Origin of the sequence: Amycolatopsis antarctica, assembly GCF_002262875.1 — a bacterium.
GTDB classification, from domain to species: Bacteria; Actinomycetota; Actinomycetes; order Mycobacteriales; family Pseudonocardiaceae; genus Amycolatopsis; species Amycolatopsis antarctica.
Genome location: NZ_NKYE01000020.1, coordinates 55,835 through 112,053, shown reverse-complemented (window position 1 = coordinate 112,053; position 56,219 = coordinate 55,835). Strand labels below are relative to the sequence as shown.

The window sequence follows — 56,219 nt, the reverse complement described above, 5'->3', positions numbered from 1 at the left end:
CTCGGCCGGTGATCGAACCGCTGCCGGTGGCGTCGTTGCGGGGTGTGCCGTCCGCCGGTCGCGTACCGCACGGGCACCGCCCGGTCCGGGGAACTACCCCGTTCGGGCGGCCGGGGGCACCCCCGAGGCCGCCCGTCCGTTGACCGTAGGAACGTGGCCACCCGAGAAACGCGGAGGAACCCGAATGCGCACGCGCGAACCGGCGGTACTCGACCTCGACTTCAGCCAGGATCCGCACAGGCTGGTGGCCTCGCTGCGCGCGGAGGCACCGGTACGCAGGGTGGTGCTGCCGCGCGGTCTGCGGGCCTGGCTCGTCACCGGATACGACGACGCGCGGGCGATGCTGGCGGATCCGCGGCTGAGCAAGGACAGCGGGCGCATCGGTGAACTGTTCGAGCAGCACGGCGGCAGGCCGGCCGGGTACACCGACTCGCTCGCCGAGCACATGCTCAACATGGACCCACCGGATCACACCCGTCTGCGCAAGCTGGTCAACAAGGCGTTCACCCCGAGGGCGGTCGCCAGGTTGCGCCCCCGAGTCGAGGAGATCACCGGCAGGTTGCTCGACAGGATCGCCGAGGCGGGTTCGGTGGACCTGCTCGGCACCTTCGCTTTCCCGCTGCCGATCACCGTCATCTCCGAGTTGCTCGGTGTGCCCGAGGGGGACCAGGACGCCTTCCAGAAGTGGTCGAACGTCATGGTCTCGGTGGCGCCACCGGAGCAGGCCCGGCAGGCGTCCGCGGCGATGGCCGACTTCCTGACGCGGCTGGTCGCCGTCAAACGGGCGGAACCGGGTGAGGACCTGCTGTCCGACCTGGTGCACGCCACCGACGACGGCGAGTCCCTTTCCGAGGTCGAGCTGGTGTCCATGGCCTTCCTGCTGCTGGTCGCCGGGCACGAGACCACGGTCAACCTGATCGGCAACGGGGTACTGGCGTTGCTGCGCGACCCCGCGCAGCTCGCGGCGCTGCGCGGCGATCCGGGGCTGATTTCCGGTGCCGTCGAGGAGTTCCTGCGCTACGACGGCCCGGTGAACCTGGCGACGCTGCGTTTCACCACCGAGCCGGTGGAGGTCGGTGGCACGACGGTCCCGGCCGGCGAGTTCGTCATGGTCTCGCTGCTCGCGGCGAACAGGGACGCGGCGCGGTTCGACGAGCCCGAGGTCCTCGACATCACCCGGCCCGCGGGCGGGCACGTCGCGTTCGGGCACGGCATCCACTACTGCGTGGGTGCTCCGCTGGCGCGACTGGAGGCGGAGGTCGCCATCGGGACGCTGATCCGGCGCTTCCCGGACCTGCGGCTGGACGGCGAGCCCGCCGGGCTGCGCTGGCGGGCGAGCACCCTCATGCACGGACTGGAGACGCTGCCGGTCCGGGTGGACTGAACGGAAGGGTCACCGGCAGGCCTAGCCTGGCGCGGTGACGCCGGATGAACTGCTCGCCCTCGACGCCGAGCACGTGTGGCACCCCTATGCCCCGATGCCGGGTACGGTCCCGCCGCTACTGGTGACCGGCGCCGAGGGGGTGCGCCTGCGCCTGGCCGACGGCCGTGAACTGGTGGACGGGATGTCCTCCTGGTGGGCGGCGATCCACGGGTACGGGCACCCGGTGCTGGACGAGGCCCTGCGCGAGCAGGCGGGACGGATGAGTCACGTCATGTTCGGCGGGCTCACCCACGAGCCCGCGATCACGCTCGCCCACTCGCTCGCCGAGCTCACCCCGGACCCGCTGCGGCATGTCTTCCTCTGCGACTCGGGCTCGGTCTCGGTCGAGGTGGCCGTCAAGATGTGCCTTCAGTACCAGCGATCGCGCGGACGTACCGGGCGGCGCAAGCTGCTGACCTGGCGCGGCGGGTACCACGGGGACACCTTCCAGCCGATGAGCGTGTGCGATCCGGAGGGCGGCATGCACTCGCTCTGGCGCGGTGTCCTGCCGGAGCAGGTGTTCGTGCCCGCCCCGCCCTCGGACTTCGGCGCGGAACCGGACCAGTCCTATATGGACACTCTGGCCGAGGCGGTGGCCGCGCACGCGGACGAGCTGGCCGCGGTGATCGTCGAGCCGGTGGTGCAGGGAGCGGGGGGCATGCGCTTCCACCATCCCGCGTACCTGCGCGCGTTGCGCGAGGTCACCGAGGCGCACGGGGTGCTGCTGATCTTCGACGAGATCGCCACCGGATTCGGCCGTACCGGCAAGCTGTTCGCCGCGGAGCACGCGGGGGTGACCCCGGACGTGCTGTGTGTCGGCAAGGCGCTCACCGGTGGCTACCTGACCATGGCGGCGACCTTGTGCACCCCGGAGGTCGCCCACGGGATCTCCCGCGGCACCCTGCCGGTGCTCGCGCACGGCCCGACCTTCATGGGCAATCCGCTGGCCTCGGCCGTCGCCAACGCGTCGATTTCCCTGCTGCGCAAGGGCGACTGGGCCGCCGACGTGGCCAGGATCGAGTCCGGGCTACGGGCGGGACTGGCACCGGCCGCCGCGCTGCCCGGGGTGCTGGACGTGCGGGTGCTCGGCGCGATCGGAGTGGTGCAGCTCGACCGGCCGGTGGACATGGCCGCGGCGACCCGGGAGCTGACCGGGCGCGGTGTGTGGCTGCGTCCGTTCCGCGACTTGATTTACACAATGCCGCCGTATGTCACAGAAAACGCGGATCTCACACGGATTTGCTCGGCGATCGTGTCGACGGTCACTTTGGCGTGACTGTCCACGTTGGACTGTCGAATTTCACCCGATCCGGGGGTGATCATGAATTTCATTCTCACGATCCGGGAATATGATCACCTGGCGCCATAAGTCGCGGCGGATTGGCGTCCGATTGAGTGAGTCGTATTACACGCGCCGCTGCTTTTTGGCTCTGTGTAATGCCATTCGGGTGATGAGCGGCGATGAAGAGAACATGAGGATTTCTTTACATAGCGGACATTTCGACCATGATCCGGTTGTCTGTTGGCAGGTCGTCGGCGTCGCCGGCCTTCGAACGCGGCACCTCGCCGCAACTCACCGGGCTGGAGGGATGCATGACGGACACGTCCATCGAATCGGAGCGTCACCGGGACAAAGACCGCCCGGACAAGAATCCCGGCGACAAGGGTCACCGGGACGGCACGCGCACCGAGCGAACGACATTCAAGACCATCCTGCGCTACGACGTGCCAGCCTCGCTGGTGGTCTTCCTGGTCGCCGTTCCACTGTCACTGGGAATCGCACTGGCATCCGGCGCACCGATCGTCGCCGGGCTGATCGCCGCCGTGCTGGGTGGCGTCATCGCCGGCGCGGTCGGCGGCTCACCGAAACAGGTCAGCGGACCGGCCGCCGGGCTCACGGTGGTCATGGCCGAGACGATCCAGCAGTTCGGCTGGGCGGTCACCTGCGCCATCGTCGCCTGCGCCGGAGTGCTGCAGGTACTGCTCGGGCTGAGCCGGATCGCCCGTGCCGCGCTGGCCATCTCGCCCGCGATCGTGCACGGCATGCTCGCCGGCATCGGCGTGACGATCGTGCTCGGCCAGCTCCACGTGATACTCGGCGGAGCCGCCCAGAGTTCCGCCGTCGACAACCTGATCGAACTGCCGGGCCAGATCGCGGGCCAGCACGACGCCGCGACCGTACTCGGCGTGCTCACCATCGGAATCCTGTTGCTGTGGGGGAAACTTCCCTCCGTCGTGCGGCGGATCCCCGGGCCGCTCGCCGCGGTCGGGCTGGTCACCGTGCTGGCCGTGCTGATCGGCAGTTCCGCCGAGCGGGTCCAGCTTCCGGGCGACCTGCTCTCGATCGGCCTGGTGCCCGAACTGCCGGACGGCGACTGGATGGCGTTCGCGCTGGCCGTCGTCACCATCGCGCTGATCGCCAGCGTCGAGACCCTGCTTTCGGCCGTCGCCGTGGACAAACTGCACACCGGCCCGCGCGCCAACCTCGACCGGGAACTGGTTGGGCAGGGCGTGACGAACATGGTCTCCGGCGCGATCGGCGGCCTGCCGGTGACGGGCGTGATCGTCCGCAGTTCGGCCAACGTCGCCGCGGGCGCCCGCACCCGGGCCTCGGCGATCCTGCACGGGCTCTGGGTGCTGCTGTTCGTGGTGCTGCTGGCAGGGCTGATCCAGCACATCCCGCTGGCCGTGCTCGCCGGGTTGCTGGTGCACGTCGGGGCGAAGCTGGTGAACCCCGCGCACATCCGCGAGGTGCACGAGCACGGCGACCTGCCCGTCTACCTGGTGACCATCGTGGGCGTGGTCGCGGTCGACCTGCTCAGCGGTGTGCTGATCGGCATCGGTGTCTCGCTGCTGTTCATGCTGCGCCGGATGATCTGGTCCGGCATCCACGCCGAACGGCACGAGGACGGCTGGCGTGTGGTCATCGAGGGTGCGCTGACCGCGCTCTCGGTACCCCGGTTGAGCAAGGTGCTCGGCGCCATCCCAGAGGGTGGTGCGGTGAAGCTGGAACTCGTCGTCGACTACCTCGACCACGCCGCCTTCGAGAGCCTGGCCGGTTGGCAGCAGGCGTACGAGCGGGCTGGCGGCACCGTCGTCGTCGACGAGATCGGCCACCCGTGGTTCGAGCGAGGCAAGTCCGGTGAGCCCACCGTCCGCAAGGGCCAGGAATCGCAGGGAATGCCGCGCTGGCTGGCGCCCTGGTCCGAGTGGCAGGTCAGGGAGATCGGTGAGACCGGGTTGCCGGAACAGCGCACGGCCAGCCCGCGCGTGCACGCGCCGATGCACCAGGGCACCGAGGAGTTCCAGCGGCGGACCGCGCACCTGGTGGAGCCCACGATGCGCAGGCTCGCCGACGAGCAGCGTCCGCACACGCTGTTCATCGCCTGCGGCGACGCCCGCATCGTGCCCAACCTGATCACCACCAGCGGCCCCGGCGACCTGTTCACCGTGCGCAACGTCGGCAACCTGGTGCCCGCCGAGGGTGGCTCGGACGCTTCCGTCGGAGCGTCGATCGAGTTCGCCGTCGGCGTTCTGGGCGTACGGGAAGTCGTGGTGTGCGGGCATTCCTCGTGCGGTGCGATGAAGGCGCTGATCCACGGGGCCGCCGAGGATCTGCCCGCCGTCGGCGACTGGCTGCGCAACGCCGAGCCCACCGTGAGCCGGGCGGAGTCGGCCACCGAACCGGTGACCCTGGACGGCGCCGTTCCGGACGCGCCCGCGGACCGGCTGGCGCTGTACAACGTGCTGCAGCAGCTCGACCATCTGCGGGCCTATCCGGCCGTGGCGGCCGCCGAGGCCCGGGGTGAGCTGCGCCTTGGCGGGATGTACTTCGACGTCGGCGCGGCACAGGTCTACAACCTCGGTGCCGGTGGAGCCTTCCTCGCCGCGGGAGAGGGGCGCACCGGTGCGGCCACGGCGGTGAAACGAGGGTGACGGGGTGAGCCGGGCCCGCCCGGCCAGGACTACTGTCCCCTGTCGTGAGTGTCCTGGTGATCTCCGGAACGGGAACGGGTGTCGGCAAGACCGTGGTCACCGCGGGAATCGCCGCGCTCGCCCGAGGCCAAGGGCAGAGCGTGGCCGTGCTCAAGCCCGCGCAGACCGGTGTCGGGCCGGACGAGCCCGGTGACCTGGCCGATGTCGTCCGGCTGGCGGGTCCGGTGACGGTGCGCGAGCTGCGCCGGTACCCGGACCCGCTCTCGCCGGAGGCGGCGGCCCGGCGCGCCGGGACCGCGGGGCTTGCCCCCGCCGAGGCGGCACGCGCCGTCACCGAGCTGGCCGCCGCGCACGACCTGGTCCTGGTGGAGGGTGCGGGTGGCCTGCTGGTGCGCTTCGACCCGGCGGGCAGCACCCTGGCCGACATCGCCTGGTCGGTCGGCGCGCCGCTGCTCGTCGTGGCCGAGGCGGGCCTGGGCACGCTCAACGCGACCGCGCTCACCGCCGAGGTCGCCACTGCGCGAGGACTGGACGTGGTGGGCGTGGTGATCGGTGCCTGGCCGGACGCCCCGGATCTCGCCGCGCTGTCCAACGTCGCCGATCTGCCGGTGGCCGCCGGCGCGCCGCTGCTCGGCGCCATGGCGGACGGTGCGGGCGCGCTGCCGCCGGACGACTTCCTCGCCGCCGCGGCCCACGGGCTGTCGCCCTGGTTCGGTGGCCGGTTCGATCCGGAGTGTTTCGCCGGGAGTGCCGCGGGGCTGACGTGACCAGGGTCGCTGTGCGGTCGTGTTCCGGTGAGGCAGCATGTGACGCGCCCGTGCAACGCCAGTCGAAGGAGACGACGTGACCGCAGCACCCGGACAGTCCGCCACGCGAGACACCGCGCAGGACGACGTGCTGGCGGTGGCACGGGAGCAGGTCCTCGAACGCGGCACCGGGCTGACCGAGCAGCAGGTGCTGGCCGTGCTGACGCTCGGCGACGACCGGCTCACCGAGCTGCTGGCGCTGGCCCACGAGGTCCGGATGCGCTGGTGCGGACCGGAAGTCGAGGTCGAGGGCATCATCAGCCTGAAGACCGGCGGATGCCCGGAGGACTGTCACTTCTGCTCGCAGTCCGGGCGGTTCCCGACCCCGGTGCGCTCGGCGTGGCTGGACATTCCCGGCCTGGTGAAGGCCGCCCGGCAGACCAAGGAGACGGGGGCGACCGAGTTCTGCATCGTCGCGGCCGTACGCGGACCGGACCGGCGGCTGCTGGACCAGGTGCGTGCGGGCGTCAAGGCGATCCGCGCGGACGGAAACGACATCCAGATCGCCTGCTCGCTGGGCATGCTGTCGCGGGAACAGGTCGGCGAACTGGTCGAGATGGGCGTGCACCGGTACAACCACAACCTGGAGACGGCCCGCTCGCACTTCCCCCAGGTGGTCACCACCCATTCCTGGGAGGAGCGCTGGGAGACGCTGCGGATGGTCGCAGAGGCGGGTATGGAGGTCTGCTGCGGCGGCATCGTCGGCATGGGGGAGACGGTGGCGCAGCGCGCGGAGTTCGCCGTGCAGCTCGCGGAACTGAACCCGCACGAGGTCCCGATGAACTTCCTCATCCCGCAGCCGGGAACCCCGTACGAGGACTACGAGACCATCGAGGGCAAGGACGCGCTGCGCGTGGTCGCCGCGTTCCGCCTCGCCATGCCCCGGACCATGCTGCGGTTCGCCGGCGGCCGCGAGCTGACCCTCGGCGACCTCGGTGCCGAGCAGGGCATGCTGGGCGGGGTCAACGCGATCATCGTCGGCAACTACCTGACGAATCTGGGCCGCCCGGCGACGAAGGATCTGGAGATGCTCTCCGGTCTGAAGATGCCGATCAAGGCGCTCAGCGACACTCTCTAGACGGGCGCGCAGGTGAACGACGAGTCCGGCAGTCCAGGCGAGCCCGCCGCCGAATTTTGTGTCCATTGTGGACAGAAGACGACGGTGGCGCATCCACGCTGCGCCGGGAAGCGCACCGAACTGGAGCCGCCGCGATTCTGCCCGGTCTGCGCCCGGCGGATGGTCGTCCAGGTGACGCCGGACGGATGGACCGCGCGGTGCAGCAGGCACGGCGAATCGGCCTCGGACACCGCCGATCCGCCCGCGCCCGAGCGGGTTCGGGCGGCAGACCCTAGGGTCGACAGTGCACACGGCACGGCGGAAGGCAGGTAGATGGCGGACTCCTCGGTGGAAGCGCGCGGTCCCGGCGCGCCGGCGGGCGCATCCGCCGACGGCCCGGACCCCGCCTCGCTCGCCTGGGCCGCCCGCCGCGTCCCCGCCGGAGTGGTGGTGAAAGCCGACCTGCTGCCCGCGGTCAGCGTGCTCTCGACGGTGGCACTGCTGGGAATCCCGCTCGGCTGGCTGTGGTCCCGCCTCGCCCCGCCGCAGCGGGTGCGGATCCTGGCCGAGCCGCCGCCGGTACCCTTGCAGCTCGAGAGCTGGCATCGGTTCGACGATCTGGTGATCTTCCTGCTCCTCGGTCTCGCCGCCGGGGTGCTGACCGGTGTCGCCGTCTGGCTGCTCCGGGAGCGCCGCGGCCCGGTCATCCTGATCGCCGCGGTCGCCGGCTCGCTGATCGCCTCGTGGCTGGGTGCCCGGATGGGGCTCACCTTCGCCGACAGCCTGTACGCCGTCGCCGCCCAGCCGCAGCTCGGTGACGTCGTCGAGCAGGCCCCTCGGCTGGAGTCCGGCTGGACCCTGCTCGCGCAACCGCTGGCCGCGGCTCTGGTCTACGGAGTGCTCGCGGCCTGGAACGGCAACGACGATCTGGGCAGGCGCCTGGGCTGAGGGCGGCGACGCCGGGATCGGCCGGAACCCGTTCCCGGCGGCGGACGTCGGAGAAGGGTCGCCCGCGCCCCCGTGGTGCCCTGCTGGGACACAATGGTGCCGGCGGCCCCGGCCGGTGGCGGCCAGGCGACGAGGCGTGGGGGAACAGCATGACCGACGACATCACCACCCGGCGGCCCGCGGCCCGGTTCCCGGGTATCAGCCCGCGTGCCTACGAGCATCCGGCCGACCGCGGAGCACTGGCCACCCTCCGGGCGGTGCCGGGTTTCCCGCAGGTGCTCAAGGCGACCGCGGGCTTCTTCAGCGAGCGGGGCGAGCGGCTGATGGCGCTGGCGTCCGCGATCCGCGTCGGACCCACGCAGTACCCGGACATCGACCGGCTGCGTCACGAGTGCGCCGAAGCCCTGGACATCACGCCGGTGCCGAACGTGTTCGTCGCCCGCGAGCCGGTGGCCAACGCGTACACCATCGGCATGGACGAGCCGTTCATCGTGCTGTCCACCGGACTGGTCGAACTGCTCGACCAGGACGGCCTGCGATTCGCCATCGGCCACGAGATGGGTCACGTGCTCTCCGGGCACGCCGTCTACCGCACGATGTTGCTGCGGCTGATCTCGATGCAGCTCTCGATGTCCTGGACACCGGTGAGCGCACTGGGCCTGCGGGCGATCGTCGCGGCGCTGAAGGAGTGGTACCGCAAGGCGGAACTGTCCTGTGACCGGGCGGGGCTGCTGTGCGGTCAGGATCCGGCGGCGGCGCTGCGCGCGCACATCCTGATCGCGGGTGGTATCGACCCCGCCCAGGTCGACATCGCCTCGTTCCTGCGTCAGGCGGAGGAGTACGACTCCGTCGACGACATCCGGGACAGCCTGAACAAGCTGCGCCACGTCGAGGGGATGACCCACCCGCTCGCCGTCGTCCGCGCGGCCCAGCTCCAGAAGTGGGCGGCCACGGCGGAGTACCGCGACATCCTCGGCGGCATGTACCCGCGCCGCGAGGACGACCGGGCGGCGAGCAACTGGCGCGACGACGTCCGTACGGCGGCGAAGTCGTACAAGGATTCGGTGGGCACCTCGGCCGATCCGCTGGCGAAGGTGTTCGCCGACGTCGGCGAGGCCGTCTCCGGTACGGCGGGCAAGGTATGGAACAAGTTCGGCAACCGGACCGAGGACGGTTCCTGACCGGCCGTCAGTTCAGGTTGCAGGGCTTCGAAGGCCCGGAGAGCTGCGACAGCGGGGCCGGTACCGCCCGCAGCGCGGACAGGAAACCCGCCTCCCTGGCGAGCACCCGGCAGGCGATGCGCAGCCGGCGCAGCGGCTGGGTCTCCTCCAGCAGCCGTTGCCGGTCGTGCAGGGTCAGCAGGCAGTCCGCCGCCAGTTCGTAGGCCAGTTCCGCGGGGCGGACGTCCGCGCGCGGCACCGTCCACTCCTCGTCCTTCCAGGCCGAGTCGCAGTACCGCTGGTGCGCCGCCCTGGCGACATCGGCGAGGCGGTCGGTGATCTCGCCCGCCTCCGCGGGGATGGGATCGTCGGCCAGCCACTCGACGTTCCCCGTCAGGTAGGGAGCGGAGGTGCAGTCCAGGTCCAGCAGGCGGAACCGCCTGCTGCCGGTGACCACTATGTCGAACCGGCCGTCGTCGAGGCGCTCGGCCTCCCGCAGCACCGCGGAACAGCCGATGCCGTACAGGTGACCCAGGTTCTCCACCTCGCGGACCAGTGAGGTCTTGATGGCCACTATCCCGAATTCGCGTTCCGGCACCACCTCGGTGACCAGATCGACGGTGAGCTGCCGGTAGCGGGGTTCGAAGATGTGCAGCGGCAGGTGCGCCCCGGGCAGGAGCACGGTCTGCAGCGGGAAGATGGGCAGGGTCGCGCCCGTCTGCTCGCCACTTTCGCCCGGTTCGTCAGCCACGGGTCCACGTTACGACGCCGGGGTCCGCCTCGCTGGGCGGCGGCGTGCGGGTGCGGGTGGCGGAGGACGTAGTACGGCGAACGGATCCGTCACCTCCATGTCCTGCCGGGCGAAGGTGAACAGCGCCGCCGGCCTGCCTCCGGCCCTGCCCGGCGGGGCGGTGCGCCCGGTCGGCGTGAGCAGCCCGCGCCGGGACAGCACGCGCTGCAGGTTCGTCGCGGAGATCCGGTAACCCAGTGCCGCGGAGTACAGGTCACGCAGCGCGGAGATGGTGAACTCGCCGGGTGCCAGCGCGAAGCCCGCGTTGGTGTAGCTCAGTTTGGCGCGCAGCCGGTCGCGGGCGCCGAGGATGATCGCCTGGTGGTCGAACGCCGTGCGCGGCAGGTCCGCCACCTCGTGCCACGCGGTGTCCTCCGGAACGGCCGGGTCGGCGTCCGAGCGCACCAGGGCAAGGAACGCCGTGGCCACCACTCTCGGACCGGGCACCCGGTCGGGCGCGCTGAACACCGCGAGCTGCTCGACGTGGGTCAGCCGGGTGACGTCGACCTTCTCCGCGAGCTGGCGCCGGACGGAGGTCTGCACGTCCTCGTCCGGCCGGAGCCTGCCGCCGGGCAGGGACCACCGCCCGAGGTGCGGGTCGAGGGCGCGCCGCCAGAGCAGCACCTGCAGCGTCGGCGGGCCGCCCGCGGGGACCGCTGTGGCGCAACGCACTTGAAGTACCGCACCGAGAACCTCGTGTGCCAGGGGGGCGCTGCTGTTAATATGGCTTCGCACGGTTTTAGATTACCAGGCGAAAACCTGGCTCACAGCAGACCGTGCAGCACAGGCCCGGCGGCAACGGCCGGGGCAGGCCCAGGAGGACCAGATGACCTTGCAGGCGGCGGAACTCATCCCGTACGGCGGCGTCGAGGCGGACGCGGAGTGGGCACGGGAGGTGCGCGCGCTCGCCGAGCAGCGCGACGCGGTGCTGCTGGCGCACAACTACCAGATCCCGGAGATCCAGGAGATCGCCGACCACACCGGCGACTCGCTCGCGCTGAGCCGGATCGCCGCGTCCTCGGAGGCGTCCACCATCGTCTTCTGCGGCGTGCACTTCATGGCCGAGACGGCGAAGATCCTGGCGCCGCACAAGACCGTGCTGATCCCGGACGCCAGGGCGGGATGCTCGTTGGCCGACTCGATCACCGGCGCCCAGTTGCGGGAGTGGAAGGCCGAGCACCCCGGCGCCGTCGTCGTGTCGTACGTCAACACGACGGCCGAGGTGAAGGCGGAGACCGACATCTGCTGCACCTCGTCCAACGCGGTCGACGTCGTCGCCTCGATCCCGGCGGACCGGGAGGTGCTGTTCTGCCCCGACCAGTTCCTCGGCGCGCACGTCAGGCGCGAGACCGGCCGGGACAACGTGCACGTCTGGGCGGGTGAGTGTCACGTCCACGCCGGGATCAACGGCCCGGAGCTGGCCGACCGCGCCGCCGAGAACCCGGACGCCGACCTGTTCATCCACCCGGAGTGCGGCTGCGCCACCTCGGCGCTCTACCTGGCGGGGGAGGGCATCGTGGAGCCGAGCCGGGTGAAGATCCTCTCCACCGGCGACATGGTGCACGCCGCCCGGGACACCGCGGCCACCTCGGTGTTGGTCGCCACCGAGATCGGCATGCTGCACCAGCTCCGCAAGGCCGCGCCGGAGATCGACTTCCGCGCGGTGAACGACCGGGCCTCCTGCGGTTACATGAAGATGATCACCCCGGCCGCGCTCCTGCGCTCGCTGCGGGAAGGTGCCGACGAGGTGCACGTCGACCTCGACACGGCGGCCAGGGCGCGGGCCTCGGTCCAGCGGATGATCGAGATCGGGAACCCCGGCGGCGACGAATGACCACGCCGCCGGTTAACACCTCACAGGCGAAAACCGGTGCGGGCGAACTGGCCGGCCCGGTCGCCTGGGAGGCCAGGGCGGACCTCGTCGTACTGGGCAGCGGGGTGGCCGGGCTGACCGCAGCCCTGCGGGCACGCGCACTGGGGCTGCGTGTGCTCGTGGTGACCAAGGCGGCGCTCGGCGAGGGCAGCACCCGCTGGGCGCAGGGTGGCGTCGCGGTGGTGCTGCCGGGCGAGCACGACGAGGGGGACAGCACCGCCGCGCACGCCGCCGACACCCGTACGGCGGGCGCGGGACTCTGCGAGGACGACGCCGTGCGTGCCGTCGTCGACGGAGGTCCCGCCGCGGTGACCCGGCTGCGCGCGAGCGGGGCCACCTTCGACGGGTCCGGCAGGGGCGGACTGGCCAGGACCCGGGAGGGCGGTCACACCGCGTTCCGGGTCGTCCACGCGGGCGGGGACGCGACCGGGGCCGAGGTGCAGCGCGCGCTGCTCGCCCGCGCTTCGGACATCCCCGTGCTGGAGCACCACATCGCCGTCGACGCGCTGCGCACGCCTGCCGGGGGCGTCGCAGGGGTGTCGGTGCTCGACCCCGGCGGCGTGCTCGGCACGGTGCGGGCGTCCGCCGTGCTGGTGGCGACCGGCGGGGCCGGACAGCTCTACCAGGCCACCTCCAACCCGGAGATCGCGACCGGTGACGGTATGGCACTGGCACTGCGGGCGGGGGCGATGCTGGCCGACGTCGAGTTCGTCCAGTTCCACCCCACCGTGCTGTACACGCCGGGTGCGCGGGGTCGCTGCCCGCTGGTCACCGAGGCCGTCCGGGGTGAGGGAGCGGTACTGATCGACGCCACCGGCGCGCGGGTCATGGAGGGTGTGCACCCGCTCGCCGACCTCGCCCCGCGCGATGTCGTCTCGGCGGCGATCAACCGCCGGCTCGCCGCCGCCCCCGGCGGGGTGGACGACCACGTCTATCTCGACGCCCGGACGCTCCCCGGTTTCGCCGCCCGGTTCCCGACCGTGCACGCGGCCTGCCGGGCCGTCGGTGTGGACCCGGCACGCGAGCCGATCCCGGTCACCCCCGCGGCGCACTTCGCCTGCGGCGGCGTGGTGGCCGGTACGGACGGCCGCACCGCGGTGCCCGGGCTGTACGCCGCGGGTGAGGTGGCCAGGACAGGTCTGCACGGGGCCAACCGGCTCGCGTCGAACAGCCTGCTCGAAGGCCTGGTCGTCGGCGAGCGGGCGGCCGAGGCCGTTTCGGCGGACCTCGTGGCCGGGCTGCTGCCCGACCCGAGGCACGGCTGCCTGCCGGAGCGGACCAGCGCCCCGGTCGCCGACCGGGATTCGCTGCAGCGCGTGATGAGCCGGTACGCGGCGATCGGCCGGGACGCGGAAGGCCTTTCCGTCGCCGGATCCGTGCTCGACCTGTCAATTGTGGACAGTCCGCTGTGGACGGTTCAGGCGGTGGAGGACGCGTCCCTGACACTGATCGCGCAGGCACTGCTCGCCGCCGCGGCACGACGCACCGAGTCGCGAGGCTGCCATGTTCGCGCCGACTTCCCGGGACGGGACGAGGCGGGGTGGCGACGCAGCCAGCTCGTCCGGCTCGGCCCCTCCGGCAGGCCGGTACCTGCCGACCCCGTCGAAACCCTGGGAGTGGCATGAGCACGCGAGAACTTCCGCCCGGACTGGATGCCGAGGACCTGAGCAGGGTGGTCGCCACCGCGCTGGCCGAGGATCTGCGCTACGGCCCGGACGCCACCACCGCGGCGACGGTGCCGGCGGACGCCGTTGCCACCGCCGAACTCACGCCACGTTCGGCGGGTGTCCTCGCCGGACTTCCCGCCGCGCTGGCCGTGTTCGAGTCGGTGCTGGGGCCCGGCGTGGACGTCGGATCCGCCGCCGTCGACGGTGCCCGGCTCGTCGCGGGGGAGCCCGCGCTGGTCGTCCGCGGGACCGTCCGGGGGCTGCTGACCGCGGAGCGCACGGCGTTGAATCTGCTCTGCCACCTCTCCGGCATCGCCACGGCGACTGCGGCCTGGGTGTCCGAAGTGGACGGTACGGGCTGTGCGATCCGCGACTCCCGCAAGACCCTGCCGGGGCTGCGGCTGCTGGAGAAGTACGCGGTCCGGTGCGGCGGCGGCGTCAACCACCGGATGGGTCTCGGCGACGCTGTGCTGATCAAGGACAATCACGTGGTCGCCGCCGGCTCGGTCACCGAGGCACTCCGGCTGGCACGTGAGCACGCGGCGGGCCTGGCCTGCGAGGTGGAGGTCGACGATCTCGGCCAGCTCGAGGAGGCACTCGCGGCGGGGGCCGACGAGGTGCTGCTGGACAACTTCACCGCCCAGGACTGCGCACTGGCCGTCGCGCGCCGGGACGAGGTCTCGCCGAGAACCCGGCTGGAGGCGTCCGGCGGGCTGCGGCTGGAGAACGCCCGAGCCTACGCGAACACGGGGGTCGACTACCTCGCCGTGGGCGCCCTCACCCACTCCGCCCCCGCCCTCGACCTCGGCATGGACCTCCGCCCCTGACCCACCGCCTCGCGCCCCCCGTGTCGTGCGCGTGGACACGCCGTGTCGGGCGTTCTGGCATGCCGTGTCGTGCGCGTGGGCATGCCGTGTCGTGCGCTCCGGCCCCCCGTGTCGCGCGTTCAGGCATGCCGAGCGGCGGGGAGGGGCCGGTTCGGTGGTTCCCGGATGGCGGACGGCTTTGACCACCGGACGGCGGCCGGTGACCATACGGTGCATGCCGACCCTTCGTGCCGGCCGGATGACGCCGTGACGGCCGTGCTGCCGGAGCGCAGCGCCGTACCCGGTGGTTCCCGCGAGGCGAACGCGGTGGCGGTGCTCGGGACGATCCGCCGGCACGGGCCCCTGTCACGGGCCGCGATCGCCGCCGGCGCCGGGCTGAGCCTGCCGACGGTGAGCCGGGTGGTGACCGCGCTGACCGAACTGCGCCTGGTACGCGAACAACCGGACCACGTGCACGACCGCGGGGTGGGCAGGCCACGGGTGCCGATCGACGTGGACACCTCCGCCGTCGCGGCCTGCGGCATCCACCTCGGCCTGAGCACGACGACCGTGGGCCTCGCGGACCTGCGCGGCAGGCTCCTCGAATCGGAGCGGATGCCCACGCCGGCCGGATCCGCCGAGGACGCGCTGACGAGCATCGCCGAACGGGTGCGTGCCCTGCTCCGGCGGCATCCGGCACGGCTGGTCGCCGGGGTCGGACTGGCGGCGGGCGGGCTGGTCGACCCGGATTCCGGCGTCCTGCGGCACGACGGGCTCGGCTGGCCGGAGGTCGAGGCTGGCACGACGCTGGAACGTGCCCTCGGACTGCCGGTGGTGGTGGACGGGCACGTCCCCGCGATGGCCGCCGCGGAGTTGCTCTTCGGCTCCGGCGGGCGGGCCGGGACCATGCTGTACGTCTACGCCCGCCAGGTCACCGGGGCGGTGCTGGCCGTGGACGGCCGGGTGCTGCGCGGCCGTGGCCGAGCGGGCGGGATCGCGCACCTGCCGGTTGGCGGTGACGTCCGCTGCGGTTGCGGCGCGAGGGGCTGCCTCGAGGTCACCGTCGCCGAACGGACGGTGCTGGCGGAGGCACTACGGGCCGGGGTGGTGGACCGGCCGGACATCCGGTCGCTGCACGTGGCGGCCGCCGACGGGCACCCGGACGCCGACCGGCTGCTGACCGGCCGGGCACGGGCGCTGGGACGGGCCGTCGCGGTACTGCGGGACCTGCACGATCCCGATGTGGTGGTGCTCGGCGGTCAGGCCGTCACGGACGCGCCGGGCCACTTCCCTGAGTTGCGCGACAGCTTCGCCGCCGCCAGCGCGCTGCCGGGCACAGAACTGTTGCGCCAGAACAGTTTCGGTCCGGACGTGCAGGCAGTGGCCGCGTGCACGGGAGTACTGGAACGGGTGTACGCGCACCCGTTCGGCTCGCGCTGACCGGCTGCCGTCAGAGCACCCGGTTCGCGAGCACGGCGGTCGCGGTACGCGCTCGCGTCGCGGCCCCGGGGTCGATGTCGGCGACCAGCAGCCCGGGCTCCTGGCCGAGCCGCTCGCGCACACGGCCCAGCGGTTCGACGACGGCGGAGTGGCCGATCCCGGTGGGGGCCTTGGGGTTCACCTCGGCACCGGTGGCCGCGGGGTCGGCCTGGCCACAGGCGAGCACCCAGCAGCCGGAGTCCAGCGCCCGCGCCCGGACCAGCAGGTCCCACTGGTCGAGTTTGCCTTCGCCCGCCCCCCAGGAAGCCGGGAGCAGCACGGCCGAGGCGCCCGCGTCGGCGTGCGCGCGGAAGAGCTCCGGAAACCGGACGTCGTAGCAGGTCGCCAGGCCGAGGGTGACCTCGTCGACGGTCACCGTCCCGAGCTCGGTGCCGGCCTCGACGGTGTCCGACTCGCGGAAGCCGAACGCATCGTAGAGGTGGATCTTGTGGTAGCCGAAGTGGATGTCCTCGCCGGTGACCAGGAGGGTGTTGCGGACGCGGACGCCGTCCTCGGCGGGGGTGAACATGCCGGCCACCAGCACCACGCCGTGCTGCCGGGCGATCTCGGCGGCCCCGCTCGCCCAGTGCCCGTCGAGCGGTTGCGCGACCGGCCCGAGCGGTTCGCCGAAACGGGCCATGGCCGCCTCCGGGAACACCACCACCCTGGCATCCGCCGCCGCGGCCTTCGCCGTCCACTCCCGGACGGTCCGCAGGTTGGCTTCCGGGTCGGTACCGGAGGTGAGCTGGCACAGGCCGATGCGGAGCACGGTCGTTCCTCCACGCTGCTCGGTTCGGTCCGGCGGGGCTGCCGGCCCGCCGTCGAGTATGCCCGCCCGGCCCCGCGCGAGCGGGAGAGAGAGCCCTCACCCGCAGGTGCGGCGCCGGACCTGCTCGCTACCCTTGACCGCATGCTCAACCGCACCGACCTGCGCGGTCGTGTCCCCTCGCCCGCCGAGCTGCGCGACGCCCTGCCGCGGCCCGAGGTCGATGTGGACGCCGCGCTGCATCAGGTGCGTCCCGTCGTGGAGGCGGTGCGCGACCGCGGCGTCGAGGCGGTCCTGGAGTACACGGAGCGGTTCGACCGGGTCCGTCCCGCCGCTGTGCGGGTGCCCGGCGCGGAATGCGCCAGGGCGCTGGAGGAGCTGGACCCCGCGGTGCGCGGGGCGCTGGAGGAGTCGATCGCCCGGGCCCGGAAGGTGCACGCCGATCAGCGCCGCGCCGAGGTCACCACCGAGCTCGCCGAGGGCGGCACGGTCACCGAGCGGTGGGTGCCGGTGGAGCGGGTCGGGTTGTACGCGCCCGGCGGGCTGGCCGTGTACCCGTCGACCGTGGTGATGAACGTCGTGCCCGCACAAGCCGCCGGGGTGGAGTCGCTGGTCGTCTGCTCCCCGCCTCAGGCCGAGTTCGGCGGGCTGCCGCACCCGACGATCCTGGCCGCGGCCGCACTGCTCGGGGTGGACGAGGTGTGGGGCGCGGGCGGGGCGCAGGCCGTGGCGCTGATGGCATACGGCGCCACCGACACCGACGGGACCGCGCTGCCGCCGGTCGACATGGTGACCGGGCCGGGCAACATCTTCCTGACGGCGGCGAAGCGAATGCTGCGCGGCGTCATCGGGATCGACTCCGAGGCCGGGCCCACCGAGGTGATGATCCTCGCCGACGAGACCGCCGACCCGGCCCATGTGGCGGCCGATCTGGTCAGCCAGGCCGAGCACGATCCGATGGCGGCGAGCGTGCTGGTGACCACCTCCCCGGAGCTGGCCGACGCCGTGGACGCAGCCCTGCCTGCCAGGGTGGGGGCGACCAAACACACCGGACGGGTCGCGGAGGCGCTGGCGGGCAAGCAGTCAGGCGTCATCTTGGTGTCCACTGTGGACGATGGGTTGCGCGTGGTGGACGCCTACGCCGCCGAGCACCTGGAGATCCAGACGGCGGACGCCCGCGCGGTCGCCGCCCGGGTCCGCAACGCGGGCGCCATTTTCGTCGGTGCGTACGCCCCGGTCTCGCTCGGCGACTACTGCGCGGGCTCCAATCACGTACTGCCCACCGGTGGCCAGGCCCGGCACTCGTCCGGGCTGTCGGTGCAGAGTTTCCTGCGCGGCATCCACGTCGTCGACTACGACGAGGCGGCGTTGCGCCAGGTCGCCGCCCAGGTGGTCGCGCTGGCCGAGGCGGAGGACCTGCCCGCCCACGGTGAGGCCGTACAGGCGCGCTTCGGGGGGACCCGGTGATCGACCTCGACGCCGTCCGCGCCGACACCCCGGGTTGCGCAGGCAGGGTGTTCCTGGACAGCGCCGGTTCCTCGTTGCCACCGCGGCAGGTGCTCGACGAGGTGATCGGCCATCTGCGGCGCGAGGCCGAGATCGGCGGCTACCGCGCAGCGGGTGAACGGGCCGCCGACCTCGAGGCGGGCTACGGCACGTTCGCCGAGCTGCTGGGCTGTGCCGCCTCCGAGGTCGCCTTCACCGACAGCGCCACCCGTTCCTGGCTCTCGCTGGTCGACGCCGTGCCGCTCGCCGAGGGCGACCGTGTGCTGATCAGCGAGGTCGAGTACGCCGCGAACGCCGTCGCCCTGCTGCGGCTCGCCGAGCAGGCGGGGGCCAGGGTCGAGGTGATCCCCTCCGATGCCGCCGGGCAGCTCGACGTGGCCGCGCTGCGTGAGCTGCTGGACGAGCGCGTCCGCCTGGTCTCGCTGGTGCACGTGCCCACCAACGGCGGGCTGGTGAACCCGGTCCGCGAGGTGGTGGACGCCGCGCACGAGGCGGGGGCGCTGGTCCTGCTCGACGCCTGCCAGTCGATCGGCCAGGTGCCGGTGGACATGCGCGAGCTGGGGGTGGACATGCTCTCCGGCACCGGCCGCAAGTGGCTGCGGGCGCCGAGGGGCACCGGGTTCCTCGCCGTCCGGGACGAGGTCCGGCGACGGCTGCGGCCGCGCCTGGTGGACCATGCCGGGGCCGCCTGGGTCTCGGCCCGGGAGTACGAACTACGCGACGACGCCAGGGTGTTCGAGCTGTGGGAGTCCGGGGTCGCCGAGCGCCTCGGGTTGCTGCGGGCCGCCCGGTACGCCCTCGACCTCGGGATCGGCGCGCTCTCCTCGGCGGTCGCCGAGGGCGCGGCGACCCTGCGGGCGGGGCTGGACGCACTGCCCGGGGTGCGCACGCACGACCTCGGTGAGCGGCGGTGCGGCATCGTCACCTTCACCGTCGGCGGAACGGACCCCGAGGACGTGCGAAACGCCTTGTGGGACAACGACATCGCGGTGACCGTCAGCTCGGTCACGTCGAGCCGGATCGACATGGCACGGCGCGGGCTGGACACCATCGTCCGGGCCTCGCCGCACTACTTCGTCGCGCCGGAGCAGCTCGAACGCGCGATCGCGGCCGTGGCCGGGCTGCGATGAGCGCGGGGCCACGGCCTAGGCTGAGCCGCGTGGACACCGGTGAGGAAGAGGCCGAGCTGGCTGCCGTCGACGTCGCGGCCCCCGGCGAGAGATCCGGTGCCGTGACGACGGCCGAGCTGCCGCTGCGCGAGGACCTGCGGGGCCGGACCCCGTACGGTGCGCCGCAGCTCGACGTCGCGGTACGGCTGAACACCAACGAGAACCCGTATCCACCGCCGGACGCGCTCGTCGACGACGTCGCCGCCGCGACGCGAGAGGCGGCCGCCGAGCTGCACCGCTACCCCGACCGGGATGCCCTCGCTTTGCGCCGGGACCTCGCCGACTACCTCTCGGTGGCCACGCGGGTGCTGGTGAGCGAGCGGAACGTGTGGGCAGCCAACGGATCCAACGAGATCCTCCAGCAGCTTCTGCAGGCCTTCGGCGGGCCGGGGCGTACCGCGCTGGGCTTCGAGCCCTCGTACTCGATGCACCCGATCATCGCGGCGGGCACCCGGACCGAGTGGGCTCCCGCGCCGCGTGCCGCCGACTTCTCCCTGGACACCGCCCGCGCGGCGGAGATCGTCGCCGAACGCGCCCCGGACGTCGTCTTCCTGACCAGCCCGAACAACCCGACCGGCGGGACCATCCCGCTCCATGGGCTCGCCGCCGTGCTGCGTGCCGCACCGGGCATGGTGGTGGTGGACGAGGCGTACGCCGAGTTCTCCGGCGAACCGAGCGCGCTGGAACTGCTGGAGGAGTTCCCCGCGCAGCTCGTGGTGTCCCGCACGATGAGCAAGGCGTTCGCGTTCGCCGGAGGCAGGCTGGGGTACCTTGCCGCGGCCCCCGCCGTCGTGGACGCGCTCCAGCTCGTCCGGCTTCCCTACCACCTCTCGGCGCTGACGCAGGCCGCGGCCAAGGCCGCGCTGCGGCACGCGGACGCCACCCTGGCATCGGTGGCGAAGCTCGCCGCGGAGCGCGACCGGGTGGCGGAATCGTTGCTGGCAATGGGTTTCACCCCGGTACCGAGCGACGCCAACTTCATCCTCTTCGGACGGTTCACCGACGCCCGGCACGCCTGGCAGTCCTATGTGGACCAAGGGGTGCTGATCCGCGATGTCGGTATCGAGGGGCACCTGCGGGTGACCATCGGCACCCCCGAGGAAAACGACGCCTTTCTCGAGGCCGGCAAGGAGATTCCGCGATGAGCAGGACGGGCGCGGTCGAGCGCACCACGAAGGAGTCGTCGATCCGGGTCGAGATCGACCTGGACGGCACCGGGCAGGTGGAGGTGTCCACCGGCGTCCCGTTCTACGACCACATGCTGCATTCCTTCGGCACGCACGGTTCCTTCGACCTGAGCGTCGCGGCGACCGGGGACGTGCACATCGACGCCCACCACACCGTCGAGGACACGGCGATCGTGCTGGGACAGGCGATCCGTGCGGCGCTGGGCGACAAGGCGGGCATCCGCCGGTTCGGTGACTGCTGGATCCCGATGGACGAGACGCTGGCGCACGCCGCGGTCGACGTGTCCGGCCGCCCGTACTGCGTGCACACCGGCGAGCCGGACCGGTTCGACACGTTCACCATCGGCGGCAACTACCCCTTCGTGCTGACCCGGCACGTGTTCGAGTCCTTGTCGTTCCACGCACAGCTCGCGTTGCACGTGCGCGTGGTGCACGGCCGGGATCCGCACCACATCGCCGAAGCGCAGTACAAGGCGGTGGCGCGCGCGCTGCGTGCGGCCACCGAACCGGATCCGCGTACCAGCGGGGTCCCGTCGACGAAGGGTGTGCTCTGATGCCGAAGGAACTCGTCGGTGTCGGGCTGCTCGCGCTCGCCGGTTTCCTGCTCGGCGGTGCCTACAGCCTGTGGAAGACGGTCAAGGTGATGGCCGTGCTGCTCGGTGTCGCCGCGGTGATCGCCGTCGGTGGCGCCGTCGTCTGGCTCGCCGGGTAGTATTCCGGCCCTGCCTTTCGGCAGACCGACCCCCCGCCCCAGGTAATGGTCAGCGCCTGCCGTTCGGGTGCGGTGGCCCGGCCGCCGCCGCGCTTAGGCTCGTGCCTGCCCAGTCTCGCGCTGCCCGGCTCGGCCGGGACGGCCACTGCGGACGCCGACGCGGAGTCCCCGCCGTCCCGGGAACACGTGCGCACGGCGCGTGCTCGGATCGCCGGTACAGGGACGGGTTGGGCGAGGACACGGCGAGCCCGGCGGGCCCGTCGCGGGCGCGAGCAGGAAGGTTGACCCGGAACCCATGGGGGACGAGAACGTCGAGGACGTGCCGGACATCAGTGCGCGGTGGTACCGCGAGGTCGTGGACTTCGCGGCGGCCGGACCGGACTGGCTGCGGGACTTCGCGGCACTGTTCACCGATGCCGCCCCGGCGCTGCTCGCCTTCCTGCTGCTGCTGTGCTGGTGGCGGGCGCGGGGCCTACCCGCCCGGGTCATGGCCGTGACACTGCTGGGTGCCTGCGGGGTCGCCGCCGCCTACCTGATCAGTGAGGCGGTGAAACTGGTGCTGCAGGTGGAACGGCCGTGCCGGACGCTGACCCAGGTGGTCACCGCGGCGGACTGCCCGCCACCGGGCGACTGGTCCTTCCCGAGTAACCACTCCGTCGTCGCCGGAGCGGCGATGGCGGCGATATTGTTCGCGTCCGGTCCGCTCGGTATGTGGGCGTTGCCGATCGCGTTCGCCGGCGCGGCGTCCCGGGTCTTCGTCGGTGCCCACTACCCGCACGATGTCATCGCGGGCCTGAGCCTCGGTGCCGTGGTGGTGTCGCTTCTGGTGGCCTGCTTGGGGAATCCGGCCGCTCGGCTGGTGGAGCGCCTGCGCCACAACGATCGGGCCGGGACTTTCGTGCTGGGTCCGCCGAACCGCGAACGGCCGGCCGGTCAGGCTCCGCCGGACGACCTGCCGACCGAGCGGTTGCCCGTTCCGCACGGGCCGCGCCCGCCGCGCCGCTGATCGCGGCGCGGCGGGCGCGCGTGCCCGGTCAGCGGGCGTGTGCGTGCTTGCGGTCGGCGTCCACATCGGACTCTTCGAGTATCGCGGTGAGCTTCTCGCCTTCCACGTCCACATCCGGCATCACCCGGTCGAGACCGCGCGGCAGCCACCACGCCGCCTTGCCGAGCAGGGCCATCACCGCCGGAACCAGCGCCATCCGCACGACGAACGCGTCGATCGCGACACCGAACGCCAGCGCGAAACCGATGGACTGGATGAGTGTGTCGGCGGCGAGCACGAACCCGGCGAACACGCTCACCATGATCAGCGCGGCGGCCACCACGACGCGGGCGCCGTGCCGGAACCCGGTGATCATCGCGTCGACCGGGGCAGCGCCGTGCACGTGCTCCTCGCGCATCCGGGTCACCAGGAAGACCTGGTAGTCCATCGCCAGGCCGAACAGCACACCGATCAGCAGGATCGGCAGCATGCTCATGATCGGGCCGGTGCTCTCGACACCGAGCACGTCCTTGAGCCAGCCCCACTGGAACACGGCCACGACGGCGCCGAAGGTGGCGGCGACCGAACCGAGGAACCCAACGGTCGCCTTGATGGGCACGACCAGTGAGCGGAACACCAGCATCAGCAGGATGAACGCGAGTCCGACGATGAGTGCCAGGTAGGGGAGCATGGCGTCGGCGAGCTTCTCGGAGACGTCGATGTTCGCCGCCGTCTGGCCGGTCACCGCGAGACTCGCCCCGTCACCGAGCTGCCCGGACAGTTCCCGGATGTCGGCGACGAGCTGCTCGGTCTGCTCACTGCTCGGCCCGCTCTTCGGGATGACGTTGAGGATCGCGGTGTCGCCCTGCTGGTTCGGCTGCGGCGGTGTCACGGCGAGCACGTCGGGCAGAGTGGAGATCCGGCCCGCGGCCCCGATGATCACGGCCTGGCGGTCGCCGCTGCCCTGTGCGTCCACGACCACGGTGAGCGGTCCGTTGGCGCCTTCGCCGAAACTGCCCGAGACGAGCCCGTATGCCTTGCTCTGCGTCGAGTCCGGGGCGGCGGTGCTGTCGTCGGGCAGGCCGAGCTGCATCGAGGCGGCCGGAATGGCGAGCACCGCCAGGCCGGCGATCGAGGCCAGCAGCACCGGTACCCGGCGACGGGCGACGAACCGGGCCCAGCGTTCACCGAAGGGGACGGCCCCCGGCTTGCCGCGACGGACCCGGATCTTGCTGCCGTTCACCCGGTCGCCCGCGAAACCGAGCAGCGCCGGCAGCAGCGTCAGTGCGATGAGGACCGCGATCGCGACGGTCAGCGCGGCCGCGATGCCCATCTCGCCGAGGAACGGGATGCCGACGACGGTGAGCCCGGCCAGGGCGATGATGACGGTGAGCCCGGCGAACACGACCGCCGAGCCCGCGGTACCGACGGCTCTGGCGGCCGCCTGTTCCGGACTGCGGCCGATCCCTATCTCGTGCCGGTGCCGGGACACGATGAACAGGGCGTAGTCGATGCCCACGGCGAGTCCCAGCATCAGCGCCAGCACCGGGGTGTTGGAGTTCAGGTCGAGGAAGCCCGAGGCCGTGGTGATGCCTGCCATGCCGACACCGATGCCGATCAGGGCGGTGAGCAGTGGCAGGCCCGCGGCGATCAGCGAGCCGAAGGTGATCACCAGTACGACCGCGGCGATGGCCACGCCGAGGCCCTCCGTGGCGGCCACCTCGGGGATGCCCTGCGCCGCGTCGCCACCGAACTCCACCTGCAGCCCGGCCGCGCGGCCTGGTTCCGCCGTCGCCAGCAGAGCCTCGCGATCCTCGGGGAGCAATTCGAAGCCGGGTACCGAGTAGGTCACCTGCGCCATCGCCACCCGGCCGTCCGGGGAGACGGCTCCGGTCTGGAACGGGTCCGCGACCACGGCGACCTTCGGAGCGGACCGCAACGCACCGACGACCTGGTCGGCGGCGGCGCGGCCGGCAGGGTCGGCGAGGGTCTGGCCCTCGGGCGCGGCGAGTACGACGCGCGCGGTCCCGCCGCCCGCGGGGAGCTGGGGGAAGCGCTCCTCGAGCTGGTCGATCGCGCGCTGCGACTCCGTGCCCGGGATGGTCACCGAGTTGGTGAGCTGTCCGGACAGGGTGAGCGCGCCGATCCCCAGCAGCACCAGGATCGCCGCCCACGCGGCCGCGACCAGTTTGCGTTTGCGGAAGGAGAACCGGCCAAGCCGGTACAGGAGCTTCGCCACGACGAGGCCACCCCGTTCGCTCGATGGTGTGCGATTACCCTCGCCGAGGCTAGCCGTTCGGTAAGTGCGCAGCTAGCCAATCGACAAGGATGTGACTAGCCGCACGGCAAGTGTTGCGGCTTGCCGTCCGGCAAGGCCGTGTCGTAGCGTTCGGGGTTCGCTAGGAGGGGGATCGGATGGCCGCCCGTACCGCGCCGCGCGCACCCGGCACCGAGGACACGCGTACCAGACTGCTCGCCACCGCACTGCGGCTGTTCAGCGAGCACGGCGTGGAGGGCACCTCCCTGCAGATGATCGCGGACGAACTCGGCGTCACCAAGGCTGCCGTCTACTATCACTTCCGCGCCAAGGACGAGATCACCGAAGCGGTCGCCGAGCCCCTGCTGGACACGCTCGCGCGGATCACCGAGGAGGCCGCCGCCCATCGGCGCCGCGGGGCGCAGATCGAGCATCTGCTCAACGGGTTCGTCGACCTCGTGGTGGGGCACCGGGTGCTCGTCGCGGTGTTCAGCTCCGACCCCGGAGTGGCCCGCGCGGTGGAGAAGACCCTGCACCACGCGGGAAACTTCAAGGAACGGATGCTCGCCGTGCTCACCGGGCCGGATCCGGACGTCGCCACGCTGGTCACCGCGAACGTCACGCTGGCCGGGATCGCGCTGGCGGGCGGATCGCCCGAACTGGCGGGCGTCGACGACGACGCCCTGCGCGAGCACCTGCTGATCACCGCGCGCCGTATGCTCGGCAGGCCGCGACCCCGGCACTGAGCCGGTCGGCGGCCCGCCCTGAGCCGGTCAGCGTCCGCCTTCGCCCACCGGGGACAGCAGTGGGGCGCCGGGGCCGAATCCGGCCATCTCGTCCTCGGAGTTGTTCAGCGTGCAGGTGCGTAAGGACAGGCACCCGCAGCCGATGCAGCCGGTGAGCCGGTCGCGAAGTCGTTGCAGCGCGTCGATCCGCAGGTCGAGTTCGTCGCGCCAGTTACGGGAGAGCCGGGTCCAGTCGGCCTTCGTCGGCGCGTGGTCGCGCGGCAGGGTGGCGAGCGCGTCGCTGATCTGTTCGAGGGTGAGCCCCACCCGCTGTGCCGAGCGGATGAACGCGATTCTGCGCAGTACCGCACGCGGATACCGCCGCTGGTTGCCCGCGGAGCGCTCGGCGTGGATCAGGCCCCGTTCCTCGTAGAACCGAAGAGCCGTGTGCGGAACGCCGCTGCGTTCCGACACCTGTCCGATGCTGAGGTGGTCGGCAAGCTTGGTCACGTCGTCAGGTTAGCCTTGACTTCAACCTAAGTCGAGGTTGCACGGTCGGAGCATGACTACCGCAACGACGATGGGCTTCGCGGAGTTGCCCACGCTGATGTCCCGGATGATCGGGGACGAGAAACACTCCGCCGCCGCCACGTCCACATTGGACGTACTGTGGGTGCTCTACGACCGGGTGCTGGACACCTCGCCCGAGCGGGCGGAGGACCCGCGCCGCGACCGCTTCCTGCTGTCCAAGGGGCACGGCCCGATGGCCTACTACGCCGTCCTCGCGGCGAAGGGCTTCATCGACCCGGACGAGCTCGGTACCTGGGCGAGCGCGGGCTCTCGGCTCGGCATGCACCCGGACCGGATGCTGGTCCCGGGGGTGGAGATCGCCAGTGGGTCGCTCGGCCACGGGCTGCCGATCGCCGTCGGTACCGCGCTCGGCCTGCGGGTGCTGGAACCGTCACCGCCCCGGGTGGTGGTGCTGACCGGTGACGCCGAACTCGACGAGGGCTCCAACCACGAGGCGATCGCGTTCGCCGCGCGTTCCGGCCTCCACGGGCTGACGGCCGTGGTGATCGACAACGGCTCGTCCACGCACGGATGGCCGGGCGGTATCGCGCGGCGCTTCGAGGTGGAGGGCTGGGCCGCCCGCACCGTGGACGGCCGCGATCACGACGCCCTCGCCGCGGCCTTCACCGAGCCCCATCCCCGGCGGCCGCTCGCGGTCGTCGCCACCATCGATCCGAAGGACTGACCATGACCACTATGCGTGACACATTTCTGTCCACAATGGAGGGTGAGTTGGCAGCGGATCCTTTGCTGGCACTCGTTCTCGCCGACATCTCCGCTGGGACGCCGCAAGTCGCCCGCGCGGCCGAACGGTTCGGTGACCGGGTGATCAACGTCGGTATCCGCGAGCAACTGCTGGTCAGTACCGCGGGCGGACTCGCCATGGCAGGGCTGCGGCCGGTGGTGCACACCTTCGCCTCGTTCCTGGTGGAACGCCCGTACGAGCAGGTGAAGCTCGATCTGACCCATCAGGGCACCGGCGCGGTGCTGGTGTCCGCGGGCGCCTCGTACGACATGGCAGGCGCGGGACGCACGCACCAGTCGCCCGCCGACGTCGCGCTCATCGACACCATCCCCGGCTGGACCGTCCACGTTCCCGGGCATCCTGATGAGGTGCCTGCGGTGCTACGGGAATCCTTGCCCGGCAAGGGGAACGTCTACATCCGGTTGTCCGAGGCGGCGAACGCCGAACCGCACCACGGCGCCGGGTTCCGTACGTTGCGCAGCGGTCGCGGGCCGGTCGTGCTGGCCGTCGGGCCGATGCTGGACCGGGTGCTGGCCGCGACCGCCGGCCTCGACGTGACGGTGCTCTACGCCGCCACGATCCGGCCCTTCGACGCGGCCGGCCTGCGGGCCGCGCTGCGTTCCGCCGGTACGGACGCGATCGTGCTGGTGGAGCCCTACCTGGCGGGTACCTCGGCGCCGGCGGTGGCCGAGGCGCTGCCGGACATCGCGCACCGCCTGCGTTCGCTCGGGGTCCGCCGGGACGAGGAGGTACGGCTCTACGGCGACATGGCCGACCACGATCTGGCGCACGGGCTGGACGAGTCCACGATCGCCGCGGCGGTCAAGGCGTTCGGGTAGCCGCCACTAGGCGTTGAGGGGAGGCTGCCAGGCGGTGAAGGAGGGGCAGTCGTTCGTCCGGTCGCCAGGGGTCTCGCCGCCGCGGCGCTGGACGGGCAGCTCCGATCCGGCGGGCCCGGGGGCCGCGCGAAGCTCCTCGGGGACGCGCATTACAGGGAACGGAACGCTGTCGATGTCCTGGCGCCACGCGTCGAGCAGGCGATCCAGATCCGGGTGGCCGAACATCGTTTCTCCTCCACGACGAGCCGCTAGGACCGGTTACTACCCACGTGGGCAGCGATCGAAACGCGGTACGGGCATACGCTCGCGGCGGCATCCCGGGCCCACGCACGTCGTCGTGACTCCGGGCATCTCGCCGCACACGCAGCGCGCACATCCGGTCCGCGGCGAGGGAGTGATGGGCATCGCCGGGCGGCGGGTGGACAAAACAGGTACGCTCGTACTAGAAATGGCAGGATGTCCGCGCCCCTGACGGCCCCCGGTCGCCGTCCGTTCCGCTCGCCCCTGCGCGAGCGCGACTTCCGGCTCATGCTGCTCGGCACCTGCGCGGCGTTCACCGGATACGCACTGCTGCTGTCCGTCGTGCCGTCCTGGGCCGTGCGCCAGGGGGCGGGCGCGTTCGCGGCGGGGGCGGCGACCGGCGTGTTCATGGGCAGCACGGTGCTCGCCCAGCTCGTGGTGCCCGCCCTCGTGCGGGCATACGGCTACCGGACCGTGCTGCTGCTGGGGGCCTCGCTGCTCGGACTGCCCGCGCCCCTGCTCATCCTCGCCGTGGACGCGCCCTGGATCCTCGCGATCTCCCTCCTGCGCGGGCTCGGCTTCGGACTGCTCACCGTCTGCGGGAGCGCACTGATCGCCGAGCTGCTGCCCGCGGACGCACTGGCCCGCGGCTCCGGTCTCTACGGACTGGCGACCGGGGTGCCCCAGCTCGCCGGACTGCCTCTGGGCACCCTGGTCGCCTCCCACTGGGGTTTCCCGCCCGTGTTCCTCCTCGCCGCGGTGCTGCCGCTGGCCGCGATCGTGCCGTTCCTGCTGCTGCCCGGACTGGTGCCGGGACGGGAGGAACGCACCCGCATCGTGTCCACTGTGGACGTCACCTGGCGGCCGTGGCTGGTGATGATCGGCGGCTCGATCGGTTTCGGCGCGTTCGTCACGTTCCTGCCGATCGTGCTTCCCGCGCACGCGGCGCTCGCGCTGCTCGCGGTCACCGCGACCGTCCTGCTGGCACGGTGGGCGGCGGGCCACGCCGGTGACCGGTTCGCCGCACCGGGACGGATGCTGCCCTTCGCGCTGGCACTGATCGCGCTCGGGCTGGTGGTCTTCGCGCTCGGCACGCGACAGCCGGTGGCCGCCATCCTGGCCGTCGCCGTGTTCGGTATCGGTTTCGGTGTGGTGCAGAACGACTCACTGGTGGCGATGTTCGTGCGCGCCCCGGCGGGGCAGGCGAGCGTGGTCTGGAACGTCGCCTACGACGCGGGGCAGGGCCTCGGGGCCGTTGCCGTCGGTGCGGCCGTGGCGGGCATCGGATACCCGGGCGCCTTCGGGCTGCTGGCAGGCGTGGCGGTGGTCCTGCTGCCCGTCGCGTGGCGGGCGGGCCGTTCCCGCTAGCCTGGACGGCGTGCCTCGCGTCGTCGTCCTGGACTACGGGTCCGGCAACCTCCGTTCCGTCGAACGCGCCGTCGAACGCGCGGGAGCCGACGTCGAGGTCACCGCCGACCCGCGTACCGCGCTGGAGGCCGACGGGCTCGTCGTGCCCGGCGTCGGTGCGTTCGCCGCCTGCATGCGCGGACTGCTCGCCGTCGGCGGGGAGAAGATCATCGGCACCCGGCTCGCGGGCGGCCGCCCGGTGCTGGGCATCTGCGTCGGCATGCAGATCCTGTTCGAACGCGGGGTGGAGCACGGCGAGGCCACCGAAGGCGCGGGGGAGTGGCCGGGCACCGTGGAACGGCTGCACGCCGGGATCCTGCCGCACATGGGCTGGAATACCGTCCGTCCGCCGGCCGACTCGGTGCTGTTCGCCGGCATCGAACCGGACGAGCGCTTCTACTTCGTCCACTCCTACGCGGCCCGCGACTGGGAACTCGTCTCCGGTCTCGCCGGGCAGCAGCCGAAGGTCACCTGGGCCGAGCACGGTGAGGACTTCGTCGCGGCCGTGGAGAACGGGCCGCTGTGGGCGACCCAGTTCCACCCGGAGAAATCCGGTGACGCGGGCGCCCGGCTGCTGCGCAACTGGCTGGGCACGCTCTGACCGCCACTTCCCGGCCTTGGCGACGATATTCGCGTGTCGTCGAGCTGAACCGCTCACTATGGTGGACCTGTGACATCGATCAAACAGTTCCAGGTGACCTTCGACTGTGCGGAGCCCGAGCGCGTCGCTCGCTTCTGGTGTGAGGTGCTGGGGTACGTCGTGCCACCGCCGCCGGAGGGGTTCGCCACGTGGGGCGATTTCGATCGCTCGCTGCCGCCCGAGCACCAGGGCTCGGCGTTCGCCTGCGTCGATCCCTCGGGTGTGGGCCCGCGGCTGTTCTTCCAGCGCGTTCCGGAGAGCAAGGCGGGCAAGAACCGGCTGCACCTCGACGTGCGGGCCGGCACCGGCCTCGTGGGCGAGGAGCGCCTCGCCACCCTGGAGGCCGAGTGCGCGCGGCTGGTCGCACTCGGCGCGGTCCAGGTGCGGCTGATGCCTGCCGATGGCTACGACGAGTCGTGCATCGTGATGCAGGACGTCGAGGGCAACGAGTTCTGCCTGGACTGACGGGCCGCGAACGCGTCCCCGGCCTCGCGCCGCGAACGAGCGCGCTCGCCGAGCACCGCACCGTGGCGGCCGGTACCTCCCGGACGGGCGGCGGCCACGGTGCTCCTATAGTTGGCCCGTGACTTTCGAGCTGCTTCCCGCTGTTGACGTTGCCGACGGCCAGGCCGTCCGCCTGGTGCAGGGGGAGGCCGGGACCGAGACCTCCTACGGCGACCCGCTCGACGCCGCGCTCGCCTGGCAGGCCGACGGCGCGGAATGGATCCACCTCGTCGACCTGGACGCCGCGTTCGGCAAGGGCTCGAACCGTGAGCTGCTGGCCGGTGTCGTCGGCAAGCTGGACGTCCGGGTGGAGCTCTCCGGCGGCATCCGCGACGACGCCTCGCTGGCGGCGGCGCTGGAGACCGGGGCCCGCCGGGTGAATCTCGGCACCGCGGCCCTCGAGGACCCGGCCTGGTGCGCCAAGGTGATCGCCGAGCACGGCGACCGCGTCGCGATCGGACTGGACGTGCGCATCACCGAGCGGGGTCACCGGCTGGCCGCCCGCGGCTGGACGCAGGACGGTGGCGACCTGTGGGAGGTGCTCGCCCGGCTCGACGCCGACGGCGCCACCCGCTACGTGGTGACCGACGTGAGCAAGGACGGAACGCTGCGCGGGCCGAACGTGGACCTGCTGCGCGAGGTCACCGCCCGGACCGACGCGCCGATCGTCGCCTCCGGCGGTGTGTCCAGTGTGGACGATCTGCGGACGCTCGCCGCGCTGCGTTCCGCCGGGGTGGAGGGCGCGATCGTCGGAAAGGCGCTCTACGCGGGCGCTTTCACCCTCCCCGAGGCACTGGCCGCCGTCGCAGGGACCTGAGCGGCGGAGGCCTCAGCCGTCGACCGAGATCGCCAGGCCCACGGTGCGCTCGGAGCCGCCGCGCAGGCGGCTGAAGAACATGGTGACCTTGCCGACGAGGCCGTACTTCCGCTCGATCGACTCGCGTACGCGCCGGGTCCCGGCGTCGTCGAGGACGCGGGCCGTGCCGGTGATCGTGGCCCCGTGCGTCTTCTTGCCCCGGACGTCGCAGGCGGTCAGTTCCACCGTGCCGTTGTTGCGGATGCGCTTGACCTTGCCCGAGTCGCGTTCCGTCCAGACGGTCAGCTCCCCGGCGTCCCGGCCCGCCCACACGGCCGTGCCGACCCGGTCCCCGTTCTTCCGGAACGTGGTGAGCATCAGGTACTTCTCGGCGGCCAGTCGCTCGAATTCGGATCCCATACGCCGAGCGTAGCCACTGCCGCCCGCGCGCGCCGAGTCCCCGCACGCCGGGCGGGCCGCCGTCACGGGCTGCCGATCCAGGACTGGTCCACGCCCCGGTCGACGCTGATGCCCGCCGCGATCGCCAGCAACTGCTCCTCGGTCTCGGAGCTCAACGAGGACACCGTCAGCATGCTGCCGTCCCCCAGCGGAATCTGGACCTGACGCTCCCAGACGTAGGCTGTCGTCGCGCCGCTCGCCGCGCTGTCCAGCGGCACGGGCCGGGCCGCCGCCATCGGCGGCCTCGCCGGGTCCAGACTCGCCCGGATCAGTTCCAGCCGGGGCTCGACCGCCTGCGTGGCCGTCAGTTCCGTCCTGCCGTCCAGCGGGGAGAAGCCCCACACCTTCGCCGAGGCATCCACGGTTCCGGCGGGCAGCGGTCCGAACGCGATCCGCGCCGTGGTCCGGGCCTGCTCGTCCGGCCGGACCGAGGCGGCGATGCGCAACCCGGTCTCGCGTGCGTCGGTGACGTTGTCGAGCTTGAGCCGCGCCACCCGTCCGGACTCGGTGATCCAGGTGAACTGGGCGGTGGTGTCGCTCGCCGTGTCGACGCTGCCGATACGGCCGTCCATCTCGAAGGTGTCCGGGGAGCGGGCGATCTTGGCCGACATCTCCGACCACGGCGCCTTGTCCGGGGAGTAGGTCTCCAGCAGGACCTCCGGCATGACGAGGTTCTCGTCCTCTTCCCAGTTGGTGACGGCCCACCGGCGCGTCTGCACGGCACCGTCGGGCCCGGCGGCGCGTTCGCGTTCGACGAGGCCCTCCGGCAGCCAGGTGACGTCGTACTCCAGGGCCCGGCAGCAGGCCGCGGACGAGGCGGGCGGTGCCGCGACATCCGAGGTGGACGGTCCGGCGGCGTTCAGCACGACCGGCACCGCGAGCGCCACCAGCACCACCGCGGCCGCGACCGCGGCCAGCATCAGGTTCGGCGGACGGCGGCGCCGCTGCTGTGCTCGCGCCAGCGCCACGCGCACCTCCCCGGCGTGCGGGGCGCGGGCGGCGATCGCCCGCAGTTCGGCACGCAGGAGGTCCTCGGTGCCGGTGTCCTCGGTGTCGGTGGAGTTGCTCATCGGACGGCTCCCGAGTTGTCGGCGGAGGCGTCGGCGTCCGCCGGGTCGGCGTCGCGCAGCGCCCGCAGGGCACGCGCGATCTGGCTTCGTACGGTCGACTCGCGGCAGCCGAGTTCGGTGGCGATCTCCGCATCGGAGTAGTCCTCGTAGTAGCGCAGCACCACGGCGGCGCGCTGTTTGCGCGGCAGGGCGGCCAGCCGCCCGCGCATCGCGTCCCGCTCGTCGTAACGGGCGGACGGGTCGGCCACCGGAGTGCCGAGCGCGTCGAGGACCTCGGGCGCGGACGGCACCGTCGAGCGCACCGACCGGCGTCGCCGCCAGGAGAGGTACTCGTTGGTGACCATCCTCCGCACGTAGGTCGGCGGAGACTCGATCCGGTGCCAGTTCTGCTGCGCGCGCAGCAGCACCTCCTGGACGATGTCCTGCGCCAGATAGGGGTCCCCGGTCAGAGCCGTCGCATAGCGCAGCAGGCCGTCGAGGCGGTCGTCGAGGAAATCGTCGAAGCCCGGCGTCATCGCCGCCTCCCCCTCCGCCCGCGTTCCGCTCCGGTCATCGGCCCTCCCCAGTATCGGACTGCTCCCGGTCCTGTGGACGCCGTTCGCCCGCTCCCCGCTGCACGCGGGCGCGAATTCGTACCGGGCCGTGGTGGGTAACCTGTTCCGCATGTCCGTAGCGGTCAGGGTGATCCCGTGTCTCGACGTCGACGCCGGCCGGGTGGTGAAGGGGGTCAACTTCACCGACCTGCGGGACGCGGGCGACCCGGTGGAACTCGCCCGCGCCTACGACGCGGAGGGTGCGGACGAGCTGACCTTCCTCGACGTCACGGCTTCCTCCGGCAACCGGGAGACCACCTTCGACGTGGTCCGGCGTACCGCCGAGCAGGTCTTCATCCCGCTGACCGTGGGCGGCGGCGTCCGCTCCACCGAGGACGTGAACCGGCTGCTGCGGGCCGGCGCCGACAAGGTCGGCATCAACACCGCCGCCATCGCCCGGCCGGAACTCCTGCGCGAGGCGTCCCGGCGGTTCGGCGCCCAGTGCGTCGTGCTCTCGGTGGACGCCCGGCGCGTGCTCGAAGGCGGCGAACCCACCCCGTCCGGGTTCGAGGTCACCACGCACGGCGGCCGTACCGGCACCGGTATCGACGCGATCGAGTGGGCGGCGAGGGGCGAGGAGCTGGGCGTCGGGGAGATCCTGCTCAACTCGATGGACGCCGACGGCACCAAGGCCGGGTTCGACCTGGAGCTGCTGCGCCTGGTGCGCGCGGCCGTGCGGGTTCCGGTGATCGCCAGCGGCGGCGCGGGCACCACGGAGCACTTCCTGCCCGCGGTGCGGGCGGGGGCGGACGCGGTGCTGGCCGCGAGCGTCTTCCATTTCGGTGAGTTGAAGATCGGCGAGGTCAAACAGGCGCTGCGCGCCGGGGGAGTGGAGGTCCGATGACATCGAAACCCGGAACAAGGACGATGCCTGCCGAGGTGAAGATCGTCTGCGCGCTGCTGCCCGGTGTCGGGCTGGCCTACGTGCTGCTGGCCACGATCATCCTGCTGACCTCCGAGGCCTCGCCGCGCACCCTGATGGTGCCGCTGACCACCCTGCTGCTCGGCGCGATCGTCGCCGCGGGCGTCGCCCGCGGCATGCCGTTCGCCCGGCTGGCCGGATTCGCGATCGTCGTGATCTTCGGCATCCTGCACGCGTTCTTCCTCGCCGCCGCGGCCACGGTCGTCATCAAGATCTTCTCGATCCTCGCCGCGGCCGGGTACATCTACTCGGGCGTGCTGCTCAACTCCATGCCACTGCGCCGCTTCGTGCTCGGGGCGAAGGCGTGACCGCCGGCGCGGGCCTGCCGCCCGAGATCGCCGGGCGGCTCAAGCGCACCGTCGACGGCCTGGTCTGCGTGGTCGTGGTCGAGCACGTGTCCGCCGAGGTGCTGATGGTCGCGTGGATGAACGACGAGGCGCTGGTGGCCACCCTGCGCACCCGGCGCGCCACCTACTTCTCCCGGAGCAGGCAGCAACTGTGGGTCAAGGGCGAGACGTCCGGGCACACCCAGCGGGTACGCGACATCCGGATCGACTGCGACGGCGACACCCTGCTGATGCGCGTCGACCAGGTCGGCCCGGCCTGCCACACGGGACGCCATTCCTGTTTCGACGGGGACGACCGGCTGCTGCTGGCCGACGGCGGTCCCGCGGACTGACCACGGGCTCAGCCGTCGCCGAGGTCGCCGAGGTCGCCGGTCAGGTAGCGCTGCAGGTTCGGTGCGATAGCGGTGACCAGGAGTTCCACCTCGGCCGAGGCCAGTGGCTCGAAGGCGAGCACGTAGCGCGAGATGCCCAGGCCCACCATCTGGGTGGCGCAGAGCGTGGCCCGCAGGTCGGCGTGGTCGGGGGCGACCTTGCTGACCAGCTCGCCGAAGATGTGCCGGACGAACACGTCCCTGAGCACCCCGGTGGCCTCGGAGTGCCCGGCGACGCTGCGGACCAGCGCGGTGAAGATCTCGCCGCCCGCCCCGTCCCAGCGGGTGAGGAAGGTTCGGACGATGCGCTCCGCGAGTTCGTCCTCCGGGCCGTCCAGGATCAGCCGGACCAGTTCGGCCGGGCTGAACGGAAGCTTCAGCACCGCCTGGCCGAACAGGCCCTCCTTACCGCCGAACCAGTGGTTCACCATCGCGGCGTCCACCCCGGCCCTGGCGGCGATGTCCCGCACGGTCGCGCCCTCGTACCCGGATCTGGCGAAGGCCTCGCGAGCGGCGTCGAGCAACGCCGTCCGGGTGTCCTGCCCGGCCGGGCGGCGGCCGCGCCGTTTGGCCGGGGTAGCGTTGCCGGAAGCGATCTCGGTCATCGAACCACCATCTCGCTAAGCCACAGCTTGTTCCACAGGAAATGAATCGTACAAACCACGTCGTGGATTTCCCCCGACGGCACAATGATCGCATGGTGACTACCCGCCCCATGGACACGCGCAGCACCGGTCTCGGCGCCGTGAGCCCCGGCCGTGACGAGTTCCAGGCCCTCGCCGAAGGACGCCGGGTGATCCCGGTGGTACGCAAGCTGCTCGCCGACGGCGAGACGCCCATCGCCGTCTACCGCAAGCTCGCGGGCGACCGTCCCGGCACCTTCATGCTGGAGTCCGCCGAGAACGGCCAGTCCTGGTCCCGCTGGTCCTTCATCGGCGTGCACAGCCCGGCCGCGCTCACCGTGCGCGACGGCGAGGCCGTGTGGACCGGAACCCAGCCCACCGGCCTGCCCACCGGCGGCAACCCGCTGGAGGTGCTCCGGCAGACCGTCGCCGCGCTGCACACCGAGCCGCTGCCCGGCCTGCCGCCGCTGACCGGCGGGATGGTCGGCTACATCGGCTACGACGCCGTCCGCTGGCTGGAGACGCTGCCCGAGCTGGCGGAGAAGGACATCGACATCCCCGAGCTGACGATGTTGCTGGCCACCGACCTGGCCGCCTTCGACCACCACGAGGGCACCGTCACGCTCATCGCCAACGCCGTGAACTGGGACGACTCGCCGGAACGGGTCGGCGCCGCCTACCAGGACGCCGTGGCCAGGCTGGACCGGATGACCGACCAGCTCCGCGTCGCCGCGCCGTCCACCACGGCCGTGTTCGACCGTCCCGAGCCGGAGTTCACCCGGCGCCGCGACAAGGCCGAGTTCCACGCCGCGATCGACAAGGCCGTCGAGGCGATCCACGCCGGCGAGGCGTTCCAGATCGTGCCCTCGCAGCGCTTCGAGATGACCACCGGCGCCGATGCCCTCGACATCTACCGGGTCCTGCGCACCTCCAACCCCAGCCCGTACATGTACCTGCTGCGGCTCGACGGCTTCGACATCGTCGGTTCCAGCCCGGAATCCCTGGTCACCGTCCGGGACGGCCGCGCCACCACGCATCCCATCGCGGGCACCCGCTGGCGCGGGTCCGATCCGGAGGAGGACGCGCTGCTGGCCAAGGACCTGCTCGCCGACGCGAAGGAACGGGCCGAGCACCTGATGCTCGTCGACCTCGGGCGTAACGACCTGGGCAAGGTCTGCAAGCCGGGCACCGTGCGCGTCGTCGACTTCTTCGAGGTCGAGCGGTACAGCCACGTCATGCACATCGTCTCGACCGTGACCGGTGAGCTGGCCGAGGGGCGCACCGCCTACGACGCCATCGCCGCCTGCTTCCCGGCGGGCACTCTGTCCGGAGCGCCGAAGGTGCGGGCGATGGAGCTGATCGAGGAACTGGAGCCGACCCGGCGCGGTCTCTACGGCGGCGTCGTCGGCTACCTCGACTTCGCGGGCGACTCCGACACCGCGATCGCCATCCGCACGGCGCTGATGCGCGGTGGCGTCGCCTACGTCCAGGCGGGCGGCGGCGTCGTGGCCGACTCGGTGGCCGACTACGAGGACAACGAGTCGCTGAACAAGGCGCGCACCGTGCTCTCCGCGGTCGCCGCAGCGCAGACCATGCTCCCGGCGGGGGAGCGCGATGACTGAGACCGGCCCCGCCCCCGACGGCCGCCCGGATTCTCCGCCGGTCAAGGAGAAGCGGCCGGGAGCGCGGGCGCTGCGGACGGTCCTGCTCGCGCTGCTGCTCGGTGCCGCGGCGCTCTGGGGATCGTCGCGGCTCGCCTGGACCGCGCAACTGCGCGACGAGGGTGTGCGCGGGCAGATCCTGACCGCGGTGCCCGGCGCGGACCACGTGCCCGCGCTCGTGCCCTACGCGCTCGTGGCACTGGCCGCGATCGCCGGGGTGCTGGCGAGCAGGGGAGCGCCAAGACGGCTGCTCGGCGCGGTCGTCGTGGTGGCCGGGCTCCTCCCGGGGTTCGAGGCCGTGCGGACGTCGGTCCGGGACGGGCTGGCGGACGGGGCACCGGTGGCCGAGATCCTCGCCGGCCGCGGCCTCGGCCTGGCCGGGGGGCTGCTGATCGTGCTGGGCGGCATCGTCACCGTCGTGGCGGGCGCGCGGATGCCCGGGATGGGTGGCAAGTACGCGGCGCCCGGCACGAAGAAGGCGGCGCCGGATCCGGAGAAGGGCATGTGGGACGCGTTGTCGGAAGGGCGGGACCCCACGCGGGGCAGGTGACCCAGCCGCACCCGGCCCCGGCAGGGGAAGCGGTGCGGGTTAGCATCGTCATGGCGGGGAAGGGGAAGGTTTTTGTGAGCGAGCTTGCGAGGGACCGAGTGACAACGGCAGCCCCTGAGGTGGCGCGGTGAGCGTTCTCGAGGACATCGTCGCCGGCGTCAGGGAAGACCTGGCCGAGCGGGAGGCAGCGCTTCCGTTCGACGAGCTCAAGCGCAAGGCGGCCGAGGCCCCGGCGCCCCGCGACGTGATGGCTTCCCTGAAGGAATCCGGCATCGGCGTGATCGCGGAGGTCAAGCGGCGGAGCCCGTCGAAGGGCGAGCTGGCCGACATCGCCGATCCCGCGTCGCTGGCCAAGGACTACGAGGAGGCCGGTGCGCGCGTCATCAGCGTGCTCACCGAACAGCGCCGCTTCGGCGGCTCGCTGGCCGACTTCGACGCGGTCCGGGCCGCGGTGGACGTTCCCCTGCTGCGCAAGGACTTCATCGTCAGCCCGTACCAGGTGCACGAGGCGCGGCTGCACGGCGCGGACATGGTGTTGCTGATCGTGGCCGCCCTGGAGCAGAACGCGCTCGCCGCGTTGCTCGACCGGGTCGAGTCGCTCGGCATGACGGCGCTGGTGGAGATCCACAACGCCGAGGAGGCCGACCGGGCGCTGGAGGTCGGCGCCCAGGTGCTCGGCGTCAACGCACGCAATCTGCACACCCTCGAGGTGGACCGGGACGTGTTCGGCCGGCTGGCTCCCGGGCTGCCGATGGAGACGTTCAAGATCGCCGAGTCCGGCGTTCGCGGTCCCGGCGACCTGATGGCCTACGCCGGGCACGGTGCTGACGCGGTACTGGTGGGCGAGGGCCTGGTGGCCTCGGGTGACCCGAAGGGCGCGCTGGTCAAGCTGGTCACCGCGGGTTCGCACCCGGCCTGCCCCAGGCCGAGCCGGTGACCGAGGAGACGATCTCGGCCGCCGCCTCGGCACCGAGTCCGCACGATCCGGACGAGCGTGGTCACTTCGGCCCGTACGGCGGCCGGTTCATGCCGGAGGCGCTGATCGGTGCGCTGGACGAGCTGGCCGCCGAGTACGACAAGGCGCGGGTCGACCCGGAGTTCACCGGTGAGTTCGCCCGTCTGCTCTCCGGTTACGCGGGCCGTCCCTCGCTGCTCACCGAAGCGCCCCGGTTCGCCAGGCACTGCGGTGGGGCGCGGATCTTCCTCAAGCGGGAGGACCTGAACCACACCGGCTCGCACAAGATCAACAACGTGCTGGGTCAGGCTCTGCTCACCAAGCGGATGGGCAAGAAGCGGGTGATCGCCGAGACCGGTGCCGGTCAGCACGGCGTCGCCACGGCCACCGCCTGCGCGCTGCTCGATCTCGACTGCGTCGTGTACATGGGTGAGGTCGACACCGAGCGGCAGGCCCTGAACGTCGCCCGGATGCAGCTTCTCGGCGCGAAGGTCGTCCCGGTCAAGACCGGTTCGCGCACGCTCAAGGACGCGATCAACGAGGCACTGCGCGACTGGGTGACCAACGTCGAGGACACGCACTACCTGCTGGGCACCGCTGCGGGCGCGCACCCGTTCCCGGTGCTGGTCCGCAACTTCCACAAGGTGATCGGTGAAGAGGCCCGCGGGCAGATCCTCGAGCTCACCGGCCGTCTGCCCGACGCCGTGGCCGCCTGTGTCGGCGGCGGTTCGAACGCGATCGGCATCTTCCACGGTTTCATCGACGACCCCGGCGTCCGGCTGGTCGGCTTCGAGCCCGGCGGGCACGGCATCGGCTCGGGCGAGCACGGCGCCACTCTCGGCGAGGGCACTCCGGGAATGCTGCACGGTGCCTACTCCTATCTGCTGCAGGACGAGGACGGCCAGACCATCGAGGCGTACTCGATCTCGGCGGGCCTGGACTACCCCGGTGTCGGGCCGGAGCACTCCTGGCTCAAGGACACCAAGCGAGCCGAGTACCGCTCCGTCACCGACGACGAGGCGATGGAGGCGTTCAAGCTCCTGTCCCGGACCGAGGGCATCATCCCGGCGATCGAGTCCGCGCACGCCTTGGCCGGGGCCATGGTGCTGGGCCGCGAACTCGGCGAGGACGCGCACATCCTGATCAATCTCTCCGGCCGCGGGGACAAGGACGTGCACACGGCGGCGCACTACTTCGGCCTGATCGACGACGCCGGTACGCCCCAGGACATCCACGAGGAGCAGACGTGACGGCCGTGCGGGACCTCTTCGGGCGCACCCGGGCCGAGGGCCGCGCGGCACTGGTCGGCTACCTGCCCGCCGGGTACCCCACGGTCGGCGAGTCGGCCGACCTGATCTCCGCGATGGTCGACGGCGGGGCCGACCTGGTCGAGATCGGTGTGCCCTACTCCGACCCGGTGATGGACGGGCCGACGATCCAGGCCGCCGCCGACGCCGCACTCTCCGCCGGTTTCCGGCTCCGGGATCTGTTCGAGGTCGTCGAGTCGGTGTCCTCCCGCGGCGGCAGGCCCGTCGTGATGACCTACTGGAACCCGGTGCACCGTTACGGTGCCGACGCCTTCGCCAGGGATCTCGCCGCGGCGGGCGGTCTCGGGATCATCACCCCGGACCTCACTCCGGACGAGGCAGGCGAGTGGATGACGGCCTCGGACGAGCACGGGCTGGACCGGATCTTCCTGGTCGCCCCCTCCTCCTCGGAGGAACGCATCGACCTCACCGTGCGCGCCTCCACCGGTTTCGTCTACGCCACCGCGGTCATGGGCGTCACCGGGGCCCGCGACGCCGTCGGTTCCGGTGCGGCCGAACTGGTCCGGCGTACCCGAGCCCACACCGACCTGCCGATCGGGGTGGGCCTGGGCGTGCGCTCCGGGGCGCAGGCAGCGGAGGTCGCCGGCTTCGCCGACGCCGTCATCGTCGGCTCCGCTCTGGTGACGGCCGCCGCCGACGGGGCCACCGCCGTGCGCGCGCTGACGGAGCAGCTCGCCGAGGGTGCGCGCAACCCCAGTCGTGCCACCGCCACGGCCTGACCTGCCCCACGACACGGATCGCCGACCGGTTACGGTTGGCGGGTGAATTCCGCCCTGGCCGCCTTCGCCGGCAACGGACCCATGCTCGCGACGATCCCGAGCCCCGACCGCGGCGTCTACGAGCTGGATCTGGGCTTCGTGACGGTCCCGCTGCGGATGTACGCGCTGTGCATCATCGCCGGGATCGTGGTGGCGATCTGGTGGGGCGAGCGGCGCTGGCAGCAGCGCGGCGGAACCAAGGGCACCATCGTCGACATCGCCGTGTTCGCGGTGCCGTTCGGCCTGATCGGCGGGCGGCTCTACCACGTCATCACCGACTGGTACCGCTACTTCGGTGAGGGCAAGAACCCGGTCAACGCGCTGAAGATCTGGGAAGGCGGCCTCGGCATCTGGGGCGCGATCGCGCTCGGTGGTGTCGGTGCGCTCATCGCTTGCCGCCGCAAGGGCATCCCGCTGCCCGCCGTCGCGGACGCCATCGCCCCCGGCATCGTGACCGCGCAGGCGATCGGCAGGCTCGGCAACTACTTCAACCAGGAACTCTACGGCGCGAAGACGGACCTGCCGTGGGCGCTCGAGGTGTACCAGCGCTTCGACCCGGACAACCCGGCGCTGCGTGACGACCTGGGGGGCGTCGCCACCGGCCACATCCCGCTCGACGTGAGCCCGGTACATCCGACCTTCCTCTACGAGTTGCTGTGGAACCTCGGCATCGCACTGCTGATCGTGTGGGCCGATCGCCGGTTCCGCCTCGGCCACGGCCGGGTGTTCGCGCTGTACGTCGCGGGCTACACGGCAGGCCGCTGCTGGATCGAGCTGATGCGCACCGACGACGCCACGATGGTGCTGGGCCTGCGGGTGAACGTGTGGGTGTCGATTCTGGTCTTCGTCGGCGCCATGGCCTATGTGGTGATCGCGAAGGGCCGCGGACCGCGCGAGGACCCGGACACCCTGCGGGGCAACGACATCGACGACCCCGGTGACCGCGATCCAGACGACGATCCACAGGACGGCGATCCGGACCGGGACGAGGACGCCGAGGGCAGGCAACGACCTGGTCACCCGGAATCCGCGGACACGACCGCGTCGACCGGCACGGGTGCGGCCTCAGCGGCCAAGCCGGGTGACTCCGCCGCCGACCCGGGCACCGGCGACCACCGCACCGTCTGAGACCGGCCCGCAATCCCGGCCGGCGGGCCTCAGCCGGGGGGAGCGGGACGCACCGGTACGACCACCGGGTGGCCGTCCGCCGAGGTGAGGATTTCGGCCTCCGCCGCGTAGTGCCTGCGGATCCGTTCCGCGGTGAGCACCTCTGCGGGCGGGCCCTCCGCGGCCACATCGCCCCCGTCGAGCAACAGCAGGCGGTCGGCGTACTGGGCGGCGAAGGACAGGTCGTGCAGGGTGGTGACCACGGTCGTTCCGTCGGCCCGGCGAAGCCGGTCCACCAGTTCCAGCAGTGCCTGCGCGTGGCCGATGTCCAGCCCGGTGGTCGGTTCGTCGAGCAGCAGTACTCCGGTCTGCTGCGCCAGCACGCGGGCCAGCACCGTGCGCTGACGTTCGCCACCGGAGAGCGTGTGCAGTCGCCGTCCGGCCAGGTCCGCCAGGTCCAGTCTGGCCAGCACCTCGTCCACAATGGACAGATCTTGCGCGCCTTCCCGGGCCAGCGCGCCGAGATGCGGGGTTCGGCCCAGCAGGACGTAGTCGGTCACGGTGAGCCCGTCCGGCATGGCGGGGCTCTGCGGGGAGAAGCCGAGTGTCCGGGCCAGTTCCCTGCGCCCGGTGGAGGTCACCGGCCGGTCGTGCAGCAGGATCTCGCCCTGGTGGTGGACCAGGCCCGCGATGGCCTTCAGCAGGGTCGACTTGCCGGCACCGTTCGGGCCGACGATCGCCAGCCAGCCGCCATCGGGGACCTCGGCCGTCACCCCGCGCACCACCGGCCTGCCCGCGTACCCGGCGTCGACCGCGCGCAGCCGTAGCGCGCTCACCGCAGCCGTCCCCGCGCCGAGCGCAGCACCAGGACGAAGAACGGTGCCCCGGCGAACGCCGTCACCACACCGAGCGGCAGTTCCCCGGGCAGTACGGTGCGCGCGATGTGGTCGGCGACGATCAGGAACGCGGCACCGGCGATCAGCGACATGGGCACGATGACCCGGTAGCTGGATCCGGCGAGGAGTCGCACGATGTGCGGGACGACGATGCCGACGAAACCGATCAGCCCGCTCACGGCGACCGCGGCCGCCGTCGCCAGTGACGCCGCGACCAGCACCAGCAGCCGCACCCGCCCCGGGCGCACGCCCAGCGAGGCCGCCTCGGCGTCACCCAGCGAGAGCACGTCGAGCAGCCGGGCACACAGGCAGAGGACCACCGCGGCCGCGCCCACGTACGGACACGCCAGCCACACCTCCCGCCAGCCGCTGACGTTCAGCCCGCCCAGCATCCAGGTGTAGACCTGCTTGATCGTGTCGGTGTTGAGCTGCTGGACGAAAGTCTGCACCGCGGTGAGGAACGCGGCCACGGCCACACCCGCCAGCAGCAGCGTCGCCGTGCCGGAGCCACCGGAGGAACGGCCCAGCGCCCAGCTCAGCCCCACCCCGCCGAGCGCACCGGCGAAGGCGGCCAGTGGCAGCGGGCCGACGATCCAGGTGGCCGCCGCCGGTGCGAACACGACGACGATCGTCGCCGCCATCCCGGCTCCCGCCGCGGCGCCGAGCAGATACGGGTCGGCGAGCGGGTTGCGGAACACGCCCTGGAACGCGGCCCCGGAACTCGCCAGCGCCGCGCCGACGATCCCGGCGAGCAGCACCCGTGGCGCCCGCAGTTCCCAGACGATCGCGGCCTCCCGCTCGGACAGCGGGGAGTGCCCACCACTCACCTGCGCGACGACCTCCGCGAGAACTCGTTGCCAGCCCAGCTCACCCGCGCCGACCAGCAGGGCCAGCACGGCCACCACCAGCAGCACCAGCAGGCCCGTCAGCACGGTCCGCGGCCGCAGCCCGTTCCGCCTGGCGACCGTCCGCCCGCCGGGCCCGTCCACCGCCGTACGCGCCATCCGCCCGCCTACGCCCCGGCCACCGCGTCCGAGACGGCGCGGGCGAAGTCGGTCACCCTGGGGCTCCACCGGGACGCGATGTCGTCGTTCACGGTGACGACGCCACCGTCGCGGACGGCGTCGATCGCCGCCCAGCCCGGACGGGCGGCGACGGTCTCCGCCGTCTGCCCGCAACAGACGCCGTCGGCGAGGAAGATCAGCGAGGGGTTCGCCTGCACGATGGTCTCGGCGGAGAGCTGCGGGTATCCGCCCGCCGCGTTCGGGTCGCCGCCGTCGGCGATGTTGACCAGGCCGAACCGGCCGTAGACCTCGCCGATGAAGGTCGCCGAGGTCACGCTGTAGTAGGACGGGTCGAGTTCGTGGTAGTACCGCAGCGGCGCGGGCGGTTTCGGGGTGTCGGCGACGATCTTGTCGATGTCTTCCCGCGTCCGGCGGGCGAGGTCCTCACCCTCGGCGCGGTGCCCGGTGGCCGTTCCGACGAGCGCGAACTGGGCGTACGCGGCCTCCAGCGTGGGCGCGTCGGGCAGCACGAGCGTCGCGATACCGGTCGTGCCGAGCGCGGCGGCGAGCTTGCCGTCCAGGTCGGCGCTGACCACCACCAGGTCCGGTGACTTCGCGGCGATGGCCTCCGGGTCGAGGGTCAGTCCGGACAGCTCCGACTTCGGCGCGTCCGCGGGGAAAGTGGAGGCGGAGTCCACGGCCACCACCTGCTCGCCCGCGCCGACGGCGTACAGCGTCTCGGTGGCGGCGGGTGAGAGCGACACGATCCGCTGCGGCCTGCGCTCGACGGTGATCGCCGGGGCACCCTCGGCCTGCACCTGGACCGGGAACGCGCTGTCCGCCTGAGGAGCGGGCGCCTGCTCGTCGCGGGTGGCGCAACCGGCGAGGGCCAGCACCCCCAGCAGGGCGGCGAGTAAGGCGAGCGGGGCGGGGCGCCGGGAGCCGGACATGGTGACCTCGACTGATCGGCCGGTGCGGGACGCGCCGCACCGTCGACGGTGCCGGGCACGCACACCGCGCCGGAAGCGGGTGGCGTCGGCGCGAAAGCGGAAGGCGACCTGGCTCGGCCCGCCCCGGGCGAATCCGGGCGGGCCACACAGTTGCTCCGGCAGCGCCGGGCTCACACCGGCTTCGCTTCCGTCTCGCGTCACCGGCGATGCCGGCGCACAGGACGCTACCAGCGCGGACGCCGATGCCCGGTCACCGGTGAGCCCACCGGCCCGCCGGTGCGCCGGAATTCGTTGGACGACCGGGGGACCATCGGAGCATGAGTCGATGGGGGCCAGAAGGACCGCCGGAGGAGGCCTACAGCAGGGTCAGCGACCCGGCCAAGTTCGCCGCGGTGCACGTGCCGGGTCGTCGCGTGCTCGCCGAGCTCACCCGTCGCTACCAGGTGCGGGCGGAGGAGTACCAGGCGCAGGCGCGTCCTGCGCGGGAGGGGCGCCATGCGGCCCAGGCCGGCCCTGCGGTCCGTCTCGTTCCTGCCGACCCGGCGGCGTGGCCGCTGACCATCGTGTTCACCGCGGCTACCGGGATCGAGGTGTGGGCGGGCGAAGAGCACCGGCTGCACCTGCCCGTGTGCGCTTGCGATGCCTGTGACGAGACGACCGAGGAGAGCGAAGTGCACCTGCGTGACTGGGTCGGACTGATCGTCGCCGGCACGCTCGGCGAGCAGATGGCTCCGGGCGCGCCCGCCCGCGCCGCATGGCAGGTGCGCCCGGCCTGACCCCAGGTCGCCACATCGTTATCGGGCCGTGGCCGTGGCCGGGGAAACGGCCGTTCCGAGCGGGTACCGGGATGTTGCCGGGATGTTAAAGTCGCGCTAACAGGCGGGCCATCGTCGTCCCGTGCGGGGTCACCGGAATGTGACCCATCGAGCACGACACGACGACGAAGGAGGTCTCGCGTGATCTTCTCCGCGAATCCCGGCCGTCAGGGCCTGTACGACCCCGCGCAGGAGCAGGACTCCTGCGGGGTGGCCATGGTGGCCGACATCCTGGGCAGGCGATCGCACGGCATCGTCGCCGACGGCCTCGCCGCTCTGACCAATCTCGACCATCGGGGCGCGGCCGGGGCCGAGCCGACCAGTGGTGATGGTGCGGGCATCCTGCTGCAGCTCCCGCACGAGTTGCTGCGCGAGGTGGCCGGTGTCCCGCTGCCGGAGCCGGACGCTCACGGCGCACACCGCTACGCGGCGGGAATCGCCTTCCTGCCCGCCGAGGCCGGAGCCAGGGCGAAGGCGGTCGAACTGGTCGCCGCCATCGCCGAGGAGGAGAGCCTGGAAGTGCTCGGCTGGCGGGACGTCCCCACCGACGCCGACGCCGCCGACATCGGGCCGACCGCCCGTTCGGTGATGCCGCGCTTCGTGATGCTGTTCGTGACCGGCAGGGCCGGGGCCGACGGGGAACGTCCCGCGGGCATCGAACTCGACCGGCTCACGTTCTGCCTCCGCAAACGTGCCGAGAGGGACACCGAGGTCGCGGGCTGCGGCACGTACTTCCCCTCGCTGTCAGCGCGGACCTTGGTGTACAAGGGAATGCTGACACCCACGCAGCTCCCGAAGTTCTTCGGCGACCTGCTCGACGAGCGGCTGACCAGTGCGATCGCGCTGGTGCACAGCAGGTTCTCCACGAACACCTTCCCCTCCTGGCCACTGGCGCACCCGTTCCGCTTCGTGGCGCACAACGGCGAGATCAACACCATCCGCGGCAACCGCAACCGCGTCCGGGCCCGCGAGGCGCTGCTCGGGTCGGACCTGCTGCCCGGCGACCTGACCCGGCTGTACCCGATCTGCTCGCCCGAGGCCTCGGACTCGGCGTCCTTCGACGAGATGCTGGAGCTGCTGCACCTCGGCGGCCGGTCGCTGCCGCACGCGGTGCTGATGATGATCCCGGAGGCGTGGGAGAACCACGCCACGATGGACGAGGCCCGCCGCGCCTTCTACCGTTTCCACGCCAGTCTGATGGAGCCCTGGGACGGGCCCGCCTGCGTCACCTTCACCGACGGAACGCTCGTCGGCGCCGTTCTCGACCGCAACGGCCTGCGCCCCGCGCGGTGGTGGCAGACCGCCGACGACCGGGTGGTGCTGGCCAGCGAGGCCGGGGTGCTCGACGTGGACCCGCGGGACGTGGTGGCCAAGGGCAGGCTGAAGCCGGGACGCATGTTCCTGGTCGACACCGACGCCGGACGGATCGTCAACGACGACGAGATCAAGGACGGCCTTGCGCGCGAGCTGCCGTACGAGGAGTGGGTGCACGCCGGTCTGCTGCGGCTGGCCGACCTGCCCGAACGCGACCACGTCGTGCAGACCCACGCCTCGGTGCTGCGCCGCCAGCTCTCCTTCGGCTACACCGAGGAGGAGCTGAAGATCCTGCTCACGCCGATGGCCGTGCAGGGCGCGGAGCCGATCGGCTCGATGGGCACGGACACGCCGCCCGCGGTGCTGTCCCGGCGTTCGCGTCAGCTCTACGACTATTTCAAGCAGAACTTCGCGCAGGTGACCAATCCGCCGCTGGACGCGATCCGCGAGGAACTGGTCACCTCGATGAGCCGGATCATGGGCCCGGAGCACAATCTGCTCGAACCCGGCCCAGCCTCGTGCCGGCACGTTCAGCTCCCGTACCCGGTCATCGACAACGACGAGCTGGCCAAACTCATCCACATCAACGACGACGGTGACCTGCCCGGCTTCGCCTGCACCGTCCTCTCCGGACTGTACGAAGTGGACGGTGGCGCGGACGCCCTTGCCGACGCGCTGGCACGGGTCCGCCGGGACGCCTCCGAGGCGATCGGCAACGGTGCTCGCACGCTCGTACTGTCCGATCGGGACACCGACCACCGGATGGCGCCGATCCCGTCCCTGCTGCTCGTCTCCGCCGTGCACCATCACCTGGTGCGCACCAAGGAGCGGTTGCGGGTGGCGCTGGTGGTCGAGTCCGGGGACGCCCGCGAGGTCCACCACATCGCGCTGCTGCTCGGTTACGGTGCCGCCGCCGTCAACCCGTACCTGGCGTTCGAGTCCATCGAGGACCTGATCGGGCAGGGTGCGATCAGCGGCCTCGACCCCGCCGTCGCGGTACGCAACTACGTTGGCGCGCTGGTCAAGGGCGTACTGAAGATCATGTCGAAGATGGGCATCTCCACCGTCGGCGCCTACACCGCCGCGCAGGTCTTCGAATCCCTCGGCCTGCACCAGGATCTGCTCGACGAGTACTTCACCGGCACCACGTCCAAGCTCGGCGGGGTCGGGCTGGACGTGCTCGCCGAGGAGGTCGCGCTCCGGCATCGCCGCGCCTACCCGGACAACCCGGCCGACCGTGTCCACAGAGGACTGGAAACCGGTGGGGAGTACGCCTACCGCCGCGAGGGCGAGTTGCACCTGTTCACGCCGGAGACGGTGTTCCTGCTGCAGCACGCGAGCAAGACCCGCCGTGAGGAGGCGTACCGCGCCTACGTCGACGAGGTGCACCGGCTCAACCGCGCGGGCGGTGCGCTGCGCGGGATGTTCGGTTTCCGCGCGCAGGGCCGCGCGCCCGTGCCGATCGACGAGGTCGAGTCGGTGGAGGCCATCTGCCGCAGATTCAACACCGGTGCCATGTCCTACGGTTCGATCTCGATGGAGGCGCACGAGACGCTGGCGATCGCGATGAACCGTATCGGTGGCCGCTCGAACACCGGGGAGGGCGGCGAGGATCCGGAACGGCTGCACGACCCGGAACGCCGCAGCGCGATCAAGCAGGTGGCCAGCGGCCGGTTCGGGGTGACCAGTGAGTACCTGGTCAACGCGGACGACATCCAGATCAAGATGGCGCAGGGCGCGAAACCCGGCGAGGGCGGCCAGCTCCCGCCGAACAAGGTGTACCCGTGGATCGCGCGCACCCGGCACTCCACCCCGGGCGTCGGGCTGATCTCTCCGCCGCCGCACCACGACATCTACTCGATCGAGGACCTGGCGCAGCTCATCCACGACCTGAAGAACGCCAACGAACGGGCCCGCGTGCACGTGAAGCTGGTCAGCTCGCTGGGCGTCGGCACCGTCGCCGCCGGGGTGTCGAAGGCGCACGCCGACGTGGTGCTGATCTCCGGGCACGACGGCGGCACCGGCGCCTCGCCGATGAACTCGCTCAAACACGCGGGCACGCCGTGGGAGATCGGGCTCGCAGAGACCCAGCAGACGCTGATGCTCAACGGGCTGCGCGACCGGATCACCGTCCAGGTCGACGGGGCGCTGAAGACCGGCCGCGACGTCGTGGTCGCCGCGCTGCTGGGGGCCGAGGAGTACGGCTTCGCCACCGCCCCGCTGGTGGTGGCCGGGTGCGTGATGATGCGGGTCTGCCACCTCGACACCTGCCCGGTGGGTGTGGCGACGCAGAATCCGCAACTGCGCGAGCGCTACACCGGGCAGGCCGACCACGTGGTGAACTACTTCCGCTTCGTCGCCCAGGAGGTACGGGAAACCCTTGCCGCCCTTGGCTTCCGTACTCTCGACGAGGCGATCGGCCGGGCGGACGCGCTGGAGACCGACGAGGCCGTCGAACACTGGAAGGCCCAGGGGCTCGACCTGACGCCGATCTTCGCGACGCCGGAGCGGCCGGCGACCCCGGTGAACGCCTCGCTTCCCGCGTACGGGGGTGCGCGCCGCCGGATCCGGGAGCAGGACCACGGACTCGAGCACGCCCTGGACCGCACCCTCATCCAGCTCGCCGAGGCGGCGCTGGAGGACGCGCACTCGGTGAACATCGAACTGCCGGTGCGCAACGTCAACCGGACCGTCGGCACCCTGCTCGGATCGGAGATCACCCGCAGGTTCGGCGGCGACGGGCTGCCTCCCGGCACGGTGAACGTGACGCTCACCGGGTCGGCCGGCCAGTCGCTCGGTGCGTTCCTGCCGTCCGGGATCACCCTCGACCTCGTCGGCGACGCCAACGACTACGTCGGCAAGGGCCTGTCCGGCGGTCGCATCATCGTCCGGCCCTCGACGGAGGCCGTTTTCGCCGCCGAGCGCCAGGTGATCGCGGGCAACACCATCGCCTACGGCGCCACTGGTGGCGAACTGTTCATCCGGGGCCAGGTGGGGGAACGGTTCTGTGTCCGTAACTCGGGCGCGACCGTGGTGGCCGAGGGGGTGGGCGACCATGCCTTCGAGTACATGACCGGTGGCCGCGCCGTGGTGCTCGGGCCGTCCGGCCGCAACCTGGCCGCGGGCATGTCCGGCGGGACGGCGTACGTACTCGATCTGGATCCCGCGCGGGTCAACCGGGACATGGTCGATCTGGAGACGCCGACACACGAGGATCTGGCGTGGCTCAAGGAAACCGTGGCGCGGCACCGCGATCTCACCGGCTCGGCGGTGGCCGCCTCGCTGCTCGGCGACTGGACCCGCCGCTCGGCGTCGTTCACGAAGGTGATGCCGCGGGACTACCGGCGGGTGCTGGACGCGGCGAAGGCCGCCCGCGCGGCAGGGCGCGACGTCGACGAGGCGATCATGGAGGCAGCTCGTGGCTGACCCGCAGGGTTTCATGAAGTACCAGCGCACCGAACCGCCCAAGCGTCCGCACGACGAGCGGCTGGGCGACTGGGACGAGGTGTACGCGGCGATCGAGCCGTCGGTGCGCAACGAGGCCGTCCGGACGCAGGCGAGCCGCTGCATGGACTGCGGCATTCCGTTCTGCCATTCCGGCGGTTCCGGTTGCCCGCTCGGCAATCTCATCCCCGAGTGGAACGACCTGGTGCGCCGAGGCGACTGGGCCGCGGCTTCGGATCGCCTGCACGCCACCAACAACTTCCCGGAGTTCACCGGGACCCTCTGCCCCGCCCCGTGCGAGGCGGGCTGCGTCCTGTCGGTCACGCCCGAGGCCGGCGGGCCGGTGGCGATCAAGCGTGTCGAGCAGACGATCGCCGACATGTCCTGGGAACAGGGCCTCGTCCGGGCGCACGGCCCGGCGGTGTCCTCGGGCAGGCGGGTGGCGGTCGTCGGTTCCGGGCCCGCAGGGCTGGCCGCGGCTCAGCAGCTCACCCGTGCGGGCCACGAGGTCACCGTCTTCGAGCGGGACGACCGGCTCGGCGGGCTGCTGCGCTACGGGATTCCCGAGTTCAAGATGGAGAAGAAGGCACTCGACCGCAGGCTCGGTCAGCTCCGCGACGAGGGCACCCGTTTCGTCACCGGCTGCGAGGTCGGCGGTACCGGCCCGGGTGCGCTGAGCGTCGAGGATCTGCGGGAGCGGTACGACGCCGTCGTGCTCGCGGTCGGTGCGCTGCGCGGCCGGGACGACACCACGACACCCGGACGCGAACTCGAGGGCATCCACCTCGCCATGGAGCACTTGGTGCCGGCGAACCGGCAGTGCGAGGGCGACGGCCCGGCGGCGATCAACGCCGAGGGCAGGCACGTGCTCGTCATCGGCGGCGGGGACACCGGGGCCGACTGCTACGGCACCGCGACCCGGCAGGGTGCCGCATCGGTGACGCAGCTCGACCAGTACCCGGCGCCGCCCGGTGAACGCGACGACGCACGGTCCCCCTGGCCGACCTGGCCCTACATCCTGCGCACCTACCCGGTGCACGAGGAGGCGGGACAGCGGCGGTTCGCCGTCGCCGTGCGCCGGTTCGTCGACGACGGCACGGGCCGGGTGCGTGCGGTCGAGTTGCACCGGGTCCGGGTGTCCAGGGACCCGGAGACGGGACGGCGTCAGGTGGTGCCCGCGAGCGAGGAGGTCGAGGAGATCCCGGCCGACCTCGTGCTGCTGGCCATCGGGTTCGAGGGAGTGGAACACCTTCCGCTGCTCGACGGTCTCGGCATCTCGCGCAACGGGCGCGGCACGATCGGCTGCGGCGCGGACTGGCAGACCACCGCGCCCGGCGTGTTCGTCTGCGGCGACGCGCACCGGGGCGCCTCGCTGGTGGTCTGGGCGATCGCGGAGGGCCGCTCGGTGGCCAACGCCGTCGACGCCTACCTCACCGGTGCCTCCGACCTGCCCGCCCCGGTGCACCCGACCGCCCTGCCGCTCGCCGTCGTCTGACCGGCAGTCGGTTGCCGTCAGGTCAGTCCACTGTGGACGGTGCGCGGAAGTCGGCTGCGTGGTCGGTCACCCAGCGAGCGAAGGTTCGCGCGGGTTGACCGGTGATCTCGGCGACCGTGCCGGTCACCGGGTCCGGCGCGGCCTCCATGTCGCGGTACGCGGCGAGCATGCCGTCCGCCACGTGTTCTGGCCAGCCCTGGGCGAGCATCTCGGCGCGTGCCCGGTCCCGGGGGACCTCCTCGAAGCGGACCTCGGTCCCGAGTGTCTCGCCGAGTACCCGTACCCGTTCGGCGGTGGTCTGCGACTCGGGTCCGGTGAGCACGTAGGTGGCCCCGGTGTGCCCGTCGCCGGTGAGTGCCCGCACGGCCACCTCGGCGATGTCGCGTTCGTGGATGAGCGCCCGGTGCGCGCGGCCGAACGGTTCGCGAACCCGGCCCTGCTCCCGGACCGACTCCGCCCAGCCCAGAGTGTTGGCGGCGAAACCGCCCGCTCGCAGGAAAGTGGCGTCGAAGCCGCGCTCGCGGATGTGCCGTTCGAGATCGGCGTGGAACTGGTTGATCGGGTCCTGCTGACGTTCGAGGTCGTCCCGGACACCGCTGGAGGACAGGTACACCAGCCGCCTCGTGTGCGACCCGATCGCGTCCAGTACGGCGGGTGCTCCCTTGTCGGTGATCAGCGGCCACAGCAGGAACGCGGCGTCCACGCCGTGCGCCGCCTCGGCGACGGTCGCCGGATCGGTCAGGTCGCCGCACACGGCCGTCACCCCGTCCGGCAGGGCGGCGGCAGCGGGATCACGCACCAGCGCCCGCACCCGTACACCGCGCTCGGCCAGCCCGGTGACCAGTGAGCGGCCGACATTTCCGGTCGCTCCGGTCACCAGGATCGTTCGCGCCTCGGTCATCGTGTTCCTTCCGCGGTGTGCCGATGCCGAACCTCGTGGAACGACAGGGAAAACCACGATATGACCTGAACATTACTTGAGGTCAAGGAGGTTGCCGGTCCTCGTGTTCACCGCCGCCGGGGGTGGTCCCGCCCGGGGAGCGGGGCCACCCCTGTGGTCTCAGCCCACCGGCGCGCCGATGTTGCCGACCTCCACCGGGCCGTTGACCGGGCTCGGCCAGGCCACCCGGAAACCGAGACCGGTTCCGCTGTTCGGCATGGTGAACGAGACCGAGGCCGCCGGTGCGCCGGGCAGGTCCGCGTCCGGTGCGCGCAGCACGACCTCGGCCGGGTGCTCCGCGTCGACGTGCTCCTGCGGCGCGCTCTGCGGTGCGCTCGCGAACGAGTCCACTCCGAGCGGTGCGCCGGCCGCGTCGTGGAACGTGACCTCGCCGGGAGTGCCGGTGAGCACGCAGTCCTCTCCGGGTACCGCGGTGAAGGTCAGCCGGAACAGCTTCTCGCCCTGCACCGGGGCCACGCCTTCGGTCACCTGGGCGGTCACCTCGCCGGGCAGGCAGGTATTGGTGTCGGTGGGCATCGCCTGGGCACTGCCCGCCGCCACCGTGAGCCCGCCGGCCGCGATCGCCCCCGTGACGACTGCCGCGGCGCCGAACCTGATCGTGCGTGTGCTTGCCATGATCGTCCCCTTTCGGTCTCTCGTTCGCCCTCGTACAACCAAGGACGCGCGGTACGGTGCCGGGATGCCCGCCGGGGCGCCGAACGTGAGATACGCCCCGGCCACGCAACCTCCCGGCCGCCGAAACGTCCTTGCCTGCGAAGGAAAAGCCGATCTCGGTGGATCGCGGGCGCCGACGGCGAAGGTCGATCGGCGTTACCATCGCCGGATGGCGGTAAGCGAGGGAAGCCGGCTGGGGGCCGAGGCAGCACGCCTGCTGGCGCGGACGGGATGTTGTGAGATCGCGCCGGGATTGACCGACTCGGAGTTCGAGCGCGTCGAACGAGAACACGGGTTCACCTTCGCCGACGATCATCGCGCTTTCCTGGCTGCGGGACTGCCGCTGAACGGCAGTGTTCCCGAGAAGGACGAACGGATCCGGACCTATGACCGGCCCTGGCCCGAATGGCGCGGCGGCGACCCCGAGGAACTCCGCGAGCGCCTGCGGCGGCCCGTCGATGGCGTTCTGTTCGACGTCGAGCACAACGGGACGTGGCACGACACCTGGGGCGAACGCCCGCCCGGCCTCCAGGAGGCACTGGCGACCGCGCGGCGGGCACTCGTCCGGGTACCGGCGATGATCCCGGTGTACGGGCACCGGTTTCTCCCCGCTCTGCGCGGAACTTCGGGCCACCCGGTGCTGTCCATCTGGCAGACCGACATCGTCTACTACGGAACAGACCTGGCGGACTACGTCCATCAGGAGTTCGTCGGCCGCTCCGGTGCGGATCGGGCGGACGTGGCGTGGGATCCGCGACGGGTGGTGCCGTTCTGGCGCGACTTCCTCTGAGTCGCCACGGCTACCGGGTACGGGTGGGTCCCGCCGTGCCGAGGCGGTCGCGGTGCCCGTGCCCCTGCCGCGCGGCAGATCATCCCGATTTTTGTGTTAACAAATCCGTGATCCCCTGGTAAGAAAACACTTGGCCCCGCCAGGCCGGCACCGACCCGATGGAGGAGCCATGCGCCCGACGCCGCGACCGGCAGGGGACCTTCCCTCCACGATGCGCGTGTCCGTGCTTCGTGGCGTGCACGACCTCGTCCTGGAGGAACGCCCGGTCCCGGTGCCCGGCCCGCGCGAGGCACTGATCCGGGTGACCGCCGTGGGTACCTGCGGGTCGGACGTGCACTACTACGAGCACGGCCGGATCGGCGACTTCGTCGTCGAGCAGCCGCTCGTGCTGGGCCACGAGCCCGCCGGGGTGGTGGTCGCGACCGGCGCCGGTGCGACCCTGCACGAACCCGGCACCCGGGTCGCCCTCGAACCGGGGGTGCCCTGCTCCACCTGCTCGCAGTGCCGTCTCGGCCGCTACAACCTGTGCCCCCGGATGCGGTTCTTCGGCACCCCGCCCGTCGACGGGGCGTTCTGCGAGTACGTGGTGCTGCGCGAGGACTTCGCCCACCCGATTCCGGACGCGCTCGGGGACGAGGAGGGCGCGCTGCTGGAACCCCTCTCGGTGGGCGTGTGGGCCTGTGGCAAGGCGCGGGTGCGTCCCGGCTCCCGGGTGCTGGTCACCGGTGCCGGGCCGATCGGCCTGGTGGCCGCGCAGTGCGCCAGGGCCTTCGGGGCGAGCGAGGTCGTGGTGACCGACGTGAACGCCGACCGGCTCGCCGTCGCCACCGAGATCGGCGCCACCGACGTCGTGGACGTGAGCGCGCGCGACCTGGCGGGCACCGGCTACGAGCCGGACGTCCTGCTCGAATGCTCGGGCGTGGCCGCGGCCACCGGCGACGCCATCCGGCAGGTCGCCAGAGCGGGCCGGGTCGTGCTCGTCGGCATGGGCGGGGACGAGCTGACCCTCCCGCTCTCCCACGTGCAGGGCCGGGAACTGGAGGTCACCGGCACGTTCCGGTACGCGAGCACCTGGCCCGCGGCCATCGATCTCGCCGCGAGCGGAGCAGTCGACCTCGGGCGCCTGGTGACCCACCGGTTCGCGCTCGACGAGGTCGAGCAGGCGCTGACCGTGGCCGCCCGCGACAGCACGGTGATCAAACCCGTCGTATTGCCCCAGGAGTCGCGCCGTGGTTAGGCCCCGGCTGTCCGACGCCGAGGTCGAACGCCGCCGCCAGGAGATCCTGCGGCACGTGATCGACGCGGGGGAGGTGCGGATCGGCGCGCTCGGCGAACGTTTCGGCGTGAGCCTGATGACCATCCACCGGGATCTGGACGATCTCGCGGCGCGCAGGCTGCTGCGCAAGCTGCGCGGCAAGGTGGCCGCCTATCCGGCGCTGACCCTGGAGACGGCGACCCGGTTCCGGGAGGGCCTGCGCCGCGACTGCAAACGGGCGCTGGCCGCCGCGGCCGTCGCGCACGTCCGCGAGGGCCAGACCCTGCTGCTCGACGACTCGACCACCTTGTTCCCGCTCGCCGCGGCGCTGACCGGGTTCGAACGGCTCACCGTGGTGACCAACTCGCTGCGCATCGCCCGGTTGCTGGCCGAGGCGCCGGGCGTCGGCGTGCGGTTGCTCGGCGGCTCCTACAAGGGCGACTTCGACTCCTGCTTCGGCCCCGAGGTGGTGTCCGCGCTGGCGGAGGTCTGGGCGGACACCGCGTTCGTCTCGGCCACGGCGATCGCGCACGGCCGGATGTACCACCCGGTCGAGCAGTACGCCGAGCTGAAGGCCGCGCTGCTGTGCGCGGCCGGGCGGCGGATCGTGCTGGCCGATCACTCCAAGTTCGGCCGGACGGCCACTTACGACCACGGCGGCACGGCCGACGTCGACCTGGTCGTCACCGACCGGGCGGCCCCCGCCGCCGAGCTGGCCGCCATCCGCAGGCTCGGTACCGGCATCGAGATCGTGGACGGCTGTGCCGGCACAGCGGTAAGTACGGTGACCGGGGCTCCGCACGCTGGTGCGGTGTCCGTAGTGGACGAATCAGGATCGGGAGCGTGACCGTGGAATCAGCCGCACTGGTGGCCGGGGTCGACTCGTCGACGCAGTCGACGAAGG

Annotated in this window: 55 protein-coding genes and 1 pseudogene (1 of these 56 cut by a window edge); 41 read left to right on the top strand and 15 right to left on the bottom strand. The window is 71.9% G+C overall.

The genetic code is table 11. The features are described from left to right. The first annotated feature begins 184 nt into the window (after positions 1-184). The 8 genes from CFN78_RS25480 to CFN78_RS25445 all read left to right on the top strand — a co-directional run bounded on the left by CFN78_RS25480 (position 185) and on the right by CFN78_RS25445 (position 9,351). Positions 185-1,384 (top strand): cytochrome P450 family protein, encoded by a 1,200-nt coding sequence (locus tag CFN78_RS25480; RefSeq protein ID WP_094865563.1) that lies wholly within the window; start codon positions 185-187, stop codon positions 1,382-1,384. Positions 1,385-1,418: 34 nt separating this feature from the next. After that, positions 1,419-2,699 (top strand): adenosylmethionine--8-amino-7-oxononanoate transaminase, encoded by a 1,281-nt coding sequence (locus CFN78_RS25475; RefSeq protein ID WP_094865562.1) that lies wholly within the window; start codon positions 1,419-1,421, stop codon positions 2,697-2,699. Between the two features lie 317 nt (positions 2,700-3,016). Continuing rightward, positions 3,017-5,359: a SulP family inorganic anion transporter gene (locus tag CFN78_RS25470; RefSeq protein ID WP_094865582.1), complete on the top strand. Its 2,343-nt coding sequence runs from the start codon at positions 3,017-3,019 to the stop codon at positions 5,357-5,359. A gap of 44 nt (positions 5,360-5,403) precedes the next feature. Then, entirely contained in the window at positions 5,404-6,126 is a 723-nt protein-coding gene (bioD, locus tag CFN78_RS25465) for a dethiobiotin synthase (protein ID WP_094865561.1), read from the top strand. A 76-nt stretch (positions 6,127-6,202) separates the two neighbouring features. Next, positions 6,203-7,243: a biotin synthase BioB gene (gene bioB, locus CFN78_RS25460; protein WP_094865560.1), complete on the top strand. Its 1,041-nt coding sequence runs from the start codon at positions 6,203-6,205 to the stop codon at positions 7,241-7,243. Between the two features lie 12 nt (positions 7,244-7,255). Continuing rightward, entirely contained in the window at positions 7,256-7,555 is a 300-nt protein-coding gene (gene bsaP, locus CFN78_RS30425; RefSeq protein WP_476692357.1) for a biotin synthase auxiliary protein BsaP, read from the top strand. Continuing rightward, positions 7,556-8,170 (top strand): DUF2567 domain-containing protein, encoded by a 615-nt coding sequence (locus CFN78_RS25450; protein ID WP_094865559.1) that lies wholly within the window; start codon positions 7,556-7,558, stop codon positions 8,168-8,170. It begins immediately after the preceding gene. A 149-nt stretch (positions 8,171-8,319) separates the two neighbouring features. After that, the gene (locus CFN78_RS25445) at positions 8,320-9,351 is read left to right on the top strand and encodes a M48 family metallopeptidase (protein WP_094865558.1); all 1,032 of its coding nucleotides are present in this window, start codon (positions 8,320-8,322) and stop codon (positions 9,349-9,351) included. Positions 9,352-9,358: 7 nt separating this feature from the next. Here the strand turns inward: CFN78_RS25445 and CFN78_RS25440 are convergent, their stop codons facing one another. Next, positions 9,359-10,081, bottom strand: a complete 723-nt coding sequence (locus tag CFN78_RS25440; RefSeq protein WP_094865557.1) for an LON peptidase substrate-binding domain-containing protein — start codon at positions 10,079-10,081, stop codon at positions 9,359-9,361. Between the two features lie 9 nt (positions 10,082-10,090). Next, positions 10,091-10,792, bottom strand: coding sequence for an NUDIX hydrolase (locus CFN78_RS25435; RefSeq protein WP_094865556.1), 702 nt, complete (start codon positions 10,790-10,792; stop codon positions 10,091-10,093). A gap of 148 nt (positions 10,793-10,940) precedes the next feature. On the opposite strand from CFN78_RS25435, the pseudogene nadA reads away from it, so the two are divergent. The 4 genes and pseudogenes from nadA to CFN78_RS25415 all read left to right on the top strand — a co-directional run. Beyond that, a pseudogene (nadA, locus tag CFN78_RS25430) lies at positions 10,941-11,954 on the top strand (quinolinate synthase NadA); the annotation flags it as partial. Then, positions 11,951-13,618, top strand: a complete 1,668-nt coding sequence (locus tag CFN78_RS25425) for an L-aspartate oxidase (RefSeq protein WP_094865554.1) — start codon at positions 11,951-11,953, stop codon at positions 13,616-13,618. The pseudogene nadA and the gene CFN78_RS25425, both read left to right, overlap by 4 nt. After that, on the top strand, positions 13,615-14,487 hold the full coding sequence (gene nadC / locus CFN78_RS25420; protein WP_094865553.1) for a carboxylating nicotinate-nucleotide diphosphorylase: 873 nt from the start codon (positions 13,615-13,617) through the stop codon (positions 14,485-14,487). Before CFN78_RS25425 ends, nadC begins: the two co-directional genes overlap by 4 nt. Before the next feature lie 246 nt (positions 14,488-14,733). Beyond that, positions 14,734-15,906 carry an ROK family transcriptional regulator gene (locus CFN78_RS25415; RefSeq protein ID WP_240519684.1) on the top strand — a complete coding sequence of 391 codons (1,173 nt, stop codon included), beginning with the start codon at positions 14,734-14,736 and terminating at the stop codon, positions 15,904-15,906. Positions 15,907-15,916: 10 nt separating this feature from the next. On the opposite strand, the gene CFN78_RS25410 is transcribed toward CFN78_RS25415, so the two are convergent. Beyond that, entirely contained in the window at positions 15,917-16,714 is a 798-nt protein-coding gene (locus CFN78_RS25410) for a carbon-nitrogen hydrolase family protein (protein ID WP_094865551.1), read from the bottom strand. 141 nt (positions 16,715-16,855) lie between these two features. On the opposite strand from CFN78_RS25410, the gene hisD reads away from it, so the two are divergent. The 6 genes from hisD to CFN78_RS25385 all read left to right on the top strand — a co-directional run bounded on the left by hisD (position 16,856) and on the right by CFN78_RS25385 (position 22,291). Then, positions 16,856-18,178, top strand: coding sequence for a histidinol dehydrogenase (gene hisD, locus CFN78_RS25405; RefSeq protein ID WP_094865550.1), 1,323 nt, complete (start codon positions 16,856-16,858; stop codon positions 18,176-18,178). Further along, complete coding sequence (locus tag CFN78_RS25400) at positions 18,175-19,347, top strand: aminotransferase class V-fold PLP-dependent enzyme (protein ID WP_094865549.1); 1,173 nt, start codon at positions 18,175-18,177, stop codon at positions 19,345-19,347. Before hisD ends, CFN78_RS25400 begins: the two co-directional genes overlap by 4 nt. A gap of 101 nt (positions 19,348-19,448) precedes the next feature. Then, complete coding sequence (locus tag CFN78_RS25395; protein ID WP_240519687.1) at positions 19,449-20,531, top strand: histidinol-phosphate transaminase; 1,083 nt, start codon at positions 19,449-19,451, stop codon at positions 20,529-20,531. Further along, positions 20,528-21,127: an imidazoleglycerol-phosphate dehydratase HisB gene (hisB, locus tag CFN78_RS25390; protein ID WP_094865547.1), complete on the top strand. Its 600-nt coding sequence runs from the start codon at positions 20,528-20,530 to the stop codon at positions 21,125-21,127. The genes CFN78_RS25395 and hisB overlap by 4 nt, the downstream gene beginning before the upstream one ends. After that, complete coding sequence (locus CFN78_RS29350) at positions 21,127-21,285, top strand: hypothetical protein (protein WP_165777701.1); 159 nt, start codon at positions 21,127-21,129, stop codon at positions 21,283-21,285. The genes hisB and CFN78_RS29350 overlap by 1 nt, the downstream gene beginning before the upstream one ends. A gap of 295 nt (positions 21,286-21,580) precedes the next feature. Beyond that, the gene (locus CFN78_RS25385; RefSeq protein ID WP_094865546.1) at positions 21,581-22,291 is read left to right on the top strand and encodes a phosphatase PAP2 family protein; all 711 of its coding nucleotides are present in this window, start codon (positions 21,581-21,583) and stop codon (positions 22,289-22,291) included. 28 nt (positions 22,292-22,319) lie between these two features. Here the strand turns inward: CFN78_RS25385 and CFN78_RS25380 are convergent, their stop codons facing one another. Next, the gene (locus CFN78_RS25380; protein WP_094865545.1) at positions 22,320-24,509 is read right to left on the bottom strand and encodes an MMPL family transporter; all 2,190 of its coding nucleotides are present in this window, start codon (positions 24,507-24,509) and stop codon (positions 22,320-22,322) included. 176 nt (positions 24,510-24,685) lie between these two features. On the opposite strand from CFN78_RS25380, the gene CFN78_RS25375 reads away from it, so the two are divergent. Continuing rightward, entirely contained in the window at positions 24,686-25,273 is a 588-nt protein-coding gene (locus tag CFN78_RS25375) for a TetR/AcrR family transcriptional regulator (RefSeq protein WP_094865544.1), read from the top strand. A gap of 27 nt (positions 25,274-25,300) precedes the next feature. Here CFN78_RS25375 and soxR read toward each other — a convergent pair whose 3' ends face one another. Continuing rightward, positions 25,301-25,762 carry a redox-sensitive transcriptional activator SoxR gene (soxR, locus tag CFN78_RS25370; RefSeq protein WP_094865543.1) on the bottom strand — a complete coding sequence of 154 codons (462 nt, stop codon included), beginning with the start codon at positions 25,760-25,762 and terminating at the stop codon, positions 25,301-25,303. A gap of 52 nt (positions 25,763-25,814) precedes the next feature. Between soxR and CFN78_RS25365 the strand changes: the two genes are divergently transcribed. Together CFN78_RS25365 and CFN78_RS25360 are read left to right on the top strand one after the other, a co-directional pair. After that, a complete protein-coding gene (locus CFN78_RS25365; RefSeq protein WP_094865542.1) occupies positions 25,815-26,507 on the top strand; it encodes a thiamine pyrophosphate-dependent enzyme in 693 nt (230 codons plus the stop codon). Positions 26,508-26,509: 2 nt separating this feature from the next. Continuing rightward, positions 26,510-27,406, top strand: coding sequence for a transketolase family protein (locus tag CFN78_RS25360; protein WP_094865541.1), 897 nt, complete (start codon positions 26,510-26,512; stop codon positions 27,404-27,406). Positions 27,407-27,412: 6 nt separating this feature from the next. Here CFN78_RS25360 and CFN78_RS25355 read toward each other — a convergent pair whose 3' ends face one another. After that, positions 27,413-27,631 (bottom strand): hypothetical protein, encoded by a 219-nt coding sequence (locus CFN78_RS25355; protein WP_094865540.1) that lies wholly within the window; start codon positions 27,629-27,631, stop codon positions 27,413-27,415. 231 nt (positions 27,632-27,862) lie between these two features. Here CFN78_RS25355 and CFN78_RS25350 point away from each other — a divergent pair, with 231 nt between their 5' ends. The 4 genes from CFN78_RS25350 to priA all read left to right on the top strand — a co-directional run bounded on the left by CFN78_RS25350 (position 27,863) and on the right by priA (position 31,014). Further along, entirely contained in the window at positions 27,863-29,014 is a 1,152-nt protein-coding gene (locus CFN78_RS25350; protein WP_094865539.1) for an MFS transporter, read from the top strand. A 10-nt stretch (positions 29,015-29,024) separates the two neighbouring features. Continuing rightward, positions 29,025-29,654, top strand: coding sequence for an imidazole glycerol phosphate synthase subunit HisH (gene hisH, locus CFN78_RS25345; RefSeq protein WP_094865538.1), 630 nt, complete (start codon positions 29,025-29,027; stop codon positions 29,652-29,654). Between the two features lie 69 nt (positions 29,655-29,723). Next, a complete protein-coding gene (locus CFN78_RS25340) occupies positions 29,724-30,158 on the top strand; it encodes a VOC family protein (RefSeq protein WP_094865537.1) in 435 nt (144 codons plus the stop codon). A gap of 118 nt (positions 30,159-30,276) precedes the next feature. Then, positions 30,277-31,014 carry a bifunctional 1-(5-phosphoribosyl)-5-((5-phosphoribosylamino)methylideneamino)imidazole-4-carboxamide isomerase/phosphoribosylanthranilate isomerase PriA gene (gene priA, locus CFN78_RS25335; protein WP_094865536.1) on the top strand — a complete coding sequence of 246 codons (738 nt, stop codon included), beginning with the start codon at positions 30,277-30,279 and terminating at the stop codon, positions 31,012-31,014. A 12-nt stretch (positions 31,015-31,026) separates the two neighbouring features. On the opposite strand, the gene CFN78_RS25330 is transcribed toward priA, so the two are convergent. The 3 genes from CFN78_RS25330 to CFN78_RS25320 form a co-directional block, all read right to left on the bottom strand. Further along, complete coding sequence (locus CFN78_RS25330; RefSeq protein ID WP_094865581.1) at positions 31,027-31,413, bottom strand: PPOX class F420-dependent oxidoreductase; 387 nt, start codon at positions 31,411-31,413, stop codon at positions 31,027-31,029. 62 nt (positions 31,414-31,475) lie between these two features. Further along, positions 31,476-32,522, bottom strand: coding sequence for a hypothetical protein (locus CFN78_RS25325; protein WP_094865535.1), 1,047 nt, complete (start codon positions 32,520-32,522; stop codon positions 31,476-31,478). Then, the gene (locus tag CFN78_RS25320) at positions 32,519-33,037 is read right to left on the bottom strand and encodes an RNA polymerase sigma factor (RefSeq protein ID WP_094865534.1); all 519 of its coding nucleotides are present in this window, start codon (positions 33,035-33,037) and stop codon (positions 32,519-32,521) included. The genes CFN78_RS25325 and CFN78_RS25320 overlap by 4 nt, the downstream gene beginning before the upstream one ends. Before the next feature lie 148 nt (positions 33,038-33,185). Here CFN78_RS25320 and hisF point away from each other — a divergent pair, with 148 nt between their 5' ends. The 3 genes from hisF to hisI are packed head-to-tail and all read left to right on the top strand — an operon-like array spanning position 33,186 to position 34,716. Further along, a complete protein-coding gene (gene hisF / locus CFN78_RS25315) occupies positions 33,186-33,959 on the top strand; it encodes an imidazole glycerol phosphate synthase subunit HisF (protein WP_094865580.1) in 774 nt (257 codons plus the stop codon). After that, entirely contained in the window at positions 33,956-34,345 is a 390-nt protein-coding gene (locus CFN78_RS25310) for a hypothetical protein (RefSeq protein ID WP_205660646.1), read from the top strand. Before hisF ends, CFN78_RS25310 begins: the two co-directional genes overlap by 4 nt. After that, a complete protein-coding gene (gene hisI / locus CFN78_RS25305; protein ID WP_094865532.1) occupies positions 34,342-34,716 on the top strand; it encodes a phosphoribosyl-AMP cyclohydrolase in 375 nt (124 codons plus the stop codon). The genes CFN78_RS25310 and hisI overlap by 4 nt, the downstream gene beginning before the upstream one ends. 8 nt (positions 34,717-34,724) lie before the next feature. Here hisI and CFN78_RS25300 read toward each other — a convergent pair whose 3' ends face one another. Continuing rightward, positions 34,725-35,360 (bottom strand): TetR/AcrR family transcriptional regulator, encoded by a 636-nt coding sequence (locus CFN78_RS25300; protein WP_094865531.1) that lies wholly within the window; start codon positions 35,358-35,360, stop codon positions 34,725-34,727. 92 nt (positions 35,361-35,452) lie between these two features. On the opposite strand from CFN78_RS25300, the gene CFN78_RS25295 reads away from it, so the two are divergent. The 6 genes from CFN78_RS25295 to lgt all read left to right on the top strand — a co-directional run bounded on the left by CFN78_RS25295 (position 35,453) and on the right by lgt (position 41,758). After that, positions 35,453-37,000: an anthranilate synthase component I gene (locus CFN78_RS25295; RefSeq protein ID WP_205660645.1), complete on the top strand. Its 1,548-nt coding sequence runs from the start codon at positions 35,453-35,455 to the stop codon at positions 36,998-37,000. Beyond that, positions 36,993-37,589 carry a Trp biosynthesis-associated membrane protein gene (locus tag CFN78_RS25290; protein WP_094865529.1) on the top strand — a complete coding sequence of 199 codons (597 nt, stop codon included), beginning with the start codon at positions 36,993-36,995 and terminating at the stop codon, positions 37,587-37,589. Before CFN78_RS25295 ends, CFN78_RS25290 begins: the two co-directional genes overlap by 8 nt. A gap of 127 nt (positions 37,590-37,716) precedes the next feature. Beyond that, positions 37,717-38,526: an indole-3-glycerol phosphate synthase TrpC gene (gene trpC / locus CFN78_RS25285; RefSeq protein ID WP_094865528.1), complete on the top strand. Its 810-nt coding sequence runs from the start codon at positions 37,717-37,719 to the stop codon at positions 38,524-38,526. Next, a complete protein-coding gene (trpB, locus tag CFN78_RS25280) occupies positions 38,505-39,794 on the top strand; it encodes a tryptophan synthase subunit beta (protein ID WP_420807927.1) in 1,290 nt (429 codons plus the stop codon). The genes trpC and trpB overlap by 22 nt, the downstream gene beginning before the upstream one ends. Then, on the top strand, positions 39,791-40,591 hold the full coding sequence (trpA, locus tag CFN78_RS25275) for a tryptophan synthase subunit alpha (protein ID WP_094865526.1): 801 nt from the start codon (positions 39,791-39,793) through the stop codon (positions 40,589-40,591). The genes trpB and trpA overlap by 4 nt, the downstream gene beginning before the upstream one ends. Positions 40,592-40,672: 81 nt before the next feature. Beyond that, complete coding sequence (lgt, locus tag CFN78_RS25270) at positions 40,673-41,758, top strand: prolipoprotein diacylglyceryl transferase (protein ID WP_094865579.1); 1,086 nt, start codon at positions 40,673-40,675, stop codon at positions 41,756-41,758. 29 nt (positions 41,759-41,787) lie between these two features. Here lgt and CFN78_RS25265 read toward each other — a convergent pair whose 3' ends face one another. Genes CFN78_RS25265 through CFN78_RS25255 form a run of 3 tightly spaced genes read right to left on the bottom strand, consistent with a single transcriptional unit; the run spans position 41,788 to position 44,587 of the window. Then, positions 41,788-42,573 (bottom strand): ABC transporter ATP-binding protein, encoded by a 786-nt coding sequence (locus CFN78_RS25265; RefSeq protein WP_094865525.1) that lies wholly within the window; start codon positions 42,571-42,573, stop codon positions 41,788-41,790. Further along, complete coding sequence (locus CFN78_RS25260; protein WP_094865524.1) at positions 42,570-43,637, bottom strand: FecCD family ABC transporter permease; 1,068 nt, start codon at positions 43,635-43,637, stop codon at positions 42,570-42,572. Before CFN78_RS25260 ends, CFN78_RS25265 begins: the two co-directional genes overlap by 4 nt. A gap of 8 nt (positions 43,638-43,645) precedes the next feature. Next, on the bottom strand, positions 43,646-44,587 hold the full coding sequence (locus CFN78_RS25255) for an ABC transporter substrate-binding protein (protein ID WP_094865578.1): 942 nt from the start codon (positions 44,585-44,587) through the stop codon (positions 43,646-43,648). Positions 44,588-44,904: 317 nt separating this feature from the next. On the opposite strand from CFN78_RS25255, the gene CFN78_RS25250 reads away from it, so the two are divergent. The 3 genes from CFN78_RS25250 (at position 44,905) to CFN78_RS25240 (ending at position 51,655) form a co-directional block, all read left to right on the top strand. After that, a complete protein-coding gene (locus CFN78_RS25250) occupies positions 44,905-45,363 on the top strand; it encodes a DUF6226 family protein (RefSeq protein ID WP_094865523.1) in 459 nt (152 codons plus the stop codon). 180 nt (positions 45,364-45,543) lie between these two features. Next, positions 45,544-50,142: a glutamate synthase large subunit gene (gltB, locus tag CFN78_RS25245; RefSeq protein WP_094865522.1), complete on the top strand. Its 4,599-nt coding sequence runs from the start codon at positions 45,544-45,546 to the stop codon at positions 50,140-50,142. Then, positions 50,135-51,655 carry a glutamate synthase subunit beta gene (locus CFN78_RS25240; protein WP_094865521.1) on the top strand — a complete coding sequence of 507 codons (1,521 nt, stop codon included), beginning with the start codon at positions 50,135-50,137 and terminating at the stop codon, positions 51,653-51,655. Before gltB ends, CFN78_RS25240 begins: the two co-directional genes overlap by 8 nt. A gap of 22 nt (positions 51,656-51,677) precedes the next feature. Here the strand turns inward: CFN78_RS25240 and CFN78_RS25235 are convergent, their stop codons facing one another. After that, positions 51,678-52,556, bottom strand: a complete 879-nt coding sequence (locus CFN78_RS25235) for an NAD(P)H-binding protein (protein ID WP_094865520.1) — start codon at positions 52,554-52,556, stop codon at positions 51,678-51,680. Between the two features lie 159 nt (positions 52,557-52,715). Further along, complete coding sequence (locus tag CFN78_RS25230; RefSeq protein ID WP_094865519.1) at positions 52,716-53,231, bottom strand: DUF4232 domain-containing protein; 516 nt, start codon at positions 53,229-53,231, stop codon at positions 52,716-52,718. Positions 53,232-53,439: 208 nt separating this feature from the next. Here CFN78_RS25230 and CFN78_RS25225 point away from each other — a divergent pair, with 208 nt between their 5' ends. The 4 genes from CFN78_RS25225 to xylB all read left to right on the top strand — a co-directional run. Continuing rightward, positions 53,440-54,060, top strand: coding sequence for a hypothetical protein (locus tag CFN78_RS25225; protein WP_094865518.1), 621 nt, complete (start codon positions 53,440-53,442; stop codon positions 54,058-54,060). Positions 54,061-54,229: 169 nt separating this feature from the next. Continuing rightward, on the top strand, positions 54,230-55,297 hold the full coding sequence (locus tag CFN78_RS25220) for an NAD(P)-dependent alcohol dehydrogenase (RefSeq protein WP_240519683.1): 1,068 nt from the start codon (positions 54,230-54,232) through the stop codon (positions 55,295-55,297). Then, complete coding sequence (locus CFN78_RS25215; protein ID WP_094865516.1) at positions 55,290-56,162, top strand: DeoR/GlpR family DNA-binding transcription regulator; 873 nt, start codon at positions 55,290-55,292, stop codon at positions 56,160-56,162. The genes CFN78_RS25220 and CFN78_RS25215 overlap by 8 nt, the downstream gene beginning before the upstream one ends. Then, a protein-coding gene (gene xylB, locus CFN78_RS25210) for a xylulokinase (RefSeq protein ID WP_240519682.1) crosses the window boundary here: on the top strand, positions 56,159-56,219 show its beginning. The gene runs 1,358 nt beyond the window's last position; the window shows 61 of its 1,419 coding nt (coding positions 1-61); its start codon is at positions 56,159-56,161; its stop codon lies off the right edge, out of view. The genes CFN78_RS25215 and xylB overlap by 4 nt, the downstream gene beginning before the upstream one ends.

Excerpts from the sequence above, each read along its gene's own strand:
- CFN78_RS25295 (WP_205660645.1), top strand. The coding sequence starts at position 35,453 with ATGGTGACTACCCGCCCCATGGACACGCGCAGCACCGGTCTCGGCGCC.
- CFN78_RS25355 (WP_094865540.1), bottom strand. The coding sequence starts at position 27,631 with ATGTTCGGCCACCCGGATCTGGATCGCCTGCTCGACGCGTGGCGCCAG.
- CFN78_RS25470 (WP_094865582.1), top strand. The coding sequence starts at position 3,017 with ATGACGGACACGTCCATCGAATCGGAGCGTCACCGGGACAAAGACCGC.
- CFN78_RS25450 (WP_094865559.1), top strand. The coding sequence starts at position 7,556 with ATGGCGGACTCCTCGGTGGAAGCGCGCGGTCCCGGCGCGCCGGCGGGC.
- CFN78_RS25260 (WP_094865524.1), bottom strand. The coding sequence starts at position 43,637 with ATGGCGCGTACGGCGGTGGACGGGCCCGGCGGGCGGACGGTCGCCAGG.
- nadC (WP_094865553.1), top strand. The coding sequence starts at position 13,615 with ATGAGCACGCGAGAACTTCCGCCCGGACTGGATGCCGAGGACCTGAGC.
- CFN78_RS25350 (WP_094865539.1), top strand. The coding sequence starts at position 27,863 with ATGTCCGCGCCCCTGACGGCCCCCGGTCGCCGTCCGTTCCGCTCGCCC.
- CFN78_RS25320 (WP_094865534.1), bottom strand. The coding sequence starts at position 33,037 with ATGACGCCGGGCTTCGACGATTTCCTCGACGACCGCCTCGACGGCCTG.
- CFN78_RS25365 (WP_094865542.1), top strand. The coding sequence starts at position 25,815 with ATGACTACCGCAACGACGATGGGCTTCGCGGAGTTGCCCACGCTGATG.
- CFN78_RS25375 (WP_094865544.1), top strand. The coding sequence starts at position 24,686 with ATGGCCGCCCGTACCGCGCCGCGCGCACCCGGCACCGAGGACACGCGT.
- hisD (WP_094865550.1), top strand. The coding sequence starts at position 16,856 with ATGCTCAACCGCACCGACCTGCGCGGTCGTGTCCCCTCGCCCGCCGAG.
- CFN78_RS25480 (WP_094865563.1), top strand. The coding sequence starts at position 185 with ATGCGCACGCGCGAACCGGCGGTACTCGACCTCGACTTCAGCCAGGAT.
- CFN78_RS25300 (WP_094865531.1), bottom strand. The coding sequence starts at position 35,360 with ATGACCGAGATCGCTTCCGGCAACGCTACCCCGGCCAAACGGCGCGGC.
- CFN78_RS25220 (WP_240519683.1), top strand. The coding sequence starts at position 54,230 with ATGCGCCCGACGCCGCGACCGGCAGGGGACCTTCCCTCCACGATGCGC.
- CFN78_RS25290 (WP_094865529.1), top strand. The coding sequence starts at position 36,993 with ATGACTGAGACCGGCCCCGCCCCCGACGGCCGCCCGGATTCTCCGCCG.
- CFN78_RS25230 (WP_094865519.1), bottom strand. The coding sequence starts at position 53,231 with ATGGCAAGCACACGCACGATCAGGTTCGGCGCCGCGGCAGTCGTCACG.
- hisB (WP_094865547.1), top strand. The coding sequence starts at position 20,528 with ATGAGCAGGACGGGCGCGGTCGAGCGCACCACGAAGGAGTCGTCGATC.
- lgt (WP_094865579.1), top strand. The coding sequence starts at position 40,673 with ATGCTCGCGACGATCCCGAGCCCCGACCGCGGCGTCTACGAGCTGGAT.
- CFN78_RS25325 (WP_094865535.1), bottom strand. The coding sequence starts at position 32,522 with ATGAGCAACTCCACCGACACCGAGGACACCGGCACCGAGGACCTCCTG.
- CFN78_RS25445 (WP_094865558.1), top strand. The coding sequence starts at position 8,320 with ATGACCGACGACATCACCACCCGGCGGCCCGCGGCCCGGTTCCCGGGT.
- CFN78_RS25385 (WP_094865546.1), top strand. The coding sequence starts at position 21,581 with ATGGGGGACGAGAACGTCGAGGACGTGCCGGACATCAGTGCGCGGTGG.
- CFN78_RS25330 (WP_094865581.1), bottom strand. The coding sequence starts at position 31,413 with ATGGGATCCGAATTCGAGCGACTGGCCGCCGAGAAGTACCTGATGCTC.
- CFN78_RS25235 (WP_094865520.1), bottom strand. The coding sequence starts at position 52,556 with ATGACCGAGGCGCGAACGATCCTGGTGACCGGAGCGACCGGAAATGTC.
- CFN78_RS25250 (WP_094865523.1), top strand. The coding sequence starts at position 44,905 with ATGAGTCGATGGGGGCCAGAAGGACCGCCGGAGGAGGCCTACAGCAGG.
- CFN78_RS25425 (WP_094865554.1), top strand. The coding sequence starts at position 11,951 with ATGACCACGCCGCCGGTTAACACCTCACAGGCGAAAACCGGTGCGGGC.
- CFN78_RS25360 (WP_094865541.1), top strand. The coding sequence starts at position 26,510 with ATGACCACTATGCGTGACACATTTCTGTCCACAATGGAGGGTGAGTTG.
- CFN78_RS25225 (WP_094865518.1), top strand. The coding sequence starts at position 53,440 with ATGGCGGTAAGCGAGGGAAGCCGGCTGGGGGCCGAGGCAGCACGCCTG.
- CFN78_RS25255 (WP_094865578.1), bottom strand. The coding sequence starts at position 44,587 with ATGTCCGGCTCCCGGCGCCCCGCCCCGCTCGCCTTACTCGCCGCCCTG.
- hisF (WP_094865580.1), top strand. The coding sequence starts at position 33,186 with ATGTCCGTAGCGGTCAGGGTGATCCCGTGTCTCGACGTCGACGCCGGC.
- CFN78_RS29350 (WP_165777701.1), top strand. The coding sequence starts at position 21,127 with ATGCCGAAGGAACTCGTCGGTGTCGGGCTGCTCGCGCTCGCCGGTTTC.
- CFN78_RS25310 (WP_205660646.1), top strand. The coding sequence starts at position 33,956 with ATGACATCGAAACCCGGAACAAGGACGATGCCTGCCGAGGTGAAGATC.